Origin of the sequence: Streptomyces sp. NPDC048278, from assembly GCF_040652195.1 — a bacterium.
Taxonomy (GTDB): Bacteria; Actinomycetota; Actinomycetes; order Streptomycetales; family Streptomycetaceae; genus Streptomyces.
In genome coordinates this window covers 57,057-113,375 of record NZ_JBEZLP010000021.1, presented here as the reverse complement: position 1 = coordinate 113,375, position 56,319 = coordinate 57,057, and the positions used below count along the sequence as shown (strand labels likewise).

Below are 56,319 nucleotides of genomic sequence, written 5' to 3'. Positions count from 1 at the left end.
ACTTGTTGATCGCGAGCATCGGGCCGTTGCCGCTGTCGTTGCCCGTGAACGCCTGGGTGAAGCCGGCGGCGCGGGCGCGGTGCAGCGAGTCGTTCTTGGCGAGCTTGGCGAGCCCCCGGCCGCGGAAGGCGCGGGCGGTGCCGGTCATGACGGTGCCGTACCGGGTGCCGCCGTCGGTGCGGGCCGCGCTGAAGGCGGCGGGGCGGCCGTCGACGAGGACGACCGAGGTCAGCTCCCGGCTGAACAGCGGGTGCCGCCAGGTCCCGTCCAGCCATGCCTCGTAGTCGGCGAACTCCGTGTCGATGTCGCTCGGTTCGTCCAGCGTCGTCTCCGCGTCGAGGGTGAAGAGCGGGCGCGGGTCGGCGGCGAAGTCGGCGGCGCTGCGCAGCTCCACGCCGGGCGGCGGGGTCCGCAGCGGGGGAAGGGTGCCGTGCGCGAGGTCGAGCCGCAGGAAGTGGGCGGACCGGCTCGCGCGGTAGCCGCGCCGCTCCGCGAAGGCGCGGTTGGCCGGGGCGTCCAGGACCCAGGCGTACGACGTGCTCGCGCCGGCCGCCGAGAGGTGCGCCTCCGCCGTGCGGGCCAGGAGGGTGCCGGCGCCCCGGCCGGTGCGCTCCGGATGCACGTACACGTTGGCGAAGCCCTGGCCGGGCTCCGTGCTCTCGTGGGCGAGGCCGACCTGGGCGGTGCCGACGACCTCGCCGTCCTCCTCCGCGACCAGCTGGCGGAAGCGGGCGTCGGGGTGGGTGTGCGTGAGGTCGTGGACCAGGGACTCCGGGGTGAACAGCATGAAGGGGAGGGCGAGCTGCCGGACCCGGGCGAAGCCCTCGGCGTCCGACCGGACGTCGGGGCGCAGGTCACGCACGATCACTGTCATGGGGCGCACGCTATGCGGGACGTCTGCGGGATGCCTCTCATTTTCCGGCGGTTGCGGGAGAATCGGGCCGTGACCTTGAAGATCCACATCGATGACAGCGCGCCGCCGTACGAGCAGGTGCGGGCGCAGATCTCCGAGCAGGCGCGGGGCGGGGTGCTGCCGGTGGGGTACCGGCTGCCGACGGTCAGGGGGCTGGCCGAGTCGCTGGGCCTGGCGGTGAACACGGTGGCCAAGGCGTACCGGGCCCTGGAGACGGACGGGGTGATCGAGACGCGGGGGCGCAACGGCACGTTCGTCGCCGCGGCGGGCTCGGCTGCGGAACGGGAAGCGGCGGTCGCCGCGCAGGCCTATGCCGACCGGGTCCGGCGGCTGGGGCTGGCCGAGGAGGAAGCCCTGGCGGCGGTCCGGGATGCCCTGCGGGCGGCGTACGGCGAGAGCTGAGGCCGGCTCGGCACCGCCGGACCGCGCCGTCGCGGCTGATCGCCGTTGCGGCGGAAGGAAACGCGCCGACGGGGGCTGGGCCGGACGTCCCTCCTCTGCCGCACCCCTTTTTCCGCCGCGACGCTGTCCGGCCACGATGGCGGTGTCCGGCGGTGCCGTACCCGGCTCGGCCCGGCGCCGGAGGCATGGCGCCAGCCGCTGGTAGTCAGCTCCGTCAATCGCTCGTAGTCAGCTCCGGCGTCCGCTCGTGGTCGGTTCCGGTGTCCGTGTCACCGTCAGGCCCGCCCTCCGCGCCGCTCTCCCGAACGCTGCCGCGTCCCGGACGGCCGCTCCGCCCGGGTCGTTGTTGAAGTACGTGTAGACGTCGGCGCTTCGGGGATACGCCGTGGCGATGCGGTCGGCCCACGTCTCCAGGGAGCGGCGGCCGTAGCGGGGCCAGGGGTGGGCGCGGCCCTGGTGGAAGCGGAGGTAGCCCCAGTCGGCGGTGTGCCACAGGGGGGTCATGGGGTGGGCCTGGACGTCGGCCCAGCACAGGGCGGCTCCCCGGGACTCCAGGACTTCGCGGGTCTCGCGCGTCCACCAGGAGTCGTGGCGGGGTTCCACCGCCACCCTCGTACCGCGCGGGAAGCACGACAGGCAGGCGTCCAGCAGCGGCGGGTCCGCCCTGAGCGTCGGCGGGAGCTGGAGGAGGACCGGGCCCAGCCGGTCGCCGAGGCCCGCCGCGTGGGTCATCAGGCGGCCGACCGGCTCCTCGGGGTCCCTGAGGCGCTTGACGTGCGTCAGGTAGCGGCTCGCCTTGACCGCGACCACGAAGTCCGGCGGGACCCGGTCCCGCCAGGACTCGAAGTTCTCGCGGGTCGGGAGACGGTAGAACGCGTTGTTCAGCTCGACCGTCGTGAAGTGCCGCGCGTACTCCTCCAGCCAGGCGCGCACGGGCACGTCGGCCGGGTACAGGACGTTCCGCCAGTCCTTGTACTGCCAGCCCGAGGTTCCGACGAACAGGGCCACACCCTCATCAAAGCACTACAGGTACAGCCCCGCGTCCGCGCCCTCCCGCGCCCCCGGCACCGACGTCGGCGCCGTGCCCCGGCGCAGCGCGTACAGCTCCGCCAGGGTCGCCCCGTCCCGGCCCACACCCTCCTCCGTACCGAGCCAGTTCACCGCCTCGCGGTGGGTCAGCGGGCCCACCTCGATCCGGGCCAGGCAGCGGCCGGGGCGGACCACGGCGGGGTGCAGCCGCTCCAGGTCCTCGTTGGTGGTGACGCCGACCAGGACGTTGCGGCCCTGGCCGAGCAGGCCGTCGGTGAGGTTGAGCAGGCGGGACAGCGCCTGCCCGGCGGTGTGCTTGGCCTCGCCGCGGATCAGTTCGTCGCAGTCCTCAAGGAGCAGGAGCCGCCAGCGGCCCTTGCCGGCGCCGTCCTCCTCGCCGATCGCGATGTCCATCAGGTAGCCGACGTCCGAGAAGAGCCGCTCCGGGTCGAGGACGCAGTCCACCTGGCACCAGTCCCGCCAGGACCGGGCGAGCGTGCGCAGCGCGGAGGTCTTGCCGGTGCCCGGCGGTCCGTGCAGCAGCAGGAGCCGGCCCGCGATGTCCTCGGGGGTCGTCTTCATCAGGCGGTCCATCGCGTCCGCGACCGGGGCCGTGTAGTTGGCGCGGACCTCGTCCCAGGTGCCCGCGGAGATCTGCCGGGTGGTGCGGTGCGGGCCACGGCGCGGCGAGACGTACCAGAAGCCCATGGTGACGTTCTCCGGCTGCGGTTCCGGCTCGTCCGCCGCGCCGTCCGTCGCCTCGTTCAGCACCTGCGCGGCCAGTTCGGCGGTGGTGGCGGTGACGGTGACGTCGGCGCCCCGGTTCCAGCGGGAGACCAGCAGGGTCCAGCCGTCGCCCTCCGCGAGCGTCGCGCTGCGGTCGTCGTCGCGGGCCACCCGCAGCACCCGCGCCTCCTTCGGCAGCAGGGTCGCCCCGGACCGCACCCGGTCGATGTTGGCCGCGTGCGAGTACGGCTGCTCGCCCGTCGCGAAGCGGCCGAGGAACAGCGCGTCGACGACGTCGGACGGGGAGTCGGAGTCGTCGACGTTGAGCCGGATCGGCAGCGTCTCGTGCGGCTTGGCAGACATGCCGCCATGATCCGCCACGGATGTGCCGCGCGCACGGCATTTCCCTCGGATGGCACTGCCGGTTCGCCACCCGTGCGCAGCAGGTGACCGGTCGTGCCCACCTGGCGCGGAGGCAGGTCGAACACAGCCCCGCCCCACTTCGGGTGCGCGTGTTCCCAAGACCTGCCCCCGGGGCGATTTCCGTCGTTAGAGTTGTCCTTGATGGGATGTCATGGGTGGAATTCGGGGGCTCGGCGGTGGCGGCTCACCGCCCTGCTCGGGGTGGGTGTGGCCGCACTCGCCCTGATCGTGGCACTGGTCAACACACTTCCCGGGGGCGGCGCCGACACCGCGGGCACGACCCGCGACGGCGACAAGGTGCACGGCACCCCCGCCACCCCGCCGGACGCCACCGAGCCGTCCGTGGGCTGGGGCTTCACCCACACCCAGTACAGCGCCGACGAGGGCAGTACGGCCGCCACCGAGCGGGTCGAGGACCGGCTGTCCCAGGACGCCGGGATGCCGCAGGACCAGGCCGTCATGGGCTGGGGCGCCGACAACCCCGAGCCGGTGAAGGGGCGTTACGACTTCGGCGCACTGGACCGGCGCGTCGACTTCATGCGCAGGTCGGGCGGCACCCCGGTGCTCACCCTGTGCTGCTCCCCGGACTGGATGAAGGGCGGCAGGGCCGGGGTGGACAACACCGACTGGAGCCAGGCCGCCCTGGAGACCGCGCCCACCCCCGACCACTACCAGGACTACGCCGACCTCGCCGCGACCGTCGCCAGGCGCTATCCGGACGTACGGCACTTCATCGTCTGGAACGAGTTCAAGGGTTTCTGGAACAACGCGAAGGGCCGCTGGGACTACGAGGGCTACACCGAGCTCTACAACCTCGTCTACAAGGCGTTGAAGGCGGTGAACAAGGACATCATGGTCGGCGGTCCCTACCTCGTCATGGACAGCTTCGACCCGCGCCAGACCGAGAACGCCTCCGCTACCCTCAAGGGCGACTGGGGCGTCATGGACCAGCGGGTCGTCGACGCCTTCGACTACTGGAACACCCACAAGGCGGGCGCCGACTTCGTGGTCGTCGACGGGTCCAGCTACACCAACGACGACGACCTGCTGCCGGACGAGTTCGCCGCGACGGAGAAGCTCACCTACGTCAGCGAGTGGGTGCGCAGGCAGACGCACGGCCTGCCGCTGTGGTGGGCCGAGTACTACGTCGAGCCCGCCGACGGCCGGGACGAACGCGACGGCTGGACCGAGGACCACCGGGTCGCCGTCCAGGCCACCGGCATGATCGCCCTGGTCAGGGGCGGCGCCGACTCCGGTTTCTACTGGAACCCGGAGGACGAGAAGGGCGGCGACTGCGCCGGCTGCCTGTGGACCACGACGGACGGCGGCGACGGCGGCCAGGCACTGCCCATGTACGACCTGGTGTCGCGGTTCGGGAAGGCGTTCCCGCCGGGGACCAGGTACGAGACGGTCTCCGTCGCCCAGGACGACGTGCCCAATGTCCGCGTCCTCGCCAGCGACAGGACGGTCCTGGTGGTCAACACCCTCGACCGGGCGATCAGCGCGCAGGTGGACGGGAAGCGGTTCGAGATGAAGGCCTACGAGGTGAAGTGGCTCACCCGGTGAACCCCGTGAACCGGTTGCACCGGGTGAGCCACTTCGGCTGCTCTCCTATGTGATCGTCAGGAACCGCTGTGCCAGCGAGGCCAGCAGCACCGCCAGCAGCGGCAGCGAGAACCAGAAGCTGCCCTGCAACCACCGCAGTTGACGCACCCCGGGCCGGACCGCGACCCGGACCACCTCACGCGCCGCCAGCAGCAGGATCAGCGCGACGGCGGCGAGACCGCCGATCACCGACCACGGCGTCCAGGTGACCCGCGGCCCGATCGGCCCCGGATCCGGCTTCGCCACCGCACCCGCCGGCCGCGTGCGCAGCGCGTACATGGTGACGTCGTCGTTGACCAGGACCTGCGTCAGGTCCTGCCGGTCGTCCAGGTTCCGGATCAGCCGGCTCTCCCAGGCCGCCGAGTACCCGGCGTCCATCCGGAGATAGGTGACCTGACTCCTGTTGATCATCAGATACGAGTTCGGACCCGCGTCCTTCAACGCCTTGACCAGGCTCGACACCAGCACCGGGTCGGTCGGGGCGAGCGTCGGCAGGTAGTCGACCCGCTCCATGTCCTTCGCGCCCCAGGGGATCGCCGGGGTCACGTCGTTGACGGTGTCGTTGCTCAGCCACAGCAGCCGTACCGTCGGCTTGTCGTGGGCGTAGACGTAGTCCATCGCGGCGACCTCGCCGGGCCGGACCCGCTCGAAGGTCTCGTTGCCCCAACGGGCCACCAGGAAGCCGCCCATGAGCAGCAGCCCGGCCATGAGCGCGGCCACCGGGGCCAGGCTGACCCTGTCCTTCTCACGCTCCTTCGCCGTGGCCCCGGTACGCGGGAACAGGGCGAGCCCGGCCAGCAGGGCCGCGCCCGGCACCGCGAACATGAAGACGCGCAGCGCCATCTCGCCGCCGTACGACTGCATGCCGAAACCCAGGAACGGGACGAAGGTCAGGACCAGCAGCGAACGCTCGCGGTACCTGTGGAAGCGGCGGCGCCACCAGCCCCAGACGGCGAACGCCATCATGCTGCCGGCCAGCAGGACCCGGACGTACAGCACCAGCTTGTGGGTCGAACTGCCGCCCTGGATACGGCCGGAGACCGAGGTGGAGACATTGCTGCCGACCCCGCCGACCCCGCCGAACAGCTCGTTGAAGTGACCCGACCAGTACGGCTCGGCCATGAAGCCCAGCCAGACGGCCGCGACCACCCCGAACAGGAGCGGCAGGCCCCGCAGTTCGGACCTGCCGATCAGCACCAGGACCGCCAGCACGCCCAGCATCACGAACGGGGTGAGCTGGTGCGCGGGCACCGTCGCCGCGTACAGGCCGATCAGCACCATGAGCAGTACGGCCTGCTGGCGGCGGTTCGTCGGCTCGACCTCCGCCTCGCCCGGCCGGAACTTCACCCAGACGACGTGCGGGGCGCGGAACCAGACGAGCAGGATCGCCACGAACATCAGATAGAGCAGGTACGTGAAGCCCTGCGGGGAGAAGTAGTCCTGGCCGACCCAGCCGCACAGCACGAAGAGCCAGATGCCGGTCCACTTCGCCCGCCAGCTCGCCCGCATCGACCGCACGAGCAGGAACATCGGTGCCAGATAGGCGAGTTGGATGAACGTGGGCCACCAGCGGATGACCTCGGTGAAGTCGGTGACCCCGCAGGCCCGGCCGATGAACGCAGCCGCCGCGAAGAAGCCCGGCCAGCTCCAGCGGGCGTCCAGGTCCGGTACCGCCGAGCCGGTGCGGTCGATGTAGTCGATGAAGCCGAGGTGCTGCCAGGCGGTCGGGAAACGCGGTTCCGTCTCGATCACGGCGGGCAGGGCATGGAGCGACACGACCGTCGCCAGCAGCGTGACCAGGAGCAGCGCCTTGTGTTCCCGGCGCAGCCACAGCAGTGCGGCGAACACCGTGACCAGCAGGCCCGCCCCGACCAGCGTCGGCAGCGGCAGCACCGAGACCAGCCCGAGCCCGCCCATCCGGTCCAGGTCGGCGTCGTCGAGCCGGGCCGCCGGCACCCAGTAGAGCAGCAGGGCGGCGACCAGCAGACAGCCGAGGACGACCCCCGAGCGGGTGGGCGTCAGCCGCTCCCGCAGCGAGCGCGCGGGCGCGGGCGCCGGCTCCTCCGGAGCCTCGGCCGGTACGCCCGGCACGTCCGGCTCCTCGGGCACGACCGTTTTCCCGAACGGCGCGTCGACTTCCGCCTCCCTCAGCAGCGAGGCCTCGGCGGGCCCGAGCGAGGCCTCCGCGTGCGGCTCTCTCTCCTCCACCGGCAGCCCGGGGTTCCGTGGCGGCCGGAGCGCCCACGTCGGCCGGTCGTCCGGTCGGACGACGGGCGTACCCGTGGGCGGAGTTCCCGGCCCCGGCCGTACGTCCGGGCGCCGCTCCACATGGTCGAAGTCCACATGGATGCCGAGGGCGAGCGTGTCGGTGTCCAGCGCCCACGCCGGACCCCGCCTGCGCGGTGCGGCGACCGGGACCTCACGCGCCCCCAGGTCGGCGAGGTCGCCGTCCGGTGCCGTGTCCTCGGGGATCTCCGCCTGCGCGGCCCGCAGCGTCCGCCACAGCCGGGGCGCCGCGATCGTCACGATCACCGCGAGGCTGGAGATCTCGGCCACGCCCGCGCCGGTCAGCCCCATCCGGGGCAGCAGGAGCAGGGTCAGGCCAAGGACCAGCACGCACAACAGGCCCTGCAGCCAGGCGAGGCCGGCGGTACGGCTCTGCGCGCGCAGCACCGCGAAGTACGTCTCCATCACGACCCGGAGCAGCGCGCCGACCGCGAACCAGCGCAGCAGCGGGGTCGCCGCGTCCGCGTAGCCGGGGCCGAACACGCCGAGGATCCAGGGCGCCCCGAAGAACAGCAGCGCACAGATGGGGATCATGATCCGGGCCATCCGCTTCAGCGCGGCCCGGGTGTTGGCGGCGAGACGCGCCGGGTCGTGCGAGCCCTCCACGGTCAGCGAGGCGCCCATGTTGATGGCGAGCAGGTTGGTGGTGCCGCCGATGGTGGTGGTGATGTAGAAGTACGCGTTGTCCTCGGAGCTGACCTGCGAGGCGATGATGACCGGGACCAGGTAGACCACGGCGAGGGAGAACAGCGAGCCGGTGTAGTCGCCGGCCAGGAACCTGCCGATCTCCTTCAGCGTGGGCGGTCTGGCGTGGTCCGCGGTCGCCTTGACGTGCCGAGGCACCAGGCGCCGGAACACCAGCCAGCCCAGCGGCACGAACGAGGTGGCGATCGCGGCGACCCAGGAGACGAAGACGCCGGCCACCGGGACCGCCGCCGCGAAGGCGACGAGCAGCGCCAGCTTGACGGCCGAGAACACGGTGTTGCCCACCGGCACCCAGGGCGCGTTGCGCAGCCCGGTCAGCACCCCGTCCTGGAGCGTGAGCAGGTTCCAGGCGATCACCGCCACGACGAACCCGAGCCCGGGCAGCGGCCCGTGCAGGAACCGGTACGACGGCCCCCACACGCCCAGCGTCATCAGGAAGACCCCGGCCGCCAGCGCCACGATCAGCGAACTGCCCGCATAGGTACGGAAGATGAGCTTGCCGGTCCGGCGTCCGGCGACCGGGATGAAGCGGGCCAGGGCGCCGGTCAGGGTCACCGCGGTGAGCCCCGCGAGGAGTTTCATGGCGGCGATGGCAGCGGAGCCCTGGCCGACGGCCGACTCGGAGTAGTAGCGGGCCGCGGCCAGCCAGAAGCCGAGGCCCAGGACGGCGGAGATGCCGGTGTTCAGCATCAGCGCGTAGGCGTTCCGGAAGAGCGGACTGCCGCCGGCCGGGCCGCCCCGTCCGGGCAGGCGAAGGCGGCGCCCCGACTGCTCGGGCGCCGCTGTGTCGGATGTGTTGACCTGTGTTGTGGTGGTCGTGTCAGACACGGGAACGGATGGCCTTCCGGCGGACCTGGCGTGCTCTGCGGAGAACGGCGTAACCCTTGGTGAGGGCACGGTCCTTGGCGAAGTTGCGGGCGATCGACCGGCCTTCGAGCAGCCGGGCGAACTCCGCGGCGTCCGTACTGCGGCGCACGGTGACGCGCTGCAGCGCGAACGGACCCTGGCGGCGGCGGGCGAGGCCGTTGCCGACGGCGAGCGCCTGGGCGTACCCGGCATCCCGTACGGCCTGCCGGACCCGGCGGCTGGAGTAGCCGTACGGGTAGGCGAACGACGGGGGCGGTGCGCCGAGTTCGTCGGTGACGATCTCCCGGCTGTGCACCAGTTCGGTGCGCAGCCGGTCGTCGTCCAGCTGGTCGAGCTGCGGGTGGGTGTGGCTGTGCCCGCCGATCTCGCAGCCGTTGTCCGCGAGTTCGCGTACCTGGTCCCAGTCGAGCATGGCGTCCAGGCCGCGGCCGGTGTCGTACGCGCCCCTGATCCAGCCCGTCGAGACGAACAGGGTGGAGGCGAAGCCGTGCTTGGCGAGCACGGGCAGGGCGTGCCGGTGCACGCCCTCGTAGCCGTCGTCGAAGGTGATCAGGACGGGCCGGTCGGGGAGCGGGCCGCCGGAGCGCCAGCCCGCGCACAGATCGGCCGTGCTGACGGGGGTGAGGCCCAGGACGCCGACGAGCGCCATCTGCTCGGCGAAGGCCTCCGGTGCCACCGACAGCGCGCGGGTGGCGTCGTTGGGCGAGGTCGCGACCGAGTGGTACATGAGGACGGGGACCGGGGTGTCACTCATGCGGCACCCCCGTCGGCGGGGGCCGGCCGGTGGCCCGGTCCGCCCTCGATCCCGGCGACGGCGAAGGCCGCCCCGCTGCGCCGGGCCCGCACGCTGCCCACCACGTAGCCGCCGGCCGCCGTCAGCACCCCGGCGACGATCGCGCCCGCCCGGCCCGCGCCGCCGGGCCGGGCCAGCAGTGCGTCCCGCAGGCCACGAGCGACCCCCGCGGGCAGCACACGTGTGGTGTACCGGCGTTCGGACTCCAGGCCCTTGCCGGCGCCCACACTCCGGGCGACCAGGGCCTTGGAGAGGCCCTCGGCGTAGGCGCGGGTGCGGAAGTACCCGAAGTGCTCACGGACTTCGGGGACCCGGTGGTGGATCACCGCGCGGTCGTCGATGAGCAGTACGGCGTCCGGGCGGGCCCGGGTGAGCCGGATGCACAGCTCGGTCTCCTCGCAGCCCAGCGGGCGCTTGTCGCCGTCACGGCCGATGCCGGTGGCGAAACCGCCCGCCGCGTCGAAGGCCGTACGCCGGAAAGAAGCGTTTCCGCCGAGGACGTTCCGGACCCGGACGCGGCCCGCCGGCAGCCCGCGGTAGGTGCAGCCGACGACCCAGTCGAACTCCTCCGGGAACCAGTGCGGGCGGCGGCCCGAGGCCCAGACCGGCATGGTCCGGCCGCCGACCGCCATCACCTCCGGGTCGGCGTACCCCTCGGCGAAGTGGCGCAGCCAGTCCCGCTCGGCCACGGCGTCGTCGTCGAGGAAGGCGATCACCTCGCCGTAGGAGGCGGCGATGCCCGTGTTGCGGCCGGCGGACAGGCCGCGGGGACCCGCGTTGGCGAGCACCCGTACGTCGGCAGCCTCTTTGTACTCCTTCGCGAGCCGTTCCAGGAGCGCCGGGTTGTGGTCGACGACCAGCAGGGTCTCCAGCGCCGGATACGACTGCGCGCGCACCGAGGAGACCGCCGCGAGGATGTCCTCCCAGCGGTCCTCGGTGTACACGCAGATCACGACGGAGATGTCGGGATCGCTCAAGACGACTCTCCCTGGCCCGTGGTGAGCATCGGGGAGTGCCGTACCTGCCGGCGCAGGTCACGCCGGTTGGAGCGCTCCTTGAGGATCACCTTGAGCACCCGCAGCCCGTCGCGTACGGCCCGCAGGTTGCTGGTGCCGTGGATGCGGAGGTACTCGTAGCTCGGGATCTCCTGCACCTTCAGGCCCGCCTTGACCACCCGGATGTTGATCAGGGTCTCGATCTCGAAGCCGGTGCAGTCGAGGTCGATCTTGTCGAGGCAGTGCCGCCAGAACGCGTTGTATCCGTAGCAGAGGTCGGTGTACCGGGCGCCGAACTTGCGGTTGACGACCGTGCACAGCGCCCAGTTGCCGAGCTTGCGGATGAAGGTCATGTCGTCCGTGCCGCCGCCGTTGGCGAAGCGCGAGCCCTTGGCGAAGTCCGCGCCCGAGACCAGGGCGGAGACGTACGACACGATCTCGTGGCCGTCGGCCGAGCCGTCCGCGTCCACCATGACGATGATGTCGCCGGTGCATGCCTCGAACCCGGTGATGAGGGCATCTCCCTTGCCCTTGCCACTCTGTTCGACGACTTTCACGTCAGGCCACAACTCCCGCGCCACTTCCACGGTGTTGTCGGTGGAATTACCGTCCACAAGAACCACTTCGTGTATCCAGCCGGGAAGTGTCTTGAAGACGTAGGGGAGATTCTCCGCCTCATTCATGGCGGGAATCACCACGCTCACCGGCGGTGTGATCGCCAGGTGGGAGGAGATCGGCCGGTATTCGGTGGCCATGAACGGATCTTGGCCCGAAGTCGGCTGACGTAGAACAGAACTCACGAGTCTTGTCCCTCTCGTCCGGTGGACCGCCCGCCCCTTGGGCGGCCCGCTTTGGTGTCCGGTTCGAAAGGGGGGTTCTTCTCACCCCTGACACGGAAAAAGGATCTCCGTATCCGCAGGTGAGCTGGTAAATCTGCCCGGTCTGCCGACGAACGGCAGCCGGTCGCGCGGCACGACTCGGAAACGACAGTGGTCACACGAGAAACGAACGTGGTCATTGCGGTCACCGAGCACGGCACCCCCCTACCGCGCCCCGCTCCGGAACGTCGCGGTCCTTGAGCCCTCCCCTAGAGCCGCTTGATGACGTTCCGATGCGGGTGAGATGTATGACGGTATTGACGATTGGGCCAGTATGGCAAGTCCGGGAACTGGTCCTCACGTTTTTATTGGTTTGGCCGTTACGAAACTTTGGCCGACCTTGTTCTTCAGGGTTCTTCAGCTCGAACGGGCTTTCCCGGTTCGCCGGGACATCCGTTCGAGAATGCGTTCCACCGGTCGCAGGAGTACCAGCAGAAGCAGCAGAATGCTGATCGCCGCCACGGCGACGATTCCGCCGCGCCACGACCAGTGGTGAGTGGCGAGCATGCCCTGGGCGACCAGCATGTCCAGGGCGACGGCACCCGCCAGCGCGGTGAGCGCGCGGGCCGGTGGATCGAGTCCGCGCAGTGCCGCACCGATCGCCGTGGCAGGCGCGGCGAGCAGGAAGAACAGCGCGAGCGGCCCGCGCAGCGACGAGCCGGAGTCGATGAGCGCGAGCAGCGCACCGGTCCCGGCGACGGCCGTCGTGGCCCCCGCGAACAGGGGCCCCAGGTCCCTCCCCGGTCCTGGACGTGCCCGTTCGCCCGCTGTTGACGATGTCTTGAGACGTATGGTCTGCATGACCGACTTTGCCCCCCAAGGCGTCGGATGCCGGGCTTCAATGTCGCGCAGCCGAACGGGGGGCGTCAAGCAGGTCTCCGGACATGACCGTTCCCCGGAGACACCTGTTATCTCCGGGGAACAAGTCGCTCGATTTCGGTGCGTTCTGATGATCGGTTACGACACGGGTTTCAGTGCTCGCCGGATTGCCATGGCCGCGTCATCAAACGTGCCGGGAACGCACAGGATCGGTCCGGTGAGGGCCGGTTGAGATCCTGAACAGTTTTGGCATGGACACTTCCCGTCAACACGCGTAGTTGCTACGACAGTTATGGCAGAGATCCTGCTAAAGGGAGGTTCCATGAGACGTTCCCGAATTACGGCATACGTGACTTCACTCCTCCTCGCCACCGGCCTCGCCCTCACCGGGGCCGCCGCCACGGAAGCGCAGGCCGCGACCGGGGGCTATGTGGCGCTCGGCGACTCGTACGCGTCCGGCGTCGGCGCGGGCAGCTACATCAGCTCAAGTGGCAGCTGCGACCGCAGCACCAACGCCTACCCCTACCTGTGGAACGCCGCCCACAGCCCGTCCTCGTTCTCGTTCCTCGCCTGTTCGGGCGCCACCACCGACGACGTGCTCTCCGGCCAGCTCGGCACGCTCAGCTCCTCCACCGCCCTGGTCTCCGTCACCATCGGCGGCAACGACGCGGGCTTCGCCGACGTCATGACGACCTGTGTGCTCAGCTCGGACAGCACCTGCCTGTCCCGGATCAGCACCGCGGAGGCGTACGTCGACTCCACGCTCCCCGGCAAGCTCGACAACGTGTACGACGCGATCAGCGCCAAGGCCCCCAACGCCAAGGTCGTCGTCCTCGGCTACCCCCGCTTCTACCTGCTGGGTACCACCTGCCTCGGCCTCTCCACGGCCAAGCGCACCGCCATCAACAACGCCGCCGACTACATCGACACCGCGATCGCCAAACGCGCCGCCGACCACGGGTTCACCTTCGGCGACGTCCGCACCGCGTTCGCCAGCCACGAGATCTGCTCCGGCAGTTCCTGGCTGCACAGCGTCAACTGGCTGGACATCACCGAGTCGTACCACCCCACCGCGGCCGGCCAGTCCGGCGGCTACCTGCCGGTGCTGACCAGCAACGCGTCCTGAGTCCCCGTGCGACCGCTCTAGTACGAACTCGAGGACGAAGGCGAAGCGGAGGCCCCGTCGGTCGGGGTCTCCGTCGTCTTCGTGCAGGTGACCGTGAACGGTACCGAGTTGGACGTCGTCTCCACCGGGCTGCGCACCTCGACGGCGATCGCGTCGCTCAGCGTCCCGCTGTCGGACCAGGTCGTCACGGTCACCCCCGTCTGCCGGGTCCGCCCGCCGCCGTCCGGGAAGGACAGCGTCTTCCAGCCCTGGTCGTCGAGCTTCCCGTTCTTCAGCACCCACCGGTACTGGACGTCCTCGGGCACGCTCCCCACCGTGAACGTCGCCGTGAACGTGGGCGCCTGCGCCGTCGACGGCGGACAGGACCCCGAATAGTCCGTGCGGGACCCGGTCACACTGACCTTCACACTCTGCCGGGGCGCGCTGCTGCTCGCGGACGCCGACGGGGACTCGGACGCGGCACGGCTGCTCCGGCTGGGCGCCGGGGAGCTGAGGTTGCTGGCCGACTGGCTCGCCCCGGCGTTGTCGCCGCCGCCGCTGTCGCCGTTGTCGTGGTTGAGGAGGGCGTACGTCAGCCCGCCGAGCGCGAGAGCGACCAGCACCAGGCCGATGAGCAGCACGGTGCCCGCCCTGCGGTTGCCACCGCGGTCGGCGGCGGTCGGCCAGGCGTCCGCCGGGGTGGGCAACGGGGGCGTGGGGGAGAACGGCCGGGTCTGCCGGGCGACGGCGGTCGGCGCCTCGTACGGCCCCGGGACCGGGACGGTGGCGGTGGTGCCCGGAGTGCCCCCGGCCGCGACCAGCCGCAGGTCGCGCTCGGCCTGTTCGGCGGAGATCCGCGCGGCCGGGTCCTTGCGGAGCATCCCCTCGATGACGGGGGTGAGCGGTCCGGCCCGGTACGGCGGCGGCAACTCCTCGTCGACCACCGCCCGCAGGGTGCTGAGCGGGGTGTCCTGCCGGAACGGCGAGGCGCCCTCCACCGCCGCGTACAGCAGCACGCCGAGCGACCACAGGTCGGACTCGGGGCCGAACGCCCGCCCCAGCGCCCGCTCCGGGGCGAGGAACTCCGGCGAGCCGATCACCTCGCCGGTCATGGTCAGCGCCGAACTGCCCTCGACGGTGGCGATCCCGAAGTCGGTGAGCACCACCCGGCCGTCGTTCGACAGCAGCACGTTGCCGGGCTTCACGTCCCGGTGCAGCACGCCGGCCGCGTGCGCGGCCCGCAGCGCGGACAGCACCTCGGCACCGACGCCCGCCGCCCGCTGCGGGGACATCGGCCCCTCCGCCTCCAGCACGTCGGCGAGGGACACGCCGGGGATCAACTCCATGACGACCCAGGGCCGTCCGCCCTCCATCGCCACGTCGTACACCGTCACCACGTTGCGGTTCGCCACCCGGGCCGCGGCCCAGGCCTCGCGCTCCAGCCGGGCGTACATCCGCTCGACGTCGGAGCCGGGCAGCCCGGCGGGCGCCCGCACCTCCTTGACGGCGACGTCACGGCCCAGCACCTCGTCGCGGGCCCGCCACACGGTGCCCATGCCACCCTCGCCCAGCGGGGAAAGCAGTCGGTAGCGGCCCGCGATCACTCGCTCACGGCCCGGCTGATCGGTCACGGGTGCCCCCCACGGCAGCTCGCGCGAATTCATCACAAACGTAACTCAGAGAAGTGCGGATGCGGCCCCCTTGAGCACCAGTCCGGCGCCCAGGGCCACGACCACGAGTGCCGAGACGAGCGGAATGGTCCTGCGGACCAGCGCCGCCGTCGGGTGGGTGGTCCAGCGAGGGCGTTTGTCCATCACCCGAGTCATTCCCGTACCCAGCTTGACGACGGCGAACCCGGCGGCGGTCAGCGTCAGCGCGAGACCGACGCCGTAGGCGACCACGAGAAGCAGTCCGAACCAGGCCTGGCCGAGGGCGGCGGCGCCGACGAGCACGACCACGGCGGAGGGGCTGGGGACGAGGCCGCCGGCGAACCCGAGCAGGATGGTGCCGCGGAGGGTGGGGGCCGTGGGGTGCGTGTGGGTGAACCCGCCGTGACTGTGCGGGACGTTGGTGTGGCCGTGCTCGGGAGCTGCGCCCCCGGACCCCCCTTCGGCCTGAACGGCCTCGTCCTCAATCGCCGGACGGGCTGAGTGGGGTGCGGGCCGGCCGTCGTCCTCGGGCGACCGCGCGGCCAGGGAGAGTGGCTGGGCGCCGTGGTCATGGCCATGAGCATGGGGGTGGTCATGCGGATGGTCGTGCCCGTGATCGTGTATCTGCCCGTGCGTGTGGCCGTGGTCGTGGCCGCTTTCGTGCGTGTGGGCGTGGGCACGGGCGTGTTCGTGTGCCCCCACCAGGGCCAGCTCCCGCTTCTCGGTCGCCTCGTGCCCGTGCCCGTGCCCGTGCTCGTGGCCGTGATCGTGATCGTGATCGTGCTCGTGATGATGGTGGCCGTGGGCGTGCGCCTGCTCGTGGGCCCGGTTCCGCCAGGCCCTGCGGGTCAGGTTCGCGCCGGCCGCCAGGACCATGAGGCCGCTCGCGATGCCCAGCCAGGCGATCACCGACGGGGTGGCCGCCGAGCCCGCCGTCACCAGGACGCCGAGGGCGACCACGCCCAGGGTGTGGGTGACCGTGACCGACGCGGCCAGCGGGAGGACGTCGCGGAGCCGGGCGCGGCCACCGCGGGCCGCTGCCGTCGCCGCCATCAGGGTCTTGCCGTGGCCCGGCGCGAGGGCGTGCATCGCGCCCAGGGCGATCGAGATGAAGAGCGCGAGCACCGCGAAGCCGAAGGTGAGGTGGTTGCGGGCGACCAGGTCGGTCAGGGCCTGGGTCCAGCGGTCGATGCCCCGGGGGAGGATCTCCGCGCCCGGGGTGTCCTGCCGCTCCTGGCCGAGGGCCGGGCCGCCGGGCCGCACGTGGACGGCGGCGGTGGTGATGTCGGCAGGGGAGGAGAGCAGGTCCTTGGGGTAACTGGTGAGTTCGTGGGAGACGGACGTCTTCGGCACGTCCGACGTCGTCAGCGTCATCCGGTCGCCGCGCGCCGTGATCTCCCGCCAGCCGGGCCCCGTGTCGGCGCCCGCGCTGTGGAAGGCGAGGGTGGCGGTGGTGCCCTTGGGGAGCGGCGCGGTGAAGCGGCACTCCACGCGCAGGGTGTTCAGGCCCGCCTGGCCGGGGCGGAGTTCGGCGTGGCTGGTCCGCACGGTCAGCGGGGTCGCACGGCCGTCGACGGTGAGCCTGCTGCCGTCGGCCGCGGTCGTGCAGCGCTGCTCGGCCCACTTGGCGGTGCCGAGCCGCTTCAGGTCGGGCTTGGCCTGGGTCGCCGGGATCTCGGCGAGGTCCTCGACGTGGTCGACGCGGAGCTGCCCGGGGGCGGCGACGAGTCCGTCGTACTTGTTGACGGTGAAGTTGCCGAGCGGGTGCGCGCTCGCGCCCGTGGCGGACAGCAGCGTCGCGGCGCAGGCCACGGTGAAGACGGCGGCGATCCGGCGCAGGTTCACTTCGAGTCCTCCAGCGCCTTGCGGGCCGTACGGGCGCCGAGCGGGGAGAAGCCCGGGTTGAGCTTGAGGGCCTTGGTGAGCGCGGCCCGGCCGGCCGCCTTCTCGCCGTTGGCCAGCTCGATCATGCCGAGGTGGTAGGTGAAGGAGGCGTTGTGGTAGCCGGTGGCGGTGGCCTGCCGGGCGTACGGCAGCGCCGCCTTCTTCTGGCCGTTGACGTACAGGGCCCAGCCCAGCGCGTCCGCCGTGTGCACGGTGTGCCGGCGGGCCCACTCGGCGCGGGCGGCCTTCAGCGATTCGGCCTTGTTGCCGTGGTCGGCGGCGGCGAGGGCGGTGTCGAGGTCGGCGTTGACTCCGTTGGCGCGGGCGAGCGCGATCCAGGCCTCGACGAGCGCGTACTGGTCCTCGGCCTTCGCCTTGTCGCCCTCGGCGTTGCGGGCCTCGTACAACTCGCCCAGTTCGACGAGCTGCTGGGGGAGCGGATAGCGGGAGACGACCAGTTCCATGCCCTTGATCGCGTCGGCCCGGTCACCGAGCGCCGCCTGGACCCGCGCCCGGCCCTCAAGCGCCGGAATGTAGGTGTCGTCGGAGGCCAGGGCGCGGGCGTAGTAGTCCTGCGCGGTCTTGTAGTCGCCCTGGTTCCAGGCGAGCAGACCGAGCTGGGCGGCCACATAGGAGATGTCGCCCTTCGAGGTGGCCGTCGCCAGGGCCTGCTCCAGCACCTGCCGGGCGCCCTTCACGTCACCGCGCAGCTCCCGGACGTACGCGAACCGGGTGAACACCGGTACGCCGGGCTTGCGCCGGTCGGCGAGGTCCGCCGCCTTGCTCGCCTCGTCGTAGCGGCCGAGTTCGACCAGGGCGTCGATCCGGGAGGAGAGGGCGTTCGGGCTGTACGGGTTCTGCTTCAGGGCCTGGTCCGCGTAGGTGAGCGCCTGCGCGAACTCGTGCCGGGCGGCGGCCAGCGCCGCCTCGCCGGCCAGGGCCTGGTCGTTGTGCGGGGTGATCTGGAGCGCGCGCTTGAGGGACTTCTCGGCCTGCGGGTAGCGCGACGGGTCGCCCTTGGTGCGGGCCTGCTCGACGTAGGCGAGGCCGAGGGTGGCCCAGCTGTCGGAGTCCTTCGGCTGGGTGCGCAGATGCGCCTGGAGGGAGGCGATGGTCGTGTCGATGTCCCCGCTCGCGAGCATCCCCGGGTCCACCGCGCTCGACGTAGCGACCGACGCGGTACCGCCGTCACCGGTGGACCCGAAGGCGATCGCCCCGCCGGTCAGCGCGATGGCCATCAGCACGGCGGAGCCCGCGAGCTGCGCCCGGCGCCAGTTCCGCCCCGCGGCGGCGAACCGGCGCAGGGCGGTGACGCGCTCGTCGTCCTTCGTCTCGGCGGGCTGCTTGTCGTTCGTACCCGGGGCCATGCCCTCTCCTAGTAACAGTTCGCGCGGAGCGGCGCGGCCCGCGCCGTGGGGGATTGGGTGGGTGCGGGCCGCGCCAGTACATGAGGGGCGTGAATCGAGCGCCCCGTAAGGGGCGCGGGGAACTGCGCGATCAGCCACCGCCGACCCGCAGTCGCCCGACTGCCCCGAGAGGAAAGGCGATTAGTACGGTCGCCGCACCCGCCGCCGCCACCAGCCGAACCCGGTGCCGATCAGCAGGACGCCCGCCGCACCCGCAGCCGCCGAGCCCGCGATCAGCGTGGTGTTGTTGCTGCTGGAACCGGTCAGGGCGTCGCCCAGCGCGCTCTTCGTGCTGCTGCCGTCCGCCGCCTTGGCGATCTTGCCGCGCGAGCCGGACGTCGGCTCGGCCACGTACGGGAAGTACTTCTCGAAGGTCTTGTCGTTCTTGTCGACGGCGTCGCCCAGGTCGTTCTTGGAACCGACCAGTTCGCCCTCCATGACCTGGAGCGCCTCGTCGATCACGTCGTCGGTGAGCCGGCGTCCGTTCGGGAAGCCCTGGTTGTCACCGTCCAGCACACCGAGCCGCTTGGGCTTCGCGGTGGGCTTGATGGACGTGTTCAGGCGGAGCATCTCCGACGGCTTCGCCTGCGGCTGCAGCGTGTTGAGGCCCTTGACGCCCGTCAGGAACACGCTGACGAGGTCGTTGCGGGGCTCGGACGGCGCCTTGATGTGGTAGATCGCCTCGATGAGCTTCGGCAGTTCCGGGTTGGTGACGTTCTTCAGGAACTGCGCGTCGTCCTTGGGCTGGGACGCGTTGAACTTGTCCTTGTCCTTCTGCGGGTTGACGACCTCGTTGACCAGCGGGTTGCCGAGGCGCGAGACCTGCGAGTAGTAGCCCTGGGCGTTCCTGCGCTGGGTCGTCGCGTAGATGCCGACGGTCGGGCGCGAAGCCGACTGCCGGATCAGGGAGTTCGGCACCTGGAGGGCGATCGTGTTGACGTTGTAGCCCTTGAGGGTGTCGTTGCCGACCTCGCTCAGGTTGCCGCCGTACAGCAGGTCGAAGACGCGCAGGTCCGCGAAGAACGGGTCGTCGGCCTGACCGGCGAAGGTCGCGCCGCCGTTGGTCGTCTTGTAGATGGCCTGGGAGCGCAGCTTCGCGTAGTCCGGCATCGACGCCTTGCCGACGTCCGACGGCGCCGCCGGGACGTTGTCGGCGATCCGCGTCTTGTACTGCTGCCTGCCGTTCTTCAGCTTGATCAGGTCGAGGTCGTACGACTGCGTGACGTTCAGGTCCGGGTCGTTCAGGCTGTCGACCACGCCCGTGTTGTAGAGGAACGTCTTCTTGTTCTTGATCTTGGTGCTGAAGGTGTAACGGAAGATCAGGTCGTCTTTCGCGTCACCGTTGTTGTCGATGTGGATGTCGTACTGGGCGTCGTCGGCGAACTGGTAGAAGTTCGGGCCGCCGGCCGGCTCCTCGAAGGGGATGTAGTCCGACACGATCGTGGTCGTGTCGGGCTTGTCCGGGCTGACGAACGCGTACAGGTCGGTGTTGTCGTACTGCGGGGTGCCCGAGATGAGCGGGGCCTCCCGGTGGGAGGAGGCGGAGGCCGCCCCCGGTTCCAGCGCGGCGACGCTGGCGGCTGTGATCCCGCCGGTGGCCAGTGCCCCACAGATGAGCGTGACAAGGCCCTTGCGCCCTGCGCCGCCCCTGGAGTTTAGAGGTGTCATGCCGTCCGTCCCTCGGTCCCAACTTGCTTGACGGACGGGTATACGGAGCCGGAGGGCCGTTTGGATTGGTCCGAAGAAAAAAATCTTTTCTTCCTGCTCGACCCGCGTTTTTGCCTCCCGCATACGTACTTCTGCCGGAGGTGTGTCAGTTGCGAATGCCTGGTGTGGGAGGACGGGCCGGGTGCGGCCACAGGAGGGGGGACGGGATGGAGGCGGACGAACTGCTGGTGCTCGTCGCCGGTGGCGACCAGAAGGCGTTCGAGGACCTCTACGGACTGGTGTCCGGGCCGGTGTTCGGGCTCGTGCGCAGGGTGGTCCGGGACCCCGCCCAGTCCGAGGAGGTGTCCCAGGAGGTGCTCCTCGAACTCTGGCGCTCCGCCGCCAAGTTCGACCCCGGCCGGGGCAGCGCCCTGTCCTGGATCCTCACCCTCGCCCACCGCCGCGCCGTCGACCGGGTGCGCAGCGCCCGCGCGGCCGGCGAGCGCGAGCAGCGCGAGGCGCTGCGGGCCGGCGAACCCGCTTTCGACCAGGTCGCCGAAACGGTGGAGGCCGGCCTGGAACGCGAATGGGTACGCCGCTGCCTGGACCGCCTCACCGCCCTCCAGCGGCAGTCCGTCACCCTCGCCTACTACGACGGCTACACGTACCGTGAGGTCGCCGAGCGGCTCAAGCTGCCGCTGGGCACGGTCAAGACACGGATGCGCGACGGACTCACCCGGCTGCGCGACTGCCTGGGAGGTGTGGCGTGAGCCTGGTCGGCCGTCTGCTGCACCGCGAGGACCTGCACTCGCTGGCCGCGCCCTACGCCCTGGACGCCCTGGAGCCCGGCGAGCGGCGCCGCTTCGAGAAGCACCTGCGGGACTGCGACCGGTGCGCCGACGAGGTCCGGGAACTGACCGAGGACACGGTGCGGCTCGCCTTCTCCGCGGCGGCCCCGCCGCCCCTGGCGATGCGCGGCCGGGTGCTGGCCGCCGTCCGCGCCACCCCGCAGGAGCCGGCCCCCGGCCAGGAACGCGTGCCCAACCTGCCGCCGCACGTCTGGGGCGCACAGCCCCCGCCGCCGCGCCGCCGTCCGCGCCCCCTGTTCGTGCCGTTCGCCACCGCCACCGCAGCCGCCGCACTGGTCGTCGCCTCGCTGTTCGCGGTGCAGGCCGACCGGACACAGAACCAGCTCGACGCCGAGCGCGCCCAGTCACGTGAGATCGCCCACGTTCTGGCCGCGACCGACGCCCGCGCGACCACCTACAAGGACACCCAGGGCCGAAGTATCGGAACGGTCGCCTCCGTATCGGAGGGCCAGGCCGTCGTCACGCTCAGCGGATACGGCACCCCGTCCAACGGCCGCGTGCACCAGCTCTGGCTCATGCGCCCCCGTGTGCAACCACGCTCCCTCGGGCTCTTCGAGGGTGACACGCCCCTGGTCGCCACGGGTCTGAGCAGATCGGCGACGTCACTCGCGGTGACCGTCGAGCCCGCCGGCGGGTCAGCGCAGCCCACCAGCCAGCCGGTTGTCCAACTCGCCCTGAAATCGGTTGGATTCGGAGAGTAGTCAAAGTGTAGTTCAAGAGGGGTCGTCAACACCCTTGCGGGGAAGGTGAATCCTGTGACCGCGATACACGAGTGCCCCATCGGGGCGATAGGGTTACCCTGCCCGGGCCGGGTGGACTCGTACGGGTGGGGAGTGACATGGATCAGATAACACGCAGCAGGGCGAGGGTTCCTGCGATCACCTGCGGGAGCGGTGCGACCAGCTCGCGCCTCGACCGCCATCTGTCGGTGCTGGCGGGTCCCGCCATACCGCAGCAGCAGGCGGTCGAGGCGACCTCGCTGATGCGTGAGCTGACCGCGCGTGAACCCGCGCAGCGCAGCGACCGGGTCGCACGGGTCAGCCGCGTCTCCCTCTTCGCGCCACTGCGGCGGCTGCGCCGTTCGCTGTTCGGCGGCAACAAGCACTGACCGGCTGACCGTCAGGCCCGCGCTCAGGCCGCGACACCGTCCCGGCGCAGCGCTGCGATCTCGGCGTCCGTCATCCCCACGGAACGCAGCAGCGCCTCGGTGTGCTGCCCGAGCGCGGGCACATCCCCCATCCGCGCCTCGTCCCCGCCCGGCAGCGTGATGGGCGGCAGCAACGCACGCAGCGGCCCGACCGGCGACCCCACTTCCCGCCACCGCTCCCGGGCCGCCAGCTGCGGATGCCCGGCCAGCTCGTGCAGATCCCGCAGCCGCGCGCACGCGATGCCCGCGGCCTCCAGCCGGGCCAGCGCCTCGTCGGCGCCGAGTGCCTTCAGCGCCGTCCCCACCAGTTCGTCGGTCCGGGCCCGGTTCACCACCCGCGCCGCGTTCGTCGCGAACGCCGGATCCACGCCCAACTCCGGTTGCCCGATCACCTGTTCGGCCAGCCGCCGCCACTCCCGGTCGTTCTGCACCGACAGCAGCACCCGCCCGCCGTCCGCGGTCGGATAGGCGTCGTACGGTGCGATGACGGCGTGTGCGAGGCCGGTGCGTTCCGGCGGTGTTCCGCCGTGCATGGTGTGGTGCAGCGGATGCCCGAGCCACTCCGCCAGCGCCTCCAGCATCGACACCTCCACCGGGCCGCCCCGCCCGGTCGTCCCGCGCCGCACCAGCGCCGCGAGGACGCCCGAGAAGGCGTACATGGCCGCCGCGATGTCCGCGGCCGGGATCCCCGCCTTCACGGGCTGCTCCGGCGTCCCGGTGACCGACACCAGGCCCGCCTCGCACTGCACGAGCATGTCGTACGCGCGTTTGCCGGCGTACGGCCCCGACGCCCCGTACCCCGAGATGTCCACCGCGACCAGCCGGGGGTGCGCGGCGCACAGCGTGGCCGCGTCGAGCCCGAGCCGGGACGCGGCGCCGTGGGCCAGGTTCTGCACGAAGACGTCCGCGTCCGCGATCAGCCGCCGCACCACGTCCAGGCCGCGCGGGTCCTTCAGGTCCAGCGCGATGGACTCCTTGCCGCGGTTGCACCACACGAAGTGCGAGGCGAGACCGCGGGCGGCGGTGTCGTAGCCGCGGGCGAAGTCCCCGCCGTCGGTGCGTTCGACCTTGATGACCCGGGCGCCGAGATCGGCCAGTTGCCGGGTGGCGAAGGGGGCCGCGACGGCCTGTTCGACGGCGACGACGGTGATGCCCTCCAGGGGCAGCGGGAGACGGTCCATGCGCCGGATCATGTCGGGTGACCGGCGCGTTTGTCAGCACCGCCCGTACCGGCGGACGGCGAGGGGCAGGAAGACGGCGACGAGGACCAGGCTCCAGGCGAGCGATCCCGCCACGGGGTGCGCCACCGGCCAGGCCGCGCCGTCCGGTACGGGAGCGTTGCCGAAGAGGTCGCGCAGGGCGGTCGTCACCGCGCTGATCGGGTTCCACTCGGCGAGCGCGCGCAGCCAGCCCGGGAGGTTCCCGGTGGGTATGTAGGCGTTGGACAGCAGCGGCAGCACGAAGGTGGAGGCGCCGATCTGGCCGGCCGCCTCCTCGCTGCGGGTGAGCAGGCCGAGGCAGATGCCGACGGTCGTGCAGGCGAACCGGAACAGCAGCAGGAGGCCCACCGCGCCGGCCGCCGCGGCAGCCGATCCCGCCACGCGCCAGCCGACGGCGAGTCCCACCAGGAGCAGCGGCACGGTTCCGACCGCCGTCACGACCAGGTCGGCCACCGCCTGCCCCAGCGGTACGGCGGCCCGGCTCACCGGCATGGTCCTGAAGCGGTCCATCACCCCTCGGTGGGTGTCCTGGGCGGCCTGGAACATGCCGGTCATGACCCCGCCGGCCGCGGTCGCGGCCAACAGCCCCGGGACGAGGAAGGAACGGTACTCAGGGCCCGGCATCGCCAGCGCGCTGCCGAAGACGTAGCCGAAGAACAGCAGCATGTTGACCGGCATCAGCTGGCTGAGGACCGCGAGGCCGGGGCTGTTCCGGACCCGGCGCAGCTGCCGGCCCGTCATCGCGGCACCGTCGTGCACGAACGCACTCATGCGGGACTTCCCGTCAGTCGGAGGAAGACGTCGTCGAGGGTCGGTGGCCTGAGGCTCGCGTCGAGCAACGGAACGCCCGCCGCGTCGAGTTCGCGCACCAGGCGGGGGAGGGTGAGGGTCGGGTCCGTGGTGACGGCGCCGACGGCGTGTCGGTCGTGGTCGAACCGGGGCTCCCTGCCGGTGAGCCGGTCGAGGACCGCGGCGGCCCTCGGCAGTGCGTCCTGGTCGGCGACCACCGCCTGCGCGTACCAGCCGATGAGCGCCTTCAGTTCGGCGGGCGATCCGGTCCGGGCCACCCGGCCCCGGTCCATGAGCACGATGTCGTCGGCGAGTTGGTCGGCCTCCTCCAGGTACTGAGTCGTGAGCAGCACCGTCGTGCCCTCGGCCGTCAACTCGCGCACCGCTTCCCGGATGCCGCTCCGGCCGGCCGGGTCGAGGCCGGTGGTGGGCTCGTCGAGGAAGAGCACGGCCGGGCGGCGGACCAGGCTCGCGGCCAGGTCGAGGCGGCGGCGCATGCCGCCGGAGTAGGTGGCCGCCTTGCGGTCGGCGGCCTCGGTGAGGCCGAAACGGCCGAGGAGTTCGGCCGCCCGGTCGTCCGGCCTCCGTACCCGGAGCAGCCGGGCGAAGAGGCGCAGGTTCTCGCGGCCGGTGAGGTCGCCGTCGACCGAGGCGTACTGGCCGGTGACGCCGATGCTGCGGCGCACGGCACCGGGGTCCCGGACCACGTCGTGCCCCGCGATGCGGGCGGAGCCCGCGTCGGGTCGCAGGAGGGTGGCCAGCAGCCGTACGACCGTGGTCTTCCCGGCCCCGTTCGGCCCGAGCAGTCCGCAGACCGTGCCCTGCCGGACGGCCAGATCGAGACCGCGCAGCGCGGACACCGCGCCGAAGCGTTTCTCCAGACCTTCACTAAGTACAGCGTACGTAGAAGTCATGGGGTGACCATAACTCACTACGTACGGTGTACGTAACTAGGATGGTGGGCGAGGTGATGACCGATGGCAGTCCGAGGGGCCGAACCCGAGGTGATCTGGGCGCGTCCGGAGCGTGCCGGGCGGGGGCCGAAGCCGGCGTTCACTCGCGCCGACATCGCTGCCGTCGCGGCGCGGATCGCCGACGCGGAGGGGCTGGACGCCGTGTCGATGCGGCATGTGGCGGCCGGGGTGGGGTGCGGGACGATGTCCCTGTACAACTACGTTCCCCGCAAGGAGGACCTGTACGAGCTGATGGTTGACGCGGTCAGCTCCGAGCACGAACGGTGGGAGCCGACCGGGGACTGGCGGGCCGACATGATGCGGGTCGCCGAGCAGACACGGGAGTTGATGCGCCGGCACCCCTGGTTGCCCCGTCTGATGTCACCGGTCTACGGGTTCAGCCCACATGCCCTGCGCTATCTGGAGCACTGCCTGGCCTGCCTGGATCCGCTGGACGTGTCGTACGGCACCAAGTTCGAGCTGATCGCCATGGTGAACGGTGTGGTCACGACCTATGTGCGGAACGAGATCGACACGGCCGAACGGGTGCGGAACCTGCCGTGGTCCGAGGAGCGGGAGAACGCGGTGCGCATCGCCTATCTCGGAGGGCAGATCGCCTCGGGGGCGTATCCGCGGATGGCGGCGGCGTTCGCGGGGGATGCGGGGGATCCGGGGCCGGTCGACATGGAGGGGGTTTTCCGGCGGGCGGTGGAGAGGGTTCTGGGCGGGTTCGCTTCGTCGTAGGCCGCGGGTGGGCAGAGGCTGGTCGGCCCCCGAACAGGTTGGTCACAGCAACGTGAACTGGCCGGCTGGGCCTTCCTCCTGGTGGTCCAGGACCGAAGCCGGTCTGCGGGCTGTCCCCGGGGGCGGGAGTACGCCCGCTCCCGTCAGGTCGGTCGCGGTGATCTGTGTCCCGACCTCCAGGGCGGCCTGTCGGGTGCGGACGTCCGCCAGCAGGGCCAGGACCGTGATCAGCTCCAGCAGTTCCGAGGTCCACGGCTGGGACCAGGCCGGCGGGGTGATCGCGGCGAGGGTTCCCGGTTCCGCCGTCTCCGCCGTGCGGGCCGCGAACCACGCCTCCAGGACCCGTACCTCGCCCGTCCTGAAGTCCCACGCGTCCGGCGGCACCGGGGAGATACGGCCCTCGTCGAGGTGGAGGGCCTCCTCCTCCCTGTCGTAGAGGATCGTGAGGGGGCGGGCGGGAAGCGGGGCCCGGACGTACGGGCGGCGGCCCCCCGGGAGTTTGGGGCGGTCGCCGTCGCGGCGCAGCAGCCACAGGGCCCGGTGGCCGAGCTCCACGCCCCGCGCCCAGAGTCCGGCGTCGGCGGTGAGCGGCACGGTGCGGTCCTGGCGGACCGCGACCAGGATCCAGGCGAGGACGTCCGGCGGGGTGACCTCTCGGCCCAGCCGCCCGGTCAGGTGATCCAGCAGACCGGGGACCAGGTTGGGTTCCTCGCCGCCCGGGCGGCGGTACAGCGGGCGGATGCGGCCCGCACGCAGGGTGGGGAGGAGGGAGGTCGCCAGCAGGGGCATGCCCTCCGGCGACTCCACGGCGAAGACCTGCCGGTCGTCCGCCACCCGCCACAACTCCGGGCGGGCCGCGTCGATCAGGCGGTGGTCCGGGATCAGCCACTGCTCGTCGAACGGGGCGGCCAGGACGCGGACCGGGGCCGGGCAGGGGCCCGCCGCCTCGGCGAGCGGTTCGGTGCCGCTGGGCTGGCCGGGGAGCTGGGCGACCGCGGAGTGGACCGTCCGGGCCCGCGTCGGCTCGAACAGGGCCTCCCGGTCGGCGCCCTCGGCCTTCACGAGGGCGTCCCAGCGGGACTTCAGGGTCGCCGGGTCGGCGGCCGTCGGCCACCCCCGGCCGAGCCGTAGTGGTGCGACGGACCACGGCATGAGGTCCGCCAGCAGCGGAGCGTCGTCGTGCGTCACGCCCGGCATCGTACGACGACTTCAGGTCGCGTCGAGCGTGACCGTGAAGGAGAAACGGTCGCCGCGGTAGTGGATGACCGCCAGGTCCAGGACCCGGCCGGCGGTGTCGTAGGTGACGCCCGTGTAGTGCAGGATCGGGCTCAGCAGCGGGACCTGGAGCAGCCGGGCGGTCTCCGGGTCGGCCAGCCGGGCCGCCACCGTGTCCGTGATGCGGCTGATGTCCGCGCCCACGACGTCCCGGAGCACCTTGGTCATCGGCTGCCGGGCCAGGTCCTCCGGGTCGATGCGCTCGGCCAGTTCGGGGCGGACGTGGTTGCGGGCGTGGTTGGTCGGCTCGCCCGTCTGCTCGTCGCTGCGGAGGCGGTGGTACGTCGCCACCTCGGCGAGATCCGGGAAGTACTCGACGAGTTCGCCGGTCACGGGGGCCGTGCCGTGCTCCAGCAGCTCCGCCGTCATCCCCGACTGCTGTGCCACGATCGCGTCCACCGAGCCGAGCAGCCGTACCGGGGTGCCGCGCCGGGCGTCCGGCTCGATGAAGGTGCCCCGGCGGCGGTGCCGGCTGATCAGGCCCTCGTCCTCCAGCTCCTTCAGCGCCTGCCGCATCGTCAGCACGCTCACGCCGTAGTGCTCCGCGAGCCGTTCCTCGGTGGGCAGCCGGAGCGGGTCCCGGGGCGAGCGGCCGAGTATCGAGGCACGCAGCGACTGCGACACCTGGTACCAGAGCGGCAGCTTGCGGTTGAGGACGATCGAGTCCGGGGCGAAGGAGGTCACGGGGCCATCCGTACCGGTGGGGGATCTTCAGTGCAAGGGGCGGAAGTGCCGTTCCAGGCCCCGCCACACGTCGTCGTAGCGCTGCTGGAGGTGTTCGGCGGCCGACGCCTGCGGGGTGAGCGTCACCGGCCAGCGGGTCTCGAACATGAACGCCAGGCCGTCGTCCACCTTCTGGGGCTTCAGCTCGGCCGCGCTCGCCCGGTCGAACGTCTCCCGGTCCGGACCGTGCGCCGACATCATGTTGTGCAGCGACCCGCCGCCCGGCACGAACCCTTCCGCCTTCGCGTCGTACGCCCCCTCGACGAGCCCCATGTACTCGCTCATCACGTTCCGGTGGAAGTACGGCGGCCGGAAGGTGTCCTCGCCCACCAGCCAGCGCGGCGCGAAGACCACGAAGTCGACACCGGCCAGGCCGGGGGTGTCGGACGGGGACGTCAGCACCGTGAAGATCGACGGATCGGGGTGGTCGTACGAGATGGTGCCGATCACATTGAAACGGCGCAGATCATAGGCGTACGGCACATGTGTGCCGTGCCAGGCGACCACGTCCAGTGGGGAGTGGTCATATGTGGCGGTCCACAGGTTGCCGCAGAACTTGTTGACCACCTCCACCGGACCCTCGACGTCCTCGTAGGCGGCGACGGGGGCCAGGAAGTCGCGGGCGCTGGCGAGGCCGTTGGCGCCGATGGGGCCGAGGTCGGGGAGGCGGAACGGCGAGCCGTAGTTCTCGCACACATAACCCCGGGCCGTGGCATCCAGCAGCTCCACACGGAAGCGGACCCCACGCGGGATCAGCGCCACATGTCCCGGCTCCACATGCAGCAGGCCGAACTCCGTGCGCAGCAGCAGCCCGCCGTGCTCCGGGACGATCAGCAGCTCGCCGTCCGCGTCGGAGAAGACCCGCTCCATGGAGGCGTCGGCGTGGTAGAGGTGCACGGCCATGCCGGCGCGCTGGGTCGCGTCGCCGTTGCCGCCCAGGGTCCACAGGCCGGCCAGGAAGTCCGTGCCCGGCGCGGGCTCCGGCAGGGGGTTCCAGCGCAGCCGGTTCGGGTCCGGGGCGAGCTCCGTGAAGGGAGCGGTGCGCAGCCCGCCGTTGCCGGCGGCGCGGGTGAACGCCGGGTGGGCGGCCGAGGGGCGGATCCGGTACAGCCAGGAGCGGCGGTTGTGGGCCCGCGGCTCGGTGAAGGCCGAACCGCTGAGCTGTTCCGCGTACAGGCCGAGCGGGGCGCGCTGCGGGGAGTTGCGGCCCTCGGGCAGGGCGCCCGGCACCGCCTCCGAGGAGTGCTCGTTGCCGAACCCGGAGAGGTACGCCAGCCCTTCGGCGGTCTTCCGCGCCTCGCCGCGGTCCCGCTCGAACGCGCTCGCGCGGGAGGTACCCCCATCGCTCATGATCGCTCCCTGAACCTGCGTGCCATCGATTCCTATGCATCACCGTAGGATTACGCGAGGGCGGGTGCAAGAGGGCCCGGATCATCCCGGCGGCGGATGGCGAGAACCCGACTTCAGGGGGATCCGGTCCGCGGCGTGCTGTTCTACGCTCCCGGGCATGTCGTGGACGCGTGGACTGCCGGGTGCGCTCGCGGTCTGCGTGCTGCTCCTGGTCGCCGCGGCGGGCTGCGGGACCGGGCGGACCCACGGGCAGCGAGGTGCGGAGTCGCCCTCGCCGGTGGGCAAGATCCTCGACGACACGGACGAGAGCGGACGCCACTACCGCGAACTGGACAAGAAGCAGGCGCCCGAGGTGGGCACGGTGGTCACCCCGGACGCCTCCGGCGGCTGGGACGTACGGCTCGACCTGCACCGTTTCCGGTTCTCCCGGGCGGGCACCGCGGCGAAGGCGGTCGTCGGCCGGGGGCTCGCCTACCTCTTCGTGGACGGCGGCCTGGTCACCCGGCTGCGCACCTCTGCCTACCACCTGCCCGCCGGTCTCGTCCCGCACGGCACCCACCACGTCACCGCCCGGCTCTACGCCGACGACGGCACGGTCTGGGCCGTGCACGGCAAGCCGGTGGAGAGCACGGCGGACGTCACGGCGTCGGGCGCGGAGACGGCGTCGCCGTCGGCACCGGGAGCCGGGCCCGCCACCCCCTCGGCCACCGGCAACGGCACCGGCGCCGGTACCGGCACCGCCGCGAGCAGCCCGGACGCCGGATGAGTGCATGGGCCATCCGTCCGCGTACTGGGGGGCGAGGTTCACCTGATCCCGGCGGAAAGGCATCATGAAGCCCGTGCCCCCAGCGACACCGCTTCGCAAAGCGCCCGTACAGCGCCGCAGCGCCGAACGGCTGACCCGGATCCTCGACGCCTGCGCCGACCTCCTCGACGAGGTCGGCTACGACGAACTGAGCACCCGGGCCGTCGCGGTGCGCGCCGGGGTGCCCATCGGCTCGGTCTACCGCTTCTTCGGCAACAAGCGGCAGATGGCCGACGCCCTCGCCCAGCGCAACCTGGAGCGCTTCACCGAGCGTGTCACCGAGCGGCTGAAGGAGGCGCCGAAGGGCGACTGGCGGACGGCGATGGACGCGGTGCTCGACGAGTACCTGGCCATGAAACGCACCGCCCCCGGCTTCTCCCTCGTCGACTTCGGCAACCAGATCCCGGTCGGCGTCCGCGACGCGGAGCCGAACCACCGGGTGGCCGACCGGCTGACCGACCTCCTGGCGGCGTACATCGGCCGCACCCCCGACGAGCCGCTGCGCCGCACCTTCCTGGTGGCCGTGGAAACAGCCGACGCCCTCGTCCACCTGTCCTTCCGGATGGCCCCGGAGGGCGACGAGTCGATCATCACGGAGACCCGGGAACTGCTACGGGCGTACCTGGCCCGGGTGCTGGACTGACGGCCCGGGGAAAACGCCCCGAACGGAGCGCCCCTTCAGGGGCGCGAGGAACTGCGCGACCAGCCACGAACGTCCCGCGCCCGAACGACGACCCGCGGCAGCCGACCCCATCGCCCCGCACCCGAAATCACCGGCAGGGCTCCCCTCCGCACATACCGCCCGGTATGCTCGCCGCGCAAGGCACCGCCGCCCCCTGGGAGGAATCATGCCCCGCACCGCCCTCCGCATCTGCCCCCTGTGCGAGGCCACCTGCGGCCTGACCCTCACCATCGAGGGCACCCGCGTCACCGGCGCCCGCGGCGACCGCGACGACGTGTTCAGCAAGGGGTTCATCTGCCCGAAGGGCGCCTCCTTCGGCGCCGTCGACGTCGACCCCGACCGCCTGCGCACCCCCCTCGTCCGCAGGGACGGCGAACTGCGCGAGGCCACCTGGACGGAGGCCTTCGACGCGGTCGCCGCCGGGATCCGCGGCGTCGTCGAGCGCTACGGCCCGGACTCCGTCGGGGTCGTCCTCGGCAACCCCAACGTCCACACCGTGGCCGGCGCCCTCTACCCGCAGGTCCTGATCGGCGCCCTCGGCACCCGCAGCGTCTTCACCGCGTCCACCGTCGACCAGATGCCCAAGCACGTCTCCAGCGGACTGCTCTTCGGCGACGCCAACGCCATCCCGGTCCCCGACCTGGACCACACCGACCACCTCCTCCTCATCGGCGCCAACCCCCTGGAGTCCAACGGGAGTCTGTGCACCGCACCCGACTTCCCCGGCAAGCTCAAGGCGCTCAGGGCCCGCGGCGGCACCCTCACCGTCATCGATCCCCGCCGCACCCGCACCGCCAAGCTCGCCGACCGGCACATCGCCATCCGGCCCGGCGCCGACGCCCTGTTGCTCGCCGCCATGGCCCAAGTCCTCTTCGAGGAGGGCCTGGTGGACCTCGGCCACCTCGCCCCGCACGTCGAGGGACTCGACGAACTCCGCGCCGAACTGGGGGACTTCACCCCGGACGCGGTCGCCCACGCCACCGACGTCGACGCCGGCACGATCCGTGTCCTCGCCCGCGAACTCGCCGCCGCGCCGACAGCCGCCGTATACGGCCGGATAGGCAGCTGCACCGTCCCGCACGGCACCCTCGCCAGCTGGCTCGTCGACGTCCTCAACATCCTCACCGGCAACCTCGACCGGCCCGGCGGCGCGCTCTTCCCGCAGGCCGCCACCGACCGGACCCCGCGGCCGGCCGGTCCCGGCCGGGGCTTCGCGCTCGGTCGCTGGCACTCCCGGGTCAGCCAACACCCCGAGGCCAAGGGCGAGTTGCCGCTCTCCGCACTCGCCGAGGAGATCGACACCGCGACGGCCGAGGGCGAACCGATCCGGGCGCTGATCGCCATCGCCACCAACCCCGTCCTCTCCGCCCCGGACGGCGACCGCCTCGACAAGGCCCTGGACTCCCTCGACTTCATGGTCAGCGTCGACCCCTACCTCAACGAGACCGCCCGGCACGCCGACGTCGTACTGCCCCCGCCGCCGCCCTCGCAGAGCCCGCACCACGACTTCGCCTTCAACACCCTCGCCGTACGCAACCAGGTCCGCTACTCCCGCCCCGCCGTCCCGCCGGAGCCCGGCCGGATGGCCGAGACCGAGATCCACGCCCGGCTGGTCCTCGCGGCCGGCGGCATGCACGGCGCCGAACCGTCCGCCGTGGACGACATGGTCATCGGCCAGACCCTCGGGAAGGCCGTCAGGGAGCCCCACTCGCCCGTGCACGGCCGGGACCCGCAGGAACTCGCCGGGCAGCTCACCGGGGACACCGGCCCCGAGCACCGGCTCGACCTGATGCTGCGCCTGGGCCCCTACGGCGACGGCTTCGGCGCCCGGCCCGACGGGCTCACCCTGGAGCGGCTGCTCGCCCACCCGCACGGCATCGACCTCGGCCCCCTCGCGTCCCGCCTCCCGCAGCCGCTGAAGACCCGGAGCGGCAAGGTCGAACTGCTGCCCGGGCCCCTCGCCGACGACCTGCCCCGGCTGCGCGCGGCCCTCGACACCAGCCCCGCTGCGCTCGTCCTCGTCGGCCGCCGCCACCTGCGCTCCAACAACAGCTGGATGCACAACGTGCCCGCCCTCACCGGCGGCACCAACCGCTGCACCCTGCACATCCACCCCGAGGACGCCGAACGGCTCGGCGTACGCGACGGCGCCGACGTCCGCGTCAAGGGCGCCGGCGGCGAGGTCGTCACCCCCGCCGAGGTCACCGACGGCGTCCGGCCGGGCGTCGTCAGCCTCCCGCACGGCTGGGGCCACGACCGCCCCGGCACCCGCCTCAGCCACGCCGCCACCGCCCCCGGCGTCAACGTCAACCAGCTCCTCGACGGCAGCCTCCTCGACCCGCTGTCCGGCAACGCCGTCCTCAACGGCATCCCCATCGAGGTGACCGCCGAGATGAGCGCCGAGGTGATCACAACCCCGTGACCTGGAGTTTTGCGCTTATTGCTCGCGTGTCAACGTCTTGTTAACGACGTTTGACGCGACCTAACGTCGTCCGCACCGCCGGCCCTGGTGGGAGTTCAAGGGCGAACGTTAGGTGATCCACCCATGCTGACCATCCTCGGCTTCGCCATGATCGCGACCTTCCTGGTCCTGATCATGCTGAAGAAGATGTCGCCGATCGCGGCGCTCGTGCTGATCCCCGCGCTGTTCTGCGTGGTCGTGGGCAAGGGCGCCCACCTCGGCGACTACGTCATCGACGGCGTCACCAGCCTCGCGCCCACCGCGGCGATGCTGATGTTCGCGATCGTCTACTTCGGCGTGATGATCGACGTCGGCCTCTTCGACCCCGTCGTCAAGGGGATCCTGCGGTTCTGCAAGGCCGACCCGCTGCGGATCGTCGTCGGTACGGCCGTGCTCGCGGCGATCGTCTCGCTCGACGGCGACGGCTCCACCACCTTCATGATCACCGTTTCGGCGATGTATCCCCTGTACAAGCGCCTGAAGATGAGCCTGGTCGTGATGACCGGTGTCGCCGCGATGGCCAACGGCGTGATGAACACCCTGCCCTGGGGCGGTCCCACCGCTCGTGCCGCCACCGCGCTCAAGCTGGACGCGAGCGACATCTTCGTACCGATGATCCCGGCGCTGGCCACGGGCCTGCTGTTCGTCTTCGCCCTCGCCTACGTCCTCGGCCGCCGTGAGCGCAAACGGCTCGGCGTGCTGACGCTGGACGAAGTGCTGGTCGAGGAGCCGGAGACGGTGCTCGTGGGCGCCGGCAAGGCCCCCGCGCGCACGGGCGGTCCTGACTCCGGCACCGGCGCGGACCTGCCCGACGAGCCCGGGGGCGACGGTTTCCAGGGCCTCGACCCGCACCGCGAGACCCTGCGGCCCGGGCTGTACTGGTTCAACGCGCTGCTCACGGTCGCCCTGCTCACCGCCATGATCATGGAGTGGCTGCCGATCCCGGTGCTGTTCCTGCTCGGCGCCGCCCTGGCCCTGACCGTCAACTACCCCCAGATGCCCGCCCAGCGGGCCCGGATCGCCGCGCACGCCGAGAACGTCCTCAACGTCTCCGGCATGGTCTTCGCCGCCGCCGTCTTCACCGGCGTCCTCCAGGGCACCGGCATGGTCGACCACATGGCCGACTGGCTCGTCGGCAACATCCCCGACGGCATGGGCCCGCACATGGCCCTGGTCACCGGCGTGCTGAGCATCCCGCTCACGTACTTCATGTCGAACGACGGCTTCTACTTCGGCATCCTCCCGGTGCTCGCCGAGGCCGGCCAGGCGCACGGCGTCCCCGCGGTGGAGATCGCCCGCGCCTCGATCGTCGGCCAGCCGCTGCACATGTCCAGCCCCCTGGTGCCCGCCGTCTACGTCCTGGTCGGCATGGCCAAGGTCGAGTTCGGCGACCACACGCGGTTCGTCGTGAAGTGGGCGGCCCTGACTTCGGCGGTGGTGCTCGGGGCGGGGATCCTGTACGGGGCCATGTGACATGGCACTGGGCGGCATGTGACACGGCACCGGCCGGGGGAAGTATGTGACGTACCACTGGGAGGTTTCACCATGGCGCCCGGCAGGAACCGCCGCTGGCTGCTCCGTCTCGTCATCGCCTTCGGCTTCGCGCAGGGCGCGGTGTCGATGGCCCGCCCCGCCGTCTCCTACCGGGCGCTGGCCCTCGGCGCCGACGAACGGGCCGTGGGCGTCCTCGCGGGTGTCTACGCCCTGCTCCCGCTCTTCGCCGCCGTACCGCTCGGGCGCCGCACCGACCACGGCCGCTGCGCACCCCTGTTGCCCGTCGGCGTCGTCCTGATAGCCGGCGGGTGCGCGCTCAGCGGACTCGCGAACTCCCTCTGGGCGATGGCCCTGTGGAGCGGGGTGATGGGCCTCGGCCACCTCTGCTTCGTGATCGGGGCGCAGTCGCTGGTGGCCCGGCAGTCGGCGCCGCACGAACAGGACCGCAACTTCGGCCACTTCACCATCGGCGCGTCGCTGGGGCAGCTGGTCGGGCCGATCGCCGCGGGGGCGGTCATCGGCGGGCCGGACATGGCGGGGACGAGTGCGCTCGCGCTGGTGGTGGCGGGTGCGGGAGCGGCGGTCGCGCTCACGTCGCTGTGGCGCATCGAGGACCGTACGGCGGTCACGTCACGTTCCGCGGCGGGGGACCGGGTGCCGGTGGGCCGCATCCTGCGGGCCCGGGGTGTGCCCGCCGGCATGCTGATCAGCCTCTCGGTGCTGTCCGCGACCGACATCCTGACCGCGTACCTGCCCGTGGTCGGCGAGCACCGGGACATCTCCCCGGCCGTGATCGGCGTGCTGCTCAGTGTGCGGGCGGGGGCGACGATCGCCTGCCGGCTCGTGCTCACCCCGCTGCTGCGGCTGCTCGGGCGGCCGTTGCTGCTGACGGTGACCTGCTTGCTGGCGGCCGTGCTGTGCGCGGGGATCGCGGTGCCGGTGCCGGTGTGGGCGCTGGCCCTGATCCTCGCCGCGCTCGGTTTCTGCCTGGGGGTCGGGCAGCCGCTGTCGATGACGACGGTCGTCCAGGCCGCACCCGAGGCGGCCCGTTCCACGGCGCTCGCCCTGCGGCTGACCGGCAACCGGCTGGGCCAGGTCGCCGCGCCGGCCGGGGCGGGGCTGCTGGCGGGAGTGGCCGGGGTGGCCGCGCCGTTCGTGATGCTGGGCGTGTTGCTGCTGGTGTCGGCGGGGGTGGCGGTGCGCTCGCCGGAGGCGGCGGGACGGGGCGAGGGCGCCGGTGCGGTGCCGTCGGCGCGGCGAAAGGGCCGGGCATTGCGCCGCACGAGCGATATCTGACGGCGCGTCGGACGTGGATGCCACGGGTCGTGGAGTGCATGGGTGACAGTCCAGACGAAAGGTCGATTTGTATGAAAATCATCTAACTCGGAGGAGCTTGCATGGTCACGCTCACGCATCCGCGCACCACCGGTTCCCGTGCGGGCGCCACCGTCATCCTCACCGCCCTCGCCGCGGCGGGTGCCTCATGGGTGGCGGCGCCGAACGCGGCAGCCGTGGGGGAGAACGGCGACATCAGGCTCCACCGGGTGGGCGTGCCCTTCGGTGTCTCGAAGGACGACCCGCTGGTCTGCAAGTTCTACCTCGACGCCGTCAACTTCGACATCCTCCGCACCATCGACTACACCATCACGCCGCAGCCCCCGCTGCCCACCGCCGCGAGCGTCACCGGCACCATCCAGCTCGCCGGCGGCGCCGGACACACCGACCCGCTGGGGCTGGCGGACGGGCAGTACCGGCTCACGTGGATCGTGAACGGCGCGAGCAAGGAGAAGATCTTCCGGGTCAACTGCCATGACGGCAGGCAGGACGGGCCGCAGGACCAGAACGGCCAGAACGGCTTCAGTGGTCCGAACGACCAGAACGGCGGCCAGAACGGCGGCCCCAACGGCCAGGGCGGCCAGAACGGTCCGAACGGGCAGATCCAGGACAGCCAGCGCGGTGACTCGTCCTGGGGGGAGGGCGGTGACCACAACGGCCCGCAGGGCGGTGTGCACGCGGGCGGCGGCGGCATCGCCGACGCGACGGCCGCGTTCTCGCCCGTGGCAGCGGCCACGGCCGTCACCCTGGTCGCCGCCAGCGGCGTGGTGTACGTCCGGCTGATCCGCCGCCGCCCCCATGGCGCCGCGTAGGCGCAGACGCAGGCCCTGGTACCGGACCCGCGCCTACCGCCTCGCCAGGACGGCCCTGCTGGCGGTCGTCCTGGTGACAGTGGTCCGGTGGTGGGGGCAGGACGGGTCCGCCGCGGCGGACGGGCCGGACGCCCTGGCGGCGGCCGGCCCGGGCGCGGACGGCCCCCCGCCCCACCCGCTCTCCCGGTCCCGGCCGACGTCGATGCGCATCCCGTTCCTCGGGGTCGACGCGCCGGTCGTCGGGGTCCGGCTCGACCGGGGCCGGCAGCTGGAGACACCGCCGGTCGACGACCCGAAGCTGATCGGCTGGTTCCAGGGCGGCGCCACGCCGGGCGAGTCCGGCCTCGCGATCGCCGTCGGCCATCGCGACACCAGGACGGGGCCCGCCGTCTTCGCGGCGCTCGCCCAGATCCAGACCGGCAAGCGGATCGAGGCCGAGCGCGCGGACGGCCGTACCGCCGTGTACACCGTGGACCGGGTGAAGGTCTACGACAAGGCCGGCTTCCCCGACAAGGAGGTGTACGGCCCGACCCGGCGTCCCGAGCTCCGCGTGATCACCTGCGGCGGCCTCTTCAGCCGGCGGACGGGCTACACCAGCAACGTGGTGGTCTTCGCCCACCTCACCGCGACGAAGTGAGCGCGCCGGGGCCGTGGTTCGACCTGGACGAGTGAACTCCGGCCGGAAGCCGGGACCCGGGAGGGGCGGCGGCTCTAGGAAGGGGGTATGCGCACTCGTTTCCTCCGCAACCGGTCGGCCCTCGCCGTGGCCGGGATCCTGCTCGCCGGTGCTCCGGCCACGGTCACGGCACTGGCCGCCGACCGTCCCTCCGCCGCCCCGGCGCGCGGCAAGCCGTACATCGAGACCCGGCTGCTCTTCGGCACCGCCCGCCCGGACGGCGGACCGGCCGTCACCGACCGGCAGTTCACGGCCTTCGTCGACAAGGAGGTCACCCCGGACTTCCCCGACGGGCTCACCGTGCAGACCGGGCGCGGGCAGTGGCGGGACGCGCACGGGACGATCGAGAAGGAGCGGTCGTACGTGCTGACCCTGCTGTATCCGCGGACGGCGGCCGAGGGCAGCGACCGGAAGATCGAGGAGATCCGGCGGGCCTACGAGAAGGCCTTCGCGCAGGAGAGCGTGGGCAGGGTGGACGAACACGCCCAGGTCGACTTCTGACGGTGCGGGAGCGCGTCCGGGACACGTCTGGCGCGCTAAAACTATCGCCGCTAGTTTGTGACTCGGACGACAGGGCCCCGCCGGGAGGAAGCACCATGAAGGCACACGACGGCCTGTACATCGACGGTGCCTGGCGCGCCGCCGAGAGCAGGGACGTGATCGAGGTCGTGAACCCGGTCGACGAGCAGGTCGTCGGCCGGGTCCCGGCGGGCGGCGCGCTGGACGTCGACACGGCCGTACGCGCCGCCCGTGCCGCCCTCCCGGTCTGGGCCGCCACCCCGCCCGCCGAGCGGGCCGCCCGGCTCGCCGCGCTGCGGGACGAACTCGAGGCCCGGAAGGACGAGATCGCCGAGACGGTCACCGCCGAGCTGGGCTCTCCCCTCCCGTTCTCCGAGGCGGTCCACGCGAGCGTGCCGATCGCGGTCGCCGGCTCGTACGCCGAACTGGCGGCCACCCACCCCTTCGAGGAGAAGGTCGGCAACTCCACCGTCTACCAGGAGCCGGTGGGCGTGGTCGGCGCGATCACGCCCTGGAACTACCCGCTGCACCAGATCGTCGCCAAGGTCGCCCCGGCGCTCGCCGCGGGCTGCTCGGTCGTGCTGAAGCCCGCCGAGAACACCCCGCTCACCGCCCAGCTGTTCGCGGAGGCGGTGCACGAAGCGGGCTTCCCGGCAGGCGTGTTCAACCTGGTCACCGGCCTCGGCCCGGTCGCCGGGCAGGCCCTCGCCGAGCACCCGGGCGTCGACCTGGTCTCCTTCACCGGTTCCACGGCCGTCGGCCGGCAGATCGGCGCGGTGGCCGGGGCCGCCGTGAAGAAGGTCGCCCTCGAACTGGGCGGCAAGTCCGCGAACGTCATCCTCCCGAGCGCCGACCTCGCCCGGGCCGTCAACGTCGGCGTGGCCAACGTGATGTCCAACTCCGGCCAGACGTGCAGCGCCTGGACCCGGATGCTGGTCCATGCCGACCGCTACGAGGAGGCGGTGGAGCTGGCCGCCACGGCCGCCGCCAAGTACGGCGAGCGGATCGGGCCCGTCGTCAGCGCCGGGCAGCAGGCCCGGGTGCGGGGTTACATCGAGAAGGGCGTCGCGGAGGGCGCCCGGCTGGTCGCGGGCGGCCCCGAATCCCCGCACGAGCGCGGCTACTTCGTCAGCCCGACCGTCTTCGCCGACGTCACCCCGGAGATGACGATCGCCCAGGAGGAGATCTTCGGCCCGGTCCTGTCCATCCTGCGCTACACCGACGAGGACGACGCCCTGCGCATCGCCAACGGCACGGTCTACGGGCTCGCGGGCGCCGTCTGGGCCGGGGACGAGGCGGAGGCGGTGGCCTTCGCCCGGCGCATGGACACCGGGCAGGTCGACATCAACGGCGGACGCTTCAACCCCCTTGCCCCGTTCGGCGGTTACAAGCAGTCGGGCGTCGGCCGCGAGCTGGGCGCGCACGGCCTCGCCGAGTACCTCCAGACCAAGTCCCTTCAGTTCTGAGGAGGTTCCTGCGATGACTTTCACGGTCCGAGCCGCCGTACTGCCCGCCGTGGGCGCCCCGTTGTCGGTCACCGAGATCGAACTCCCGGACCCCGGACCCGGACAGGTCCGGGTCCGGCTCGCCGCCGCCGGCGTCTGCCACTCCGACCTCTCCCTCTCCGACGGCACCATGCGGGTGCCGGTCCCGGCGGTCCTCGGCCACGAGGGCGCGGGCACGGTGGCGGCCGTGGGCGAGGGCGTCACCCGTCTCGCGCCAGGCGACCCTGTCGTCCTCAACTGGGCTCCTTCCTGTGGCAGTTGCCATGCCTGCACGCTGGGCGAGGTCTGGCTCTGCGCCAACGCGCTGAACGGCTCCGCCGACGTCTACGCCCGTACGGCGGACGGCACCGACCTGCACCCCGGCCTGAACGTGGCGGCCTTCGCCGAGGAGACCGTGGTCCCCGAGTCCTGCGTCCTGCCCCTTCCCGCCGGCATCCCGCTCACCGACGCGGCCCTCCTCGGCTGCGCGGTCCTCACCGGTTACGGTGCCGTCCACCACTCGGCGCGGGTCCGCGAGGGCGAGACGGTGGCGGTGTTCGGCGTCGGCGGGGTGGGTCTGGCCACCGTCCAGGCGGCCCGGATCGCGGGTGCCTCCCGGATCGTCGCGGTGGACGTCTCGGCGGAGAAGGAAGACCTCGCACGCGCCGCCGGCGCCACGGACTACGTCGTCGCCTCCGACACCACACCCCGCGCGATCCGCGCCCTGACCGGCAAGCAGGGCGTCGACGTCGCCGTGGAGTGCGTGGGCCGCGCGGTCAGCATCCGCGCGGCCTGGGAGTCCACCCGCCGGGGCGGCCGTACGACGGTGGTCGGCATCGGCGCCAGAACCGAACAGGTCACCTTCGACGCCCTGGAGCTCTTCCACTGGGGCCGCACCCTCTCCGGCTGCGTCTACGGCAACTCGGACCCGGCCCGCGACCTGCCGCTGCTCGCCGGACACGTCCGGGCGGGCCGCCTGGACCTGAGCGCGCTGGTGACGGAACGGATCGCGCTGGAGGACATCCCGGTCGCCTTCGAGAACATGCTGGCGGGCAAGGGCGGCCGGGCCCTGGTCGTCTTCTGACCGGCCGTCACGGCACCTGCTCGGAGCGGGGCTCCCCGGCCGCCGCCACGGCCCGGGGAGCACCCGCCCGGGACCGGGACACCGCCACACCGGCCAGGCACAGCACCCCGCCCACCAGGGTGACCGGTCCGGGGACCTCGCCCAGGGCCAGCCAGGACATCAGCACCACCAGCGCCGGCACGGCGTACGTCGTCGCGCCCATCCGGCTCGCGGTGGTACGGGCGAGGGCGTACGCCCAGGTCGTGAAGGCGAGCGCGGTCGGGAAGACCCCGAGATACACCATGTTGAGGGTGGCGGACAGCGGGGCGCCGGCCGCCTGGTGCACCAGCTGCCCGGCGAACGGCAGACAGACGACGGCGCCGACCAGGCACCCGTACGTGGTGGCCTGGAGCGCGCTCGCCCGGGCCAGCGCGGGCTTCTGGGAGACGACACCGGCCGCGTAGGCGACCGCCGCGAGCAGGCACAGCACCACCCCCAGCACCGAGGAGCCGCCCCCGCCGGCCATCGAAAGACCCACGGTCACCGCGCCCGCGAAGGACACCGCCATCCCCGCGAGCAGCCGGGGCGGCATGGGATCACCGAGCAGCCGGGCCCCGAGCAGGGCGATCAGCAGGGGGCCGACGTTCACCACGAGGGCGGCCGTCCCCGCGTCCACCTGCTGCTCGCCCCAGTTCAGGACGACCATGTAGAAGCCGAACCACAGCACGCCCGACAACGCGATGCCGCGCCAGGCGGACCTGGGCGGCAGCCCTTCGCGCCGTACGGCGCACAGGATCCCGAGCACGACCGCCCCGGAGAACAGCCGGCCGAGGGCGAGGGCGCCGGGGGAGTAGAAGTCGCCGGCGCTGCGGATCGACACGAAGGCCGAGGCCCACAGCACGACGGTGACGACGGCTGCGGCGACGGGAAGGAGGCGGTGGTCGGGCTTCTTCATGTGGTCGAGCGTAAGGAGGAGAGGCGCGCGGGGGCTGGCGGATTTCGGACGCGTGGGTAGGGGCGGGGCCGGGGGCGGGGTCGCTCACCGGCGCTTGCCGGGTGCCGCCGCGCCCACCCGTGCCGCCCTGCGGCACGCCTGCCCGCAGCCGAGGACGGCCCCGTCAGGGGCGCGGGGAACTGCGCGGCCGGCCCCCACCGGCCCGCGGCCGACCGTCGGCCGAACCGCCCCCTATGCCGTCCCGGCCGAACCGCCCCCTATGCCGTCCCCTCCACCCGGGCGAACTGTTCACTCAACCCGTCCAGCAACGCCCGCAACCCCGTCTCGAACGCCCGCTCGTCGATCTTCTCCTGCCGTTCCGCCAGCAGATGCGCCTGCCCCAGATGCGGGTAGTCGGCCGGATCGTACGCGCTCGCGTCGTCCACGAAGCCCCCGGCGAACGACCCCAGCGCCGAGCCCATGATGAAGTACCGCATCAGCGCCCCGATCGACGTCGCCTGCGCCGGCGGCCACCCCGCGTCCACCATCGCGCCGTAGACCACGTCGGCGAGCCGCAGGCCCGCCGGGCGGCGGCCGGGGCCCCGGGCGAGGACCGGGACGATGTTCGGGTGGGCCCGCAGCGCCGTCCGGTAGGACACCGCCCAGTCGTGCAGCGCGGTCCGCCAGTCCCGTCCGGCGCCCTGCCCGAGGTCTTCGAACATCGACAGGTCGACCTGCGCGCTGACCGAGTCCGCGACCGCCTCCAGGATCTCGTCCTTGGTGCGGAAGTGGTTGTAGAGCGAGGGCCCGCTCACCCCCAGCTCGGCGGCCAGCCGCCGGGTCGAGACGGCCGCCAGCCCCTCCGCGTCCACGAGTTCCCGGGCCGTCCGGACGATCCGGTCGGTGCTGAGGAGGGGCTTGCGCGGTCGGGCCATGGCGCACATAGTAGGGCCGAGGAAATAAACTAGCAGTGCTAATTAAAGGGTGGTCGCATGGTGAACCTGGGGCTCAGCGAGGAGCAGACCGCCGTACGGCAGCTCGCCCGGGACTTCGTCGACCGCGAGATCACCCCGAACGTGATCGCCTGGGACCGCGCCGAGGAGGTCGACCGGGGGATCGTGAAGAAGCTCGGCGAGGTCGGCTTTCTGGGCCTGACCGTCGACGAGGAGTACGGCGGCTCGGGCGGCGACCATCTCACGTACTGCCTGGTGACGGAGGAGCTGGGCCGGGGGGACTCCTCGGTCCGCGGGATCGTCTCCGTGTCCCTGGGGCTGGTCGCCAAGACCATCGCCGCCTGGGGCACCGAGGAGCAGCGGCGGCGCTGGCTGCCGGGGCTCACCTCCGGCTCGTACGTCGGCTGCTTCGGCCTCACCGAACCCGGCACCGGCTCCGACGCGGGCAACCTCACCGCCCGTGCCGTTCGCGACGGCGACGACTACGTCGTCAACGGCACCAAGATGTTCATCACCAACGGCACCTGGGCCGACGTCGTCCTCCTCTTCGCCCGCTCCACCGACGCCCCCGGCCACAAGGGCGTCTCCGCCTTCCTGGTGCCGGCCGACACCCCCGGCCTCACCCGCCGTCCCCTGCACGGCAAGCTCGGCCTGCGCGGCCAGGCCACCGCCGAGTTCGTCCTGGAGGACGTCCGGATCCCCGCCTCGGCGATGCTCGGCCCCGAGGGCAAGGGCTTCTCGGTCGCCATGTCGGCCCTCGCCAAGGGGCGGATGTCGGTCGCCGCCGGCTGTGTCGGGATAGCGCAGGCCGCACTGGACGCGGCCGTGCGGTACGCAGGGGAGCGCGAGCAGTTCGGCACGCCGATCGCCGGGCACCAGCTCGTCCAGGAGCTGATCAGCGACATCGCCGTCGACGTGGACGCGGCCCGCCTGCTGACCTGGCGGGTCGCCGATCTGATCGACCGGGGGCTGCCGTTCGCCACCGAGTCCTCCAAGGCCAAGCTCTTCGCCTCCGAGGCCGCCGTGCGCGCCGCCAACAACGCCCTCCAGGTGTTCGGCGGCTACGGCTACATCGACGAGTACCCGGTGGGCAAACTCCTGCGCGACGCCCGCGTGATGACCCTCTACGAGGGCACCAGCCAGATCCAGAAACTCCTCATCGGGCGGGCGCTGACGGGCGTCTCGGCGTTCTGAGTACGCCCCTGCGCCGCCCTGAGTATCCCGACGGATGTGGCGCGGGCCACGTCGGCCGACGCTCTACCCATGAGCGACACACCGGTCAGACACCAGAACACGGCCGCCTTCTACGGGCAGGCCGTCGCCTCCTTCGCCCTCGCCCTCACGGCCACGGCCATCGGCATCTTCCGGCTGCACGCCGACGCCTGGGTCCGTGGCTTCCTCGGCATCGCCGTGCTCTACCTCGTCACCTCCGCCTTCACGCTCGCGAAGGTCGTCCGCGACCGCCAGGAGGCCGGGCAGATCGTCAGCCGCGTCGACCAGGCCCGACTGGAGAAGCTGCTCGCCGAGCACGACCCCTTCGAGAAGCTCTGAGCGGGCACACTAAGCGCTCGCTCAGCCGGGGCGGTATGGTGGAGCTCCGGTACCGAGAGGGGCGAACGAGCGATGAGTACGGCGGAGGAGACGACCGGCGGCGAGGTCGAGCCGTGGGAAGAGGTCACCCCTGACGCGGCCCGGCGACTGCTGGTCGCCGCCGTGGAGGCCTTCGCCGAGCGCGGCTACCACGCCACCACCACCCGCGACATCGCGGGCCGGGCCGGCATGAGCCCCGCCGCGCTCTACATCCACTACAAGACCAAGGAAGAGCTGCTCCACCGGATCAGCCGCATCGGTCACGACCGGGCCCTGGAGATCCTCCAGACGGCCGCCCGGCGCGAGGGCACCGCCACCGAGCGGCTCGCCGACGCCGTCAGCTCCTTCGTCCGCTGGCACGCCGGGCGGCGCACCACCGCCCGGGTCGTGCAGTACGAACTCGACGCCCTCGGCCCCGAGGCCCGCGCCGAGATCCTCGACCTGCGCCACCAGGTCGACGCCGAGGTGCGCGCGATCATCCAGGAGGGCGTCGAGTCCGGCGAGTTCGACGTCATCGACGTGCGCGGCACCACCCTCGCGGTGCTCTCGCTCTCCATCGACGTCGCCCGCTGGTTCAACGTCAACGGGCCCCGCACCCCCGAGGAGGTCGGCGCGCTCTACGCCGACCTCGTGCTGCGGATGGTCGGGGCCAAGTAGCGGCCCCCCGCCCTCAGAGGTAGTACCGGGACACCGACTCCGCGACGCAGACCGGCTTGTCGCCGCCCTCGCGCTCCACGGTGAAGGCGACCGTCACCTGGACGCCGCCCGCGACGTCCTCGACGCCGGTGATCTTCGCGGTGGCGCGCAGCCGGGAGCCGACCGGGACGGGGGCGGGGAAGCGGACCTTGTTGGTGCCGTAGTTCACACCCATCTTCACGCCCTCGACCTTGATCAGCTGGGGGCCGAAGAGCGGGAGCAGCGACAGGGTCAGGTAGCCGTGCGCGATGGTCGTGCCGAACGGTCCTGTGGCCGCCTTCTCCGGGTCGACGTGGATCCACTGGTGGTCGCCGGTCGCCTCCGCGAACAGGTCGATCCGCTTCTGGTCGACCTCCAGCCAGTCGGTGTGGCCCAGCTGCTCGCCCACGGCCCCCTTCAGCTCGTCGGGGGAGGTGAAGATCCTCGGTTCTGCCATGTCGCCGGCCCTCTCGCACTCACGGGTCACGTCTACAGTGTCTAAGCAACTGCTTAGCATGGTCGGGTACGGGCCCCCTGTCAACGGACCGCGACCCGTACCCGGTGGGTAGTCTCTACGGGGTGCCGCAGATTCCCGAGAAGATCCACGAACTGACCGTGGGCCAGTTGTCCGCACGCAGCGGCGCCGCCGTCTCCGCGCTGCACTTCTACGAGGCCAAGGGCCTCATCAGCAGCCGGCGGACCTCAGGCAACCAGCGCCGCTACACCCGCGACACGTTGCGCCGGGTGGCCTTCGTCAGGGCGGCGCAGCGCGTCGGCATCCCCCTCGCGACGATCCGTGCGGCCCTCTCGGAACTCCCCGAGGAGCGCACCCCTACCCGGGAGGACTGGGCCCGCCTGTCGGAGGCCTGGCGTGCGGAACTGGACGAGCGCATCAGGCAGCTGAACCGGCTCCGCGACCACCTGACGGACTGCATCGGCTGCGGTTGCCTCTCCTTGAACAGCTGCGTCCTGTCCAACCCGGACGACACACTCGGCCGCCGCCTGGCAGGCTCCCGCCTCCTGCCGGAGACCGGGCGACCGTAGTCCGCCTGCGGCCCGGCGGGGGCTGGTCGCGCAGTTCCCCGCGCCCCTAAAAGACAAAGACATGGCTGCGGGCAGGCGTGCCGCAGGGCGGCACGGGTGGGCGCGGCGGCACCCGGCAAGCGCCGGTGAGCGTCCCCCCGCCCCGCCCCCGCCCCGGGCGCCTATTCGAACTCGGTCCCGCCTTTCCGTGTCAGGTACGCCCCGCTGACCGCCTTCGCGATCGCCCGGCCCCCGGTCACCGCGCTGTACCGCTCCACCGCCGGCCGGATCACCACGCCCTCCCGCAGGTGCAGCCCCCGCCCGGACACGGTCTCCCGCCCGCTCGCGGCCTCAAGTACCCGCTCGATGTCGTACGGACCCTCGAACAGCCGCGGCACCAGGGGCAGTTCGCCGGCCAGAACCTCCGCCGCGTCCAGCCACCGCACCGCTCCGCCGACCTCGGCCGACACGTCGAACGCGGTGTACCCGAGGGACTCCCGGCGCCCGTCGGCGCCGTACGTCAGGTCCTGGACCCCCGCCCCGTACACCTCCCCGAAGATCCCGACCCGGCGCGCGCCGAGCCGTTCGGCAAGGCGCCGGGCCGCCCCGGCGACGCCGTGGCCGCGCACCGCCCGCCAGTAGAGGTTGCGCGGATCCTCCTTGAGGGCCAGCGACTTCGCGCCGAACCCCTTGGAGGAGACGTACACCCGGTCCTCGTCGGCGAGGTAGGTGAGCAGGCAGGCCGAGCCGTGGACCTTCTCGGTGAGGACCACCGGTTCGCCGGGCTCGAAGATGCCGGGGTAGCGCTGGATGTTCTCGATGTCGACCCACGGCAGCAGACCGGGTGCCGACTCGACGTCGCCGTCCATCGTGGGCGGGACCGGCGGCACCCACTTGGTGATGCCGAGGGTCTCCGCGAAGTCGGTGCCCTCCGCCGCCGCCCGCGCCAGGTCGACGCCGGCCAGTGCCTTGGGACGGCACACGATGCCCTGCGACAGCTCACCGCGCAGCCGCACCGCCCTGACCCGGTCCGCGTTGCTTCCCGCGAGCCGCCCGGTCAGCCCCAGTTCCCCGATCAGCTCGGCCGGCAGCACGGCCTGTTCGGGGATGTACAGGGCGGTCTCGCCGGTGCGGTACACGCCCTTGGCGACGACCGCGCGGTAGAGGCCCACCTGGGCCAGTTCCAGCGCGTCGGCGTTGGGGTGTTCGTGGACGGTCAGCACTTCGGCGGTGACGCGCAGCGTCGACATCGGTGCTCCTCGCTCGGAGGGAACCTGCGGGTTCCTCAGCTGGGTTTCATCGGGCCCAACTCTCCGGACGGGAAACGGGTGGAACCAGCGGATTAGCCGCTGCTATGGCGCCGTCGTGCGCGGTCGGCCCGCACGGGCCTGCGGGCAGTTGGGGGGTGCGGCATCCCCGGCGCACCCCCACGTGGTCAGGCCGACATGAGAAGCCGCCCGCGCCTGGCGTAGGCCAGGGCCTCGGGGGTGAGGACCGGACGCGGCACCAGGATCCCGCAGTCCGCGCAGACCGGACCGGCGGAGGGCTCGTGGTCCAGGTCGTACTTCCAGATGAGGCGCTCCCCTTCGCACACCGGGCAGAGGGTGCCCGGTTCGCGCTCCAGGGCGGCGATCAGCCGTCGCAGCACCTCGGCGAGTGGTTCGTCGGGATGGACCCGTGGGTCGTCGCACCAGGCCACTCCGAATCCGCCCCAGGTCAGCCGGTGCCAGTCGTCCACGCTGCCCGGGCGGCGCAGCCCGTCGTGCTTCTCCTTCTTGCGGCGCTCGGCGAACCCGCCCTCATAGGCGAGCCACACCGTCCGCGCCTCCTCCAGCTCCTCCAGTGCGCCCACGAGACGCACCGGATCGGGGGAGCGGTCCTCGGGACCGAACCCGGCCCGCGAGCAGAGATGGTCCCAGGTCGCGCGGTGCCCGTAAGGAGCGAACCGCTCCAGGCACTTGCGCAGCGAGTAACGCCGTAGCGCCAGATCGCACCGTGGGTCTCGCACCTGTCTCGCCAGACTCCGGAAACCGGCCATCGCCCTGCACCTCCGTCACACCTGCAGCTGTACTTCGGTCACTTCGGCGTCGCCGCACGGGCTTCGCGCGGCGTTGCCGTATAGACGTATCGACACTCGAATCGGCTCCATCCGATTTCCGATGCCGTCCATAAGGCCGCCCGCCTTGACCGACGGCCGGTGACGCCACCGACGCGGGCGACCCTTCCAAAACTTGACGCATGTTCATCTTCAATCCCGGGGATACCGGCGGTAACGTCCGGCACCACCCCCGTCGTGAGGAGCTGCCATGCCACGGCGCACCAGACATCACGCGTTGTTCGACAGACTGAGAACTCCCCGCAAGCTCCCCGGGTTCCTGAAAGCCGCATCCGTGTGCGTGCTGATAGCCGGGCTGCTCTCCCCGCTGGCCGGGGCCACCACCGCGGCGGCCGCGACCTCCAACGACTACTGCGGCGGCCAGTGTTCCGACATCCTGCCGCCCGGCGAGAACGGCAACGCCACCCTCGCCCAGATCCTGCTCAACCAGGCTTTCGGCACCCAGCCCAGCCATGCCGAGGACCAGCTCGGCCCCTACAACAACCTGGCCACGGGCTACTCCACCCTCACCGACGCGAAGATCAACACGTTCTTCAACGACTCGTCGTTCGGGGTCGCTTCCAGTCAAGTCGCCTCCACCGAGAACCCGGCCGGCCGCACCGACGTCACCATCGTCCGCGACAAGGCCACCGGGGTGCCGCACATCACCGGTACCACCAGATACGGCACGGAGTTCGGCGCGGGGTATGCCGCCGCTGAGGACCGGCTGTGGCTCATGGACGTGTTCCGGCACGTCGGGCGCGGCCAGCTCACCACCTTCGCCGGTGGCGTCGCCTCCAACCAGGGTCTTGAGCAGGAGTTCTACCGCAACGCCCCGTACACCGAGGCGGACCTCCAGGCGCAGATCGACAACGCCGTCGCCAACAACGGCGCCCGGGGCCAGCAGGCCCTCGCGGACGCCAACGCCTACCTCGCCGGCATCAACTCCTACATCGACGCCTCCGACAGCGGCCGGTACTTCCCCGGCGAGTACGTGCTGACCGGGCACAAGGACTCGATCACCAACGCCGGCACGATCGACCACTTCAAGATCACCGACCTGGTGGCGCTGGCCTCCGTGATCGGCACGCTGTTCGGTTCCGGCGGCGGAGGCGAGGTCAACAACGCCCTCTCGCTGCTCGCCGCCCAGGAGCAGTACGGCGTGACCGAGGGCACCAAGGTCTGGGAGTCGTTCCGTGAACGCAACGACCCCGAGGCGGCGCTCACCGTCCACAACGGCGAGAGCTTCCCGTACGGCACCAAGCCGTCCGACCCACAGGGCGAGGCACTGCCCGACGCCGGTTCGGTGACCACCGAGCCACTGGTCTACAACGCCACCGGCACCGGCGCCGACCAGAGCGCCAGCGCGGCCTCCGCGGCGGCGACCGCGACCGCCCTCAGCTCGGCCAAGCGCGGGATGTCCAACGCGCTGGTCGTCAGCGGCAAGTACACCGCGAGCGGTCACCCCATCGCCGTGTTCGGACCGCAGACCGGCTACTTCGCCCCGCAGCTGCTCATGCTCCAGGAGATCCAGGGCCCGGGCATCAGCGCCCGCGGCGCCTCGTTCGCCGGCCTGAGCATGTACGTCGAACTGGGCCGAGGCCAGGACTACGCGTGGTCCGCCACCACCTCCGGCCAGGACATCATCGACTCCTACGCGGTCGAACTCTGCCAGGACGACTACCACTACCTGTTCCACGGCACCTGCACCGCCATGGACGAGGTCGAGCAGACCAACTCCTGGAAGCCGACCACGGCCGACAGCACGGCCGCCGGCTCGTACACCATGAGAGTGTGGAAAACCAAGTACGGACCGGTCGAATACCGGGCCACCGTCGGCGGGAAGAAGGTCGCCTACACCACCCTGCGCTCCTCCTACATGCACGAGGCCGACTCGATCATCGGCTTCCAGATGCTCAACGACCCCGACTACGTGAACAGCCCGCAGACCTTCCAGAGCGCGGCGCAGCACATCAACTTCACCTTCAACTGGTTCTACGCCGACTCCTCGCACACCGCGTACTACAACAGCGGCAACAACCCGGTGCGGGCGAGCGGGGTCGACCCCGAGTTCCCGGTCTGGGGCCAGGCCGCCTACGAGTGGCAGAACTGGGACCCGACCACCAACACGGCCGACTACACCCCGGCCTCCGCGCACCCCCAGTCGGTCGACCAGGACTACTACATCTCCTGGAACAACAAACAGGCGCTGAACTACACGACCGCGAGCTGGGGTGACGGCTCGGTCCACCGCGGCAACCTGCTGAACGACCGGGTGAAGAAACTCGTCGCCGCCGGCGGTGTCACCAGATCCGCGCTCGTCAAGGCCATGGCGGACGCGTCGCTCACGGACCTGCGGGCCGAGGACGTGCTGCCGGACATGCTGAAGGTGATCAACAGCAGTACGGTCACCGACTCCACGGCCGCCGCGGCCGTCACCAAGCTCCAGACCTGGCTGACCGCGGGCGGCAAGCGGACGGAGACCTCGGCGGGCTCGAAGACGTACGCCAACGCCGACGCCATCCGGATCCTGGACGCCTGGTGGCCGCTGCTGGTGAAGGCCGAGTTCCAGCCCGGCCTCGGTGACGACCTGTACACCGCGTTCACCAACAACCTGTACATCGACGAGACCCCGTCCGCCGCCCACGGACCGACCGGTGCGCATGCCGGGAGCTCCTTCCAGTACGGCTGGTGGAGTTATGTCGACAAGGACCTCCGGTCGGTGCTCGGACAGACCGTCTCCGGACCGCTCGCCGAGCAGTACTGCGGCGGCGGCAGCCTCAGCGCCTGCCGGGACATCCTGATCAGCACCCTGAAGACGGCGGCCGGCACCAGCGCGTCCACCGTCTACCCCGGGGACTCGCTGTGCTCGGCGGGCGACCAGTGGTGCGCCGACTCGATCGTGCAGCGCACCCTGGGCGGCATCAAGCACTACAACATCAGCTGGCAGAACCGGCCGACCTTCCAGCAGGTCGTCGAGTTCACGTCACACCGCTGATGCCCCACGGCGGCGGGGTCACGCGATGTGCCCCGCCGTCAGCACCACCCGCGCCAGTTCGGGGTGCACGATGTCGCTGTGCGCCCCGGACGGCGGGCCGCCCTTCCGCACGACCGCCGCCGCGTCGACGTTCACACAGCCCGGCGCGGCGAGCGGCCCGCGCAGCGCCGCCGCCAGGTCCAGCGAACGGGTGCCCGGCACCTCCTGGACGCCGTCGTGGCCCATCGCACCCCACCTGGCGCCCAGCATCCGCGCCACGTCCTCGCCGAGTGCCGACTCGCAGTCGTCCGCCATCCGCGAGGCCAGCGGGTACAGCGTGCCGAGCGACTCGTCGAAGTGGGAGTAGCAGCAGACCAGCGGGCCGTCGATCCGGTTCTGCTGTCCCTGGAGCACGCCGCCGGCGCGCGGGTCGTGGGGCAGCCGGGTGGCGAACGCGTAGTGCGAGAAGGCCCCTTGCAGCAGGGTCACGGACTTCACCGTGCGCACCCCGTCCGGCAGCCCGCGCAGCGCGAACGACACCAGCCGGCCGCCGAAGCTGTGCCCCACCAGATGCACCCGCAGGTCCGGCGCCACCCCGGCCAGCTGTCCGATCACCCGCCCGAGCCCCCGCTCCCCGACGGTCCCCGCGCGCCGCTTCATCGCGTAGTACGTCGCCTGCCGCAACAGCTCCTTCGCGCCGTCCCAGGGGTTCGGCACGGTGAACCCGGCCGCGTCGCCACCGCCCTGGAGAGCGGCCAGCGCCGCCGCGAACTCCTCGCACAGGGTGGTGATGTCCCCGCTGAACAGCACGGGCTCGCTCTGCGGGACGCCCTCCGCGAGGGTGTCCGCCGCGAACAGCGGCTGCGGGCCGCCGGGGAGGACCTCGACCAGCAGCCGTACGAGCCGCCCGAACTCCTCCAGTTCGTTCGCCGGCCGCTGGTCCAGCATCCGCGCGATCTGGTCGACCACGGTGGCCCGCCCCGGGAACGTCTCCAGGAGGGCGTGCCGGGTGTCCTTGTCGAGCACGGGCGCCGGTGACTCCACCGCCTCCGTGGCCACCACGGACGCCGGGAAGTCGGGGATCGGCTCGTCGCAGAACCGCATCGACGGCCAGATCACCCCGGCGTACCCGATCCGCGCCTTCGGCGCGAGCTTCGGGATCGGTGCGAAGAACCGCCGGTACAGGCGGGTCGCCCCCGAACGGTCGTTGTTCCAGCCGTGCGCGAAGACGATCAGGTCGTGGAGGCCGTGCCCGCCGATCTCGCCCAGCAGCCGGTCGCGTTCGGCGCCGTCCGGGTCCCCGTCCGCGTCGAAGGTCAGCTCCCAGTAGGGAGCCACGCTCATTCCAGGATCCGCCATACCAGGCTCCTCGTCCCCCGGACCGGTGCGATGTGGGCGCATCGTCCTGCTGCGGGGCAAGGTTGGCCATACGACGCGCCTCACCTGTAGAGGAGAAATTCCTTTCGGACCCGGCGGAATACGGCGAGTTCGTCCTGCCAGGCGCCGACGACCTCGTCCGGGCCCGCGCCGGCGTCGATCATCGTGCGCACGCGCGCGGACCCGGTGAGCTTGTCGATCCAGTCGTCCTCGCGCCAGGCGAAGCCGCTCCACACCTTCTTCGCGGTCACGAGCAGGGCGATTCCGGTGCGGACCGGGTCGTAGGCGGCCCGGTCGTGCACATGGATCTGCACCCCGCCGACCGTCCTGCCCTGGAACTTGGAGAAGGTGGGCGCGAAGTACGCCTCGCGGAACCGCACGCCCGGCAGCGCGAGTGCGTTGGCGGCAACCGCCCACCGCGCGTCGATGCCGTCGGCGCCGAGCAGTTCGAAGGGGCGGGTGGTCCCGCGTCCCTCCGACAGGTTCGTGCCCTCGAAGAGGCAGGTCCCCGAGTAGACGAGGGCGGTGTCCGGGGTGGGCATGTTGGGGCTCGGCGGCACCCACGGCAGGCCGTACGCGTCGGAGAAGCGCGAGCGCCGCCAGCCCGTCATCGGTACGACGTCCAGCGCGACCGGCGGGTCCAGGAACTCCGCGTTGAAGAGCCGCGCGAGCTCGGCGACCGTCATCCCGTGCGCCTGCGCGATCGGCTGCCGGCCGACGAAACTGGCGAACTCCCGGTGCAGGACCGGGCCTTCGGCCGTGCGGCCGGTCACCGGGTTCGGGCGGTCGAGGACGACGAAGCGCTTGCCGGCCAGCCGGGCGGCCTCCATGCAGTCGTACAGCGTCCAGATGTACGTGTAGAAACGGGCGCCGACGTCCTGGACGTCGAAGACGACGGTGTCCACGCCGGACGAGGTGAACACGTCGGCGAGGGGCTGTCCGCTCTTGAGGTACGTGTCGTAGACGGGGAGGCCGGTCGCCGGGTCGTCGTAGCGGCCCTCGGAGCCGCCGGCCTGGGCGGTGCCGCGGAAACCGTGTTCCGGGCCGAAGACCGCCGTCAGCCGGACCCGGGGGTCGGCGTGCATGACGTCGACGATGTGGCGGGTGTCGGGGGTGATGCCGGTGGGGTTGGTGACGATGCCGACCTTTTGGGCGGCGAGGAGGGCGTAGCCGTCGGCGGCGAGGCGGTCGAACCCGGTGTCGAGGTGGCCGTGGGCGTCGGCTGTCATTGCCGTGGGTAGGGCTGTCACGGCCGTTGCCGTTGCCGTGGCCGCGGTGAGCAGACTTCGTCGGGACAGGCGCATGGGGGTGGCCTCCGTGGTCGTCCGGGTGCGGGCCGTGTGTGGCTGGTCGCGCAGTTCCCCGCGCCCCTAGGTTGGACCGATCACCCTTCCCTTTACACATACCGACTGGTTAGTCTGGCCGATGCTGAGCCGTGTCGCGTCGTGTCGCGTCGTGTCGAAGGAGACCGATGGTGGGAGCCGTGCAAGATGCCCGAGTCGTCGTCACCGGGGCGGGAGGGGGTATCGGGGCCGCGCTGGCCCGTCGGTTCGCCGCCGAGGGCGCCCGCGTCGTGGTGAACGACCTGGACGGGGAGAAGGCCGCCGCGGTCGCCGCGGAGATCGGCGGGATCGCCCTTCCGGGGGACGCCTCCGGCATCGTCGGCGCCGCCCGGGACGCGCTCGGCGGGAGCGTCGACGTCTACTGCGCCAACGCCGGCCTCGGCTCCGGCGGGTCCGAGGCGGCGGATGCGGCCGTGTGGGAGTCGGCCTGGGACGTCAACGTCATGGCGCACGTACGGGCCGCGCAGGAGCTGGTGCCGGAGTGGCTGGAGCGCGGGAGCGGGCGGTTCGTGTCCACCGTGTCCGCGGCCGGCCTCCTCACCATGATCGGCGCCGCGCCGTACAGCGTCACCAAGCACGCCGCCTACGCCTTCGCCGAGTGGCTGTCGCTGACGTACCGGCACCGCGGCCTGAAGGTGCACGCCATCTGCCCGCAGGGCGTCCGTACCGACATGCTCGCCGCCACCGGCAGCGCGGGCGACATCGTGCTCCAGCCGACCGCGATCGAGCCGGAGGCCGTCGCGGACGCACTGTTCAAGGGGATGGCGGAGGACCGCTTCCTGATCCTGCCGCACCCCGAGGTCGCCGAGTACTACCAGGCGCGGGCCGGTGACCCGGACCGCTGGCTGACGAACATGAACCACATCCAGCAGAAGTGGGAGGCCACCCGGTGAGCGCGCCGGAGACCGTGTCCGGCTACGCCGCCCGGCCCTGGGCGGCGCTGCTCAACGACGTCCAGCGCGGGCCCGTCGAGCCGCCCGCCTCGCTGGTGCACGCCCTGCGGGCCGCCGTGGCCGAGGCACCCGACCGCACCTGCCTCGCCTACTTCGACGCCCGCCTCAGCTTCCGCGAGGTCGACGAGCTGAGCGACTCGGTCGCGGCGCACTTCGCCGGGCGGGGCCTGGAGCGCGGTGACCGGGTCGCCGTCGTCCTCCAGAACTCGCCGCACTTCGTGCTCGCGGTGCTCGGCGCCTGGAAGGCGGGCGCGACCGTCGTGCCGGTCAACCCGATGTACAAGTCGGGGGAGGTCTCGCACGTCCTGCGGGACGCCGAGGTGACCGCGCTGGTCTGCTCGCAGCGGGCCTGGGAGTCGTACCTGCGGGACACCGCGGCCGGCTCGCCGGTGCGGATCGTGCTCACCGCGAGCGAGCTGGACTTCCAGACCCGCGACGACGCGCGCGTGCTGGCCTTCGAGCGGCTGCCCCAGGCCGCGGACGCCGAGGACCTGGTCGCCGTCGCACGGCAGGGCGGGAAGGCGCCCGCAGGGCGGGATCCGGAGCCCTCCGACACCGCGCTGATCAGCTACACCTCGGGGACGAGCGGTGCGCCCAAGGGCGCCACCAACCTGCACAGCAACATCATGTACAACGCCGAGCGGCAGCGGACCGGGCTCGCTCTGCCCGACGCGCCGGTCTACTACGCCCTCGCGCCCCTCTTCCACATCACCGGCATGGTCTGCCAGCTCTGCGCCTGCCTGACCAGCGTCGGCACGCTCGTGCTGACGTACCGCTTCGAGCCGGGCCTGGTCCTGGAGGCGTTCGCCGAGCACCGCCCGCAGTACACGGTCGGCCCGTCCACCGCCTTCATGGCGCTGGCCGCCCACCCGGACGTCACCCCGGAGCACTTCGCCTCCTTCGTCAACATCTCCTCCGGCGGCGCGCCGCTGCCGCCCGCCCTGGTGGAGAAGTTCCGCGCCGGATTCGGGCCGTACATCCGCAACGGCTACGGGCTGACCGAGTGCACCGCGCCCTGCGCCTCCGTGCCGCCGGAGCTGGAGGCGCCCGTCGACCCGGTCTCCGGGACCCTCGCGGTCGGCGTGCCCGGCCCCGACACGCTCGTCCGCATCATCGACGACCAGGGCAACGAGCTGCCCTTCGGCGAGCAGGGCGAGATCGCCGTGCGCGGGCCGCAGGTGGTGCCCGGGTACTGGCGGCGGCCCGAGGCCACCGCCGAGACCTTCCCGGACGGCGAACTGCGCACCGGGGACATCGGGTTCATGGACCCGCAGGGCTGGCTGTACGTCGTCGACCGCAAGAAGGACATGATCAACGCGTCCGGCTTCAAGGTCTGGCCGCGCGAGGTCGAGGACGTGCTGTACACCCATCCGGCGGTACGCGAGGCGGCCGTCGTCGGGGTGCCGGACGGCTACCGCGGCGAGACGGTCAAGGCCTACATCAGTCTTCGTCCGGGAACTGCAACCGACCCGGACGATCTCGCCCTCTATTGCAAGGAGAGACTGGCCGCCTACAAATACCCGCGGCAAGTCGAGATCCTGCCCGACCTGCCGAAGACGGCAAGTGGGAAGATCCTCCGACGGGAACTGCGTTCCCGACCGCAACAGGGTTAGCAGCATGACGAGAAAGGCAGGTGGCGGCAGTGCCCAGGACGACGGACGGAGACGGGGCTCCTGTTCCGCAGCGGCTTCTTGCCGCCGCCACCCGGCTCTTCGCGGAGCAGGGGTACGACCGCACCTCCGTGCAGGAGATCGTGGAGGCGGCCGGCGTCACCAAGGGGGCGCTGTATCACTACTTCGGTTCCAAGGACGACCTCCTGCACGAGGTGTACGCGCGCGTGCTGCGCGTCCAGCAGGAGCGGCTCGA

At 71.8% G+C, this 56,319-nt stretch carries 50 protein-coding genes (2 of these 50 running past the window's edge); 25 read left to right on the top strand and 25 right to left on the bottom strand.

Features of this window, described 5'->3' with window-relative positions; genetic code table 11:
- Positions 1-874 carry the 5' portion of a GNAT family N-acetyltransferase gene (locus tag AB0D74_RS31210; RefSeq protein WP_362594431.1) on the bottom strand. The gene continues 56 nt to the left of window position 1, outside the view, so only the first 874 of its 930 coding nucleotides appear in the window; the start codon lies at positions 872-874; its stop codon lies off the left edge, out of view.
- A 69-nt stretch (positions 875-943) separates the two neighbouring features.
- Here AB0D74_RS31210 and AB0D74_RS31205 point away from each other — a divergent pair, with 69 nt between their 5' ends.
- A complete protein-coding gene (locus AB0D74_RS31205; RefSeq protein WP_362594429.1) occupies positions 944-1,315 on the top strand; it encodes a GntR family transcriptional regulator in 372 nt (123 codons plus the stop codon).
- Positions 1,316-1,543: 228 nt separating this feature from the next.
- Here the strand turns inward: AB0D74_RS31205 and AB0D74_RS31200 are convergent, their stop codons facing one another.
- Both AB0D74_RS31200 and AB0D74_RS31195 read right to left on the bottom strand, forming a co-directional pair.
- A complete protein-coding gene (locus AB0D74_RS31200) occupies positions 1,544-2,323 on the bottom strand; it encodes a DUF72 domain-containing protein (RefSeq protein ID WP_362594427.1) in 780 nt (259 codons plus the stop codon).
- A 15-nt stretch (positions 2,324-2,338) separates the two neighbouring features.
- On the bottom strand, positions 2,339-3,433 hold the full coding sequence (locus AB0D74_RS31195; RefSeq protein WP_362594425.1) for a DUF5925 domain-containing protein: 1,095 nt from the start codon (positions 3,431-3,433) through the stop codon (positions 2,339-2,341).
- A 201-nt stretch (positions 3,434-3,634) separates the two neighbouring features.
- Between AB0D74_RS31195 and AB0D74_RS31190 the strand changes: the two genes are divergently transcribed.
- Complete coding sequence (locus AB0D74_RS31190) at positions 3,635-5,059, top strand: xylan 1,4-beta-xylosidase (RefSeq protein ID WP_362594423.1); 1,425 nt, start codon at positions 3,635-3,637, stop codon at positions 5,057-5,059.
- Between the two features lie 45 nt (positions 5,060-5,104).
- Here the strand turns inward: AB0D74_RS31190 and AB0D74_RS31185 are convergent, their stop codons facing one another.
- From AB0D74_RS31185 to AB0D74_RS31165, 5 genes are all read right to left on the bottom strand, one after another.
- Positions 5,105-8,917, bottom strand: coding sequence for a lipopolysaccharide biosynthesis protein (locus tag AB0D74_RS31185; protein WP_362594421.1), 3,813 nt, complete (start codon positions 8,915-8,917; stop codon positions 5,105-5,107).
- Positions 8,910-9,710, bottom strand: a complete 801-nt coding sequence (locus AB0D74_RS31180) for a polysaccharide deacetylase family protein (RefSeq protein ID WP_362594419.1) — start codon at positions 9,708-9,710, stop codon at positions 8,910-8,912. The genes AB0D74_RS31185 and AB0D74_RS31180 overlap by 8 nt, the downstream gene beginning before the upstream one ends.
- On the bottom strand, positions 9,707-10,726 hold the full coding sequence (locus AB0D74_RS31175) for a glycosyltransferase family 2 protein (RefSeq protein ID WP_362594417.1): 1,020 nt from the start codon (positions 10,724-10,726) through the stop codon (positions 9,707-9,709). Before AB0D74_RS31175 ends, AB0D74_RS31180 begins: the two co-directional genes overlap by 4 nt.
- Positions 10,723-11,499: a glycosyltransferase family 2 protein gene (locus tag AB0D74_RS31170; protein WP_362594415.1), complete on the bottom strand. Its 777-nt coding sequence runs from the start codon at positions 11,497-11,499 to the stop codon at positions 10,723-10,725. The genes AB0D74_RS31175 and AB0D74_RS31170 overlap by 4 nt, the downstream gene beginning before the upstream one ends.
- Positions 11,500-11,979: 480 nt before the next feature.
- Positions 11,980-12,423 (bottom strand): hypothetical protein, encoded by a 444-nt coding sequence (locus tag AB0D74_RS31165; protein ID WP_362594413.1) that lies wholly within the window; start codon positions 12,421-12,423, stop codon positions 11,980-11,982.
- Between the two features lie 340 nt (positions 12,424-12,763).
- Here AB0D74_RS31165 and AB0D74_RS31160 point away from each other — a divergent pair, with 340 nt between their 5' ends.
- Entirely contained in the window at positions 12,764-13,567 is an 804-nt protein-coding gene (locus AB0D74_RS31160; protein ID WP_362594411.1) for an SGNH/GDSL hydrolase family protein, read from the top strand.
- Between the two features lie 17 nt (positions 13,568-13,584).
- On the opposite strand, the gene AB0D74_RS31155 is transcribed toward AB0D74_RS31160, so the two are convergent.
- From AB0D74_RS31155 to AB0D74_RS31140, 4 genes are all read right to left on the bottom strand, one after another.
- Complete coding sequence (locus AB0D74_RS31155; protein ID WP_362594409.1) at positions 13,585-15,177, bottom strand: serine/threonine-protein kinase; 1,593 nt, start codon at positions 15,175-15,177, stop codon at positions 13,585-13,587.
- A 45-nt stretch (positions 15,178-15,222) separates the two neighbouring features.
- The gene (locus AB0D74_RS31150; protein ID WP_362594554.1) at positions 15,223-17,034 is read right to left on the bottom strand and encodes a nickel transporter; all 1,812 of its coding nucleotides are present in this window, start codon (positions 17,032-17,034) and stop codon (positions 15,223-15,225) included.
- Positions 17,035-17,036: 2 nt separating this feature from the next.
- Positions 17,037-18,446 carry a tetratricopeptide repeat protein gene (locus AB0D74_RS31145; protein WP_362594407.1) on the bottom strand — a complete coding sequence of 470 codons (1,410 nt, stop codon included), beginning with the start codon at positions 18,444-18,446 and terminating at the stop codon, positions 17,037-17,039.
- 180 nt (positions 18,447-18,626) lie between these two features.
- Positions 18,627-20,153: a DUF4331 domain-containing protein gene (locus AB0D74_RS31140; RefSeq protein ID WP_362594405.1), complete on the bottom strand. Its 1,527-nt coding sequence runs from the start codon at positions 20,151-20,153 to the stop codon at positions 18,627-18,629.
- Between the two features lie 206 nt (positions 20,154-20,359).
- Between AB0D74_RS31140 and AB0D74_RS31135 the strand changes: the two genes are divergently transcribed.
- The 3 genes from AB0D74_RS31135 (at position 20,360) to AB0D74_RS31125 (ending at position 22,109) form a co-directional block, all read left to right on the top strand.
- A complete protein-coding gene (locus AB0D74_RS31135) occupies positions 20,360-20,902 on the top strand; it encodes a sigma-70 family RNA polymerase sigma factor (RefSeq protein ID WP_362594403.1) in 543 nt (180 codons plus the stop codon).
- Positions 20,899-21,702, top strand: a complete 804-nt coding sequence (locus AB0D74_RS31130) for an anti-sigma factor (RefSeq protein WP_362594401.1) — start codon at positions 20,899-20,901, stop codon at positions 21,700-21,702. Before AB0D74_RS31135 ends, AB0D74_RS31130 begins: the two co-directional genes overlap by 4 nt.
- 137 nt (positions 21,703-21,839) lie before the next feature.
- On the top strand, positions 21,840-22,109 hold the full coding sequence (locus AB0D74_RS31125; RefSeq protein WP_089103003.1) for a hypothetical protein: 270 nt from the start codon (positions 21,840-21,842) through the stop codon (positions 22,107-22,109).
- A 23-nt stretch (positions 22,110-22,132) separates the two neighbouring features.
- Here AB0D74_RS31125 and AB0D74_RS31120 read toward each other — a convergent pair whose 3' ends face one another.
- From AB0D74_RS31120 to AB0D74_RS31110, 3 genes are read right to left on the bottom strand one after another with little or no spacing between them, the layout of a single operon-like run.
- Entirely contained in the window at positions 22,133-23,329 is a 1,197-nt protein-coding gene (locus tag AB0D74_RS31120) for a CaiB/BaiF CoA-transferase family protein (RefSeq protein ID WP_362594398.1), read from the bottom strand.
- Between the two features lie 33 nt (positions 23,330-23,362).
- Positions 23,363-24,139: an ABC transporter permease gene (locus AB0D74_RS31115; protein ID WP_362594396.1), complete on the bottom strand. Its 777-nt coding sequence runs from the start codon at positions 24,137-24,139 to the stop codon at positions 23,363-23,365.
- Positions 24,136-25,071, bottom strand: a complete 936-nt coding sequence (locus AB0D74_RS31110) for an ATP-binding cassette domain-containing protein (protein WP_362594394.1) — start codon at positions 25,069-25,071, stop codon at positions 24,136-24,138. Before AB0D74_RS31110 ends, AB0D74_RS31115 begins: the two co-directional genes overlap by 4 nt.
- A 63-nt stretch (positions 25,072-25,134) precedes the next feature.
- On the opposite strand from AB0D74_RS31110, the gene AB0D74_RS31105 reads away from it, so the two are divergent.
- Positions 25,135-25,854 (top strand): TetR/AcrR family transcriptional regulator, encoded by a 720-nt coding sequence (locus AB0D74_RS31105; protein ID WP_362594392.1) that lies wholly within the window; start codon positions 25,135-25,137, stop codon positions 25,852-25,854.
- 42 nt (positions 25,855-25,896) lie between these two features.
- Here the strand turns inward: AB0D74_RS31105 and AB0D74_RS31100 are convergent, their stop codons facing one another.
- From AB0D74_RS31100 to hmgA, 3 genes are read right to left on the bottom strand one after another with little or no spacing between them, the layout of a single operon-like run.
- Positions 25,897-27,051, bottom strand: coding sequence for a type ISP restriction/modification enzyme (locus tag AB0D74_RS31100; RefSeq protein WP_362594390.1), 1,155 nt, complete (start codon positions 27,049-27,051; stop codon positions 25,897-25,899).
- A gap of 12 nt (positions 27,052-27,063) precedes the next feature.
- Positions 27,064-27,813, bottom strand: coding sequence for a GntR family transcriptional regulator (locus AB0D74_RS31095; RefSeq protein WP_362594387.1), 750 nt, complete (start codon positions 27,811-27,813; stop codon positions 27,064-27,066).
- Positions 27,814-27,840: 27 nt separating this feature from the next.
- The gene (hmgA, locus tag AB0D74_RS31090; RefSeq protein ID WP_362594385.1) at positions 27,841-29,202 is read right to left on the bottom strand and encodes a homogentisate 1,2-dioxygenase; all 1,362 of its coding nucleotides are present in this window, start codon (positions 29,200-29,202) and stop codon (positions 27,841-27,843) included.
- 157 nt (positions 29,203-29,359) lie between these two features.
- Between hmgA and AB0D74_RS31085 the strand changes: the two genes are divergently transcribed.
- The 10 genes from AB0D74_RS31085 (at position 29,360) to AB0D74_RS31040 (ending at position 40,554) form a co-directional block, all read left to right on the top strand.
- Positions 29,360-29,968, top strand: a complete 609-nt coding sequence (locus tag AB0D74_RS31085; RefSeq protein WP_362594383.1) for a hypothetical protein — start codon at positions 29,360-29,362, stop codon at positions 29,966-29,968.
- 64 nt (positions 29,969-30,032) lie between these two features.
- A complete protein-coding gene (locus AB0D74_RS31080; protein WP_362594381.1) occupies positions 30,033-30,650 on the top strand; it encodes a TetR/AcrR family transcriptional regulator in 618 nt (205 codons plus the stop codon).
- Positions 30,651-30,855: 205 nt separating this feature from the next.
- The gene (locus tag AB0D74_RS31075) at positions 30,856-33,111 is read left to right on the top strand and encodes a molybdopterin oxidoreductase family protein (RefSeq protein ID WP_362594379.1); all 2,256 of its coding nucleotides are present in this window, start codon (positions 30,856-30,858) and stop codon (positions 33,109-33,111) included.
- A gap of 87 nt (positions 33,112-33,198) precedes the next feature.
- Positions 33,199-34,623 carry a citrate:proton symporter gene (locus tag AB0D74_RS31070; protein ID WP_362594377.1) on the top strand — a complete coding sequence of 475 codons (1,425 nt, stop codon included), beginning with the start codon at positions 33,199-33,201 and terminating at the stop codon, positions 34,621-34,623.
- 72 nt (positions 34,624-34,695) lie between these two features.
- A complete protein-coding gene (locus tag AB0D74_RS31065) occupies positions 34,696-35,940 on the top strand; it encodes an MFS transporter (protein WP_362594375.1) in 1,245 nt (414 codons plus the stop codon).
- A gap of 101 nt (positions 35,941-36,041) precedes the next feature.
- On the top strand, positions 36,042-36,791 hold the full coding sequence (locus AB0D74_RS31060; protein WP_362594373.1) for a hypothetical protein: 750 nt from the start codon (positions 36,042-36,044) through the stop codon (positions 36,789-36,791).
- Positions 36,778-37,428 carry a class F sortase gene (locus AB0D74_RS31055; protein ID WP_362594371.1) on the top strand — a complete coding sequence of 217 codons (651 nt, stop codon included), beginning with the start codon at positions 36,778-36,780 and terminating at the stop codon, positions 37,426-37,428. The genes AB0D74_RS31060 and AB0D74_RS31055 overlap by 14 nt, the downstream gene beginning before the upstream one ends.
- An 87-nt stretch (positions 37,429-37,515) precedes the next feature.
- Complete coding sequence (locus tag AB0D74_RS31050; RefSeq protein ID WP_362594369.1) at positions 37,516-37,968, top strand: DUF3574 domain-containing protein; 453 nt, start codon at positions 37,516-37,518, stop codon at positions 37,966-37,968.
- 95 nt (positions 37,969-38,063) lie between these two features.
- Positions 38,064-39,452 carry an aldehyde dehydrogenase family protein gene (locus AB0D74_RS31045; protein WP_362594367.1) on the top strand — a complete coding sequence of 463 codons (1,389 nt, stop codon included), beginning with the start codon at positions 38,064-38,066 and terminating at the stop codon, positions 39,450-39,452.
- Positions 39,453-39,465: 13 nt separating this feature from the next.
- Positions 39,466-40,554 carry a Zn-dependent alcohol dehydrogenase gene (locus AB0D74_RS31040; protein WP_362594365.1) on the top strand — a complete coding sequence of 363 codons (1,089 nt, stop codon included), beginning with the start codon at positions 39,466-39,468 and terminating at the stop codon, positions 40,552-40,554.
- A gap of 7 nt (positions 40,555-40,561) precedes the next feature.
- Here AB0D74_RS31040 and AB0D74_RS31035 read toward each other — a convergent pair whose 3' ends face one another.
- Complete coding sequence (locus AB0D74_RS31035; protein WP_362594363.1) at positions 40,562-41,488, bottom strand: DMT family transporter; 927 nt, start codon at positions 41,486-41,488, stop codon at positions 40,562-40,564.
- 257 nt (positions 41,489-41,745) lie between these two features.
- A complete protein-coding gene (locus tag AB0D74_RS31030; RefSeq protein WP_362594361.1) occupies positions 41,746-42,402 on the bottom strand; it encodes a TetR/AcrR family transcriptional regulator in 657 nt (218 codons plus the stop codon).
- A 60-nt stretch (positions 42,403-42,462) separates the two neighbouring features.
- On the opposite strand from AB0D74_RS31030, the gene AB0D74_RS31025 reads away from it, so the two are divergent.
- The 3 genes from AB0D74_RS31025 (at position 42,463) to AB0D74_RS31015 (ending at position 44,667) form a co-directional block, all read left to right on the top strand.
- Complete coding sequence (locus AB0D74_RS31025; RefSeq protein WP_362594552.1) at positions 42,463-43,614, top strand: acyl-CoA dehydrogenase family protein; 1,152 nt, start codon at positions 42,463-42,465, stop codon at positions 43,612-43,614.
- A gap of 69 nt (positions 43,615-43,683) precedes the next feature.
- Entirely contained in the window at positions 43,684-43,971 is a 288-nt protein-coding gene (locus tag AB0D74_RS31020; RefSeq protein ID WP_093504975.1) for a YiaA/YiaB family inner membrane protein, read from the top strand.
- A 72-nt stretch (positions 43,972-44,043) separates the two neighbouring features.
- Complete coding sequence (locus tag AB0D74_RS31015) at positions 44,044-44,667, top strand: TetR/AcrR family transcriptional regulator (protein ID WP_362594359.1); 624 nt, start codon at positions 44,044-44,046, stop codon at positions 44,665-44,667.
- 13 nt (positions 44,668-44,680) lie between these two features.
- Here the strand turns inward: AB0D74_RS31015 and AB0D74_RS31010 are convergent, their stop codons facing one another.
- Positions 44,681-45,142 carry a MaoC family dehydratase gene (locus AB0D74_RS31010; RefSeq protein WP_362594357.1) on the bottom strand — a complete coding sequence of 154 codons (462 nt, stop codon included), beginning with the start codon at positions 45,140-45,142 and terminating at the stop codon, positions 44,681-44,683.
- A gap of 122 nt (positions 45,143-45,264) precedes the next feature.
- Between AB0D74_RS31010 and soxR the strand changes: the two genes are divergently transcribed.
- Positions 45,265-45,729: a redox-sensitive transcriptional activator SoxR gene (gene soxR, locus AB0D74_RS31005; protein ID WP_362594355.1), complete on the top strand. Its 465-nt coding sequence runs from the start codon at positions 45,265-45,267 to the stop codon at positions 45,727-45,729.
- 161 nt (positions 45,730-45,890) lie between these two features.
- Here soxR and AB0D74_RS31000 read toward each other — a convergent pair whose 3' ends face one another.
- Positions 45,891-46,958 (bottom strand): RNA ligase (ATP), encoded by a 1,068-nt coding sequence (locus tag AB0D74_RS31000; protein ID WP_362594353.1) that lies wholly within the window; start codon positions 46,956-46,958, stop codon positions 45,891-45,893.
- A 185-nt stretch (positions 46,959-47,143) separates the two neighbouring features.
- Positions 47,144-47,746 carry a hypothetical protein gene (locus AB0D74_RS30995; RefSeq protein ID WP_362594351.1) on the bottom strand — a complete coding sequence of 201 codons (603 nt, stop codon included), beginning with the start codon at positions 47,744-47,746 and terminating at the stop codon, positions 47,144-47,146.
- Between the two features lie 268 nt (positions 47,747-48,014).
- Here AB0D74_RS30995 and AB0D74_RS30990 point away from each other — a divergent pair, with 268 nt between their 5' ends.
- Positions 48,015-50,801 (top strand): penicillin acylase family protein, encoded by a 2,787-nt coding sequence (locus AB0D74_RS30990; RefSeq protein ID WP_362594349.1) that lies wholly within the window; start codon positions 48,015-48,017, stop codon positions 50,799-50,801.
- 18 nt (positions 50,802-50,819) lie between these two features.
- On the opposite strand, the gene AB0D74_RS30985 is transcribed toward AB0D74_RS30990, so the two are convergent.
- Complete coding sequence (locus AB0D74_RS30985; protein WP_362594347.1) at positions 50,820-52,139, bottom strand: serine-threonine protein kinase; 1,320 nt, start codon at positions 52,137-52,139, stop codon at positions 50,820-50,822.
- Positions 52,140-52,219: 80 nt separating this feature from the next.
- Positions 52,220-53,461: a DUF1343 domain-containing protein gene (locus tag AB0D74_RS30980; RefSeq protein WP_362594345.1), complete on the bottom strand. Its 1,242-nt coding sequence runs from the start codon at positions 53,459-53,461 to the stop codon at positions 52,220-52,222.
- A 167-nt stretch (positions 53,462-53,628) separates the two neighbouring features.
- On the opposite strand from AB0D74_RS30980, the gene AB0D74_RS30975 reads away from it, so the two are divergent.
- The 3 genes in view from AB0D74_RS30975 to AB0D74_RS30965 are tightly spaced (at most 29 nt apart) and all read left to right on the top strand, a layout consistent with a single transcriptional unit that may run on beyond the window.
- The gene (locus AB0D74_RS30975) at positions 53,629-54,393 is read left to right on the top strand and encodes an SDR family NAD(P)-dependent oxidoreductase (protein WP_362594343.1); all 765 of its coding nucleotides are present in this window, start codon (positions 53,629-53,631) and stop codon (positions 54,391-54,393) included.
- Positions 54,390-56,066, top strand: a complete 1,677-nt coding sequence (locus tag AB0D74_RS30970) for an AMP-binding protein (RefSeq protein ID WP_362594341.1) — start codon at positions 54,390-54,392, stop codon at positions 56,064-56,066. Before AB0D74_RS30975 ends, AB0D74_RS30970 begins: the two co-directional genes overlap by 4 nt.
- Positions 56,067-56,095: 29 nt before the next feature.
- Positions 56,096-56,319, top strand: partial view of a TetR/AcrR family transcriptional regulator gene (locus tag AB0D74_RS30965; protein WP_293998386.1) — the 5' end (the start) only. 370 nt of this gene lie beyond the right edge of the window; only the first 224 of its 594 coding nucleotides appear in the window; its start codon is at positions 56,096-56,098; the stop codon falls past the right edge of the window.

Coding starts and splice junctions, on each gene's coding strand:
- AB0D74_RS31055 (WP_362594371.1), top strand. CDS start 36,778: ATGGCGCCGCGTAGGCGCAGACGCAGGCCCTGGTACCGGACCCGCGCC.
- AB0D74_RS31180 (WP_362594419.1), bottom strand. CDS start 9,710: ATGAGTGACACCCCGGTCCCCGTCCTCATGTACCACTCGGTCGCGACC.
- AB0D74_RS31135 (WP_362594403.1), top strand. CDS start 20,360: ATGGAGGCGGACGAACTGCTGGTGCTCGTCGCCGGTGGCGACCAGAAG.
- AB0D74_RS31035 (WP_362594363.1), bottom strand. CDS start 41,488: ATGAAGAAGCCCGACCACCGCCTCCTTCCCGTCGCCGCAGCCGTCGTC.
- AB0D74_RS31125 (WP_089103003.1), top strand. CDS start 21,840: ATGGATCAGATAACACGCAGCAGGGCGAGGGTTCCTGCGATCACCTGC.
- AB0D74_RS31165 (WP_362594413.1), bottom strand. CDS start 12,423: ATGCAGACCATACGTCTCAAGACATCGTCAACAGCGGGCGAACGGGCA.
- AB0D74_RS31100 (WP_362594390.1), bottom strand. CDS start 27,051: ATGCCGGGCGTGACGCACGACGACGCTCCGCTGCTGGCGGACCTCATG.
- AB0D74_RS31170 (WP_362594415.1), bottom strand. CDS start 11,499: ATGGCCACCGAATACCGGCCGATCTCCTCCCACCTGGCGATCACACCG.
- AB0D74_RS31195 (WP_362594425.1), bottom strand. CDS start 3,433: ATGTCTGCCAAGCCGCACGAGACGCTGCCGATCCGGCTCAACGTCGAC.
- AB0D74_RS31045 (WP_362594367.1), top strand. CDS start 38,064: ATGAAGGCACACGACGGCCTGTACATCGACGGTGCCTGGCGCGCCGCC.
- AB0D74_RS31015 (WP_362594359.1), top strand. CDS start 44,044: ATGAGTACGGCGGAGGAGACGACCGGCGGCGAGGTCGAGCCGTGGGAA.
- AB0D74_RS30985 (WP_362594347.1), bottom strand. CDS start 52,139: ATGGCGGATCCTGGAATGAGCGTGGCTCCCTACTGGGAGCTGACCTTC.
- AB0D74_RS31105 (WP_362594392.1), top strand. CDS start 25,135: ATGGCAGTCCGAGGGGCCGAACCCGAGGTGATCTGGGCGCGTCCGGAG.
- AB0D74_RS31010 (WP_362594357.1), bottom strand. CDS start 45,142: ATGGCAGAACCGAGGATCTTCACCTCCCCCGACGAGCTGAAGGGGGCC.
- AB0D74_RS30975 (WP_362594343.1), top strand. CDS start 53,629: ATGGTGGGAGCCGTGCAAGATGCCCGAGTCGTCGTCACCGGGGCGGGA.
- AB0D74_RS31160 (WP_362594411.1), top strand. CDS start 12,764: ATGAGACGTTCCCGAATTACGGCATACGTGACTTCACTCCTCCTCGCC.
- AB0D74_RS30995 (WP_362594351.1), bottom strand. CDS start 47,746: ATGGCCGGTTTCCGGAGTCTGGCGAGACAGGTGCGAGACCCACGGTGC.
- AB0D74_RS31040 (WP_362594365.1), top strand. CDS start 39,466: ATGACTTTCACGGTCCGAGCCGCCGTACTGCCCGCCGTGGGCGCCCCG.
- AB0D74_RS31115 (WP_362594396.1), bottom strand. CDS start 24,139: ATGAGTGCGTTCGTGCACGACGGTGCCGCGATGACGGGCCGGCAGCTG.
- AB0D74_RS31110 (WP_362594394.1), bottom strand. CDS start 25,071: ATGACTTCTACGTACGCTGTACTTAGTGAAGGTCTGGAGAAACGCTTC.
- AB0D74_RS30990 (WP_362594349.1), top strand. CDS start 48,015: ATGCCACGGCGCACCAGACATCACGCGTTGTTCGACAGACTGAGAACT.
- AB0D74_RS31140 (WP_362594405.1), bottom strand. CDS start 20,153: ATGACACCTCTAAACTCCAGGGGCGGCGCAGGGCGCAAGGGCCTTGTC.
- AB0D74_RS31020 (WP_093504975.1), top strand. CDS start 43,684: ATGAGCGACACACCGGTCAGACACCAGAACACGGCCGCCTTCTACGGG.
- AB0D74_RS31050 (WP_362594369.1), top strand. CDS start 37,516: ATGCGCACTCGTTTCCTCCGCAACCGGTCGGCCCTCGCCGTGGCCGGG.
- AB0D74_RS31065 (WP_362594375.1), top strand. CDS start 34,696: ATGGCGCCCGGCAGGAACCGCCGCTGGCTGCTCCGTCTCGTCATCGCC.
- AB0D74_RS31120 (WP_362594398.1), bottom strand. CDS start 23,329: ATGGACCGTCTCCCGCTGCCCCTGGAGGGCATCACCGTCGTCGCCGTC.
- AB0D74_RS31000 (WP_362594353.1), bottom strand. CDS start 46,958: ATGTCGACGCTGCGCGTCACCGCCGAAGTGCTGACCGTCCACGAACAC.
- AB0D74_RS31030 (WP_362594361.1), bottom strand. CDS start 42,402: ATGGCCCGACCGCGCAAGCCCCTCCTCAGCACCGACCGGATCGTCCGG.
- AB0D74_RS31085 (WP_362594383.1), top strand. CDS start 29,360: ATGTCGTGGACGCGTGGACTGCCGGGTGCGCTCGCGGTCTGCGTGCTG.
- AB0D74_RS31145 (WP_362594407.1), bottom strand. CDS start 18,446: ATGGCCCCGGGTACGAACGACAAGCAGCCCGCCGAGACGAAGGACGAC.
- AB0D74_RS31075 (WP_362594379.1), top strand. CDS start 30,856: ATGCCCCGCACCGCCCTCCGCATCTGCCCCCTGTGCGAGGCCACCTGC.
- AB0D74_RS31080 (WP_362594381.1), top strand. CDS start 30,033: ATGAAGCCCGTGCCCCCAGCGACACCGCTTCGCAAAGCGCCCGTACAG.
- hmgA (WP_362594385.1), bottom strand. CDS start 29,202: ATGAGCGATGGGGGTACCTCCCGCGCGAGCGCGTTCGAGCGGGACCGC.
- AB0D74_RS31060 (WP_362594373.1), top strand. CDS start 36,042: ATGGTCACGCTCACGCATCCGCGCACCACCGGTTCCCGTGCGGGCGCC.
- AB0D74_RS31190 (WP_362594423.1), top strand. CDS start 3,635: ATGGGATGTCATGGGTGGAATTCGGGGGCTCGGCGGTGGCGGCTCACC.
- AB0D74_RS30980 (WP_362594345.1), bottom strand. CDS start 53,461: ATGCGCCTGTCCCGACGAAGTCTGCTCACCGCGGCCACGGCAACGGCA.